This window comes from Pseudomonas sp. UBA6310 (genome assembly GCF_002438225.1).
Classification (GTDB): Bacteria; Pseudomonadota; Gammaproteobacteria; order Pseudomonadales; family Pseudomonadaceae; genus Pseudomonas_O; species Pseudomonas_O kuykendallii.
The window spans coordinates 54,518-111,023 of record NZ_DJTK01000043.1; the positions used below are offsets into that span (position 1 = coordinate 54,518).

The following is a 56,506-nucleotide window of genomic DNA, read 5'->3' on the forward strand; positions in this document are numbered from 1 at the left end:
GGCCTGTAAGGAGAGCCACCACATGGAACCTACCGATAGCCAGGCGCTGGACAAAGAAGTGCGCAAGCTCAAGCGCATCGCCAGCGAATGGGCCGGGCAGCTGCACGATCTGGTCGAGGATCGCCTGCCCGCCGCCTACGAGGAGATACCCCGCATCGCGCAATCCACCTATGACGCCTGCAAGGCGTGGGCGGATGCCAGTGCACGTTTGCAACAACTTGCCGAGGAGGCATCCCGATGAACATTACCGGCCTAACCCGAGGCGGCCAGAGCTGGACGCCGGCCTTCGTCGTCAGCGTCGACCAGAGCACCTGCATCGGCTGTGGGCGCTGCTTCAAGGTCTGCCCGCGCGACGTGTTCGAGCTGATCGAACTGGACGACGAAGACCTCGACGACGTTCGCAGCGTGATGACCCTGGGCAACGAACTGGATTGCATCGGCTGCGGCTCCTGCAGTCGCGTCTGCCCGAAGAACTGCCATAGCCACGAAGCCATGCCCAGCGCCGGCTGACCTGGCTCCCGCCACATCAAGGAGTACCGCCATGCGTGGACCTCAAGGACAGGCCTGCCGTTTGCCGAGCAATCTGCGCAGTACCCTAACCCTGCTCATCCAGCGCCTGCGCCAGAGCGCCCAGGGCTTCCGCCAGGATGCGCTGCCAGCGCACGTCGACCCGGATTACCTGGCCTTCGTGCGCGTCACCGACCCGGTGAACGGCCGCTCGGGTTATCAGGGCTACTGGCGCGACAAGGCCGAACGGCTGCAGCTGGAGGTGTTGTTCAACAGTGACGGCAGCTACTACGCCGAACTCGACCTCGACGTGCAGCATCCGCAGGACCCCCGCTGGTTCGTCGAATCGCTCACCGCCTGGGGCCGCGACGGCCAGGTGAAGATCGACCCGCGGCTGTGGCCGACGCTGTAGGCGCCGAACGCAGGATGGGCCGGACGGCGATCCGCCTCGAAAGTCCGGCGGGCTGAAACCATCCTGCACGGCGGGAAAACCCGTTGAGAGCAGCGATACCCATCAAGCGTCCCTGATGCGTATCCTCGCTAGGCTCCTCGACCCATCCTACTGACTGCAGCGGATCGCCGTCCGGTCAGTGAAAAACGCCCTCCACAGCTGCGACCATCCGCTGCATTTCCCCTCTGTAGCAAATCCAACAAAGCGTTGTCGGCGTCCCCTTCCAAACAGCCTCGGCGCCCTTTCTCCCCAAGTCCCTCTGTTTAAAAACAATCACTTAGTATTGAAAAACCGGTTTGGCACAGGCCGTGCTCTGTCCCTCCTGTCATCTCACGAAGATTCTGGAGGTCAACCGTGATCAACCTCACAGCCCAAGCCGAGCAAGCCATCCACCGATTCATCCAGGGTGCCGAAGGGCAAGTCGCCGGTCTGCGCGTCGCGGTGGCCGGCGGTGGCTGCTCCGGCCTGCAGTACGCCCTGCGCCTGGAATCGAGCCAGGAAGAAGACGACCTGGTGCTGACCATCGGCAGCGTCACCCTGCTGGTCGATCCCCTCAGCGCCCCGTCACTGGACGGCTGCAACATCGACTTCGTCGACAGCCTGGCCGGCAGCGGCTTCCAGTTCAGCAACCCCAATGCCAAGACCCAGTGCGGTTGCGGCAAGTCATTCGCCGCCTGAGAGGAAAACCGTCATGTGGGATTACTCGGATAAGGTCAAAGAGCACTTCTTCAGCCCGCGCAATGCCGGCGCGCTGGAAGGCGCGAACGGTGTCGGCGACGTCGGCTCGATTTCCTGCGGCGACGCCTTGCGCCTGATGCTCAAGGTCGATCCGGAAAGCGAAGTGATCCAGGACGCCAGCTTCCAGACGTTCGGCTGCGGTTCGGCCATCGCCTCGTCCTCCGCGCTCACCGAAATCATCAAGGGCAAGACCCTCGACGAAGCGCTGAAGGTCAGCAACCAGGACATCGCCGACTACCTCGACGGCCTGCCGCCGGAAAAGATGCACTGCTCGGTGATGGGCCGCGAAGCCCTGCAGGCCGCGGTGGCCAACTACCGCGGTGAGGTCTGGAGCGACGACCACGAGGAAGGCGCGCTGGTGTGCAAATGCTTCGCGGTGGACGCGGTGCTGATCGAGGACACCATCCGCGCCAACAAGCTGACCACGGTCGAGGAAGTCACCAACTACACCAAGGCCGGCGGCAGCTGCGCCGCCTGCCACGAAGGGATCGAGGAGATCCTGGTCAAGGTGCTCGCCGAAACCGGCGTGGCCTTCGACCCCACCGCCACCCCGGCACCCGTGGAAGTCGCACCGGCACAGATGAACACCCTGCAGCGTATCCGCCGCATCGAGCAGGTTATCCAGGCTGTGCGCCCGCAGCTGCAGCGCGACCACGGCGACATCGAACTGGTCGACGTGGATGGCAAGACCGTCTACGTGAACATGATCGGCGCCTGCTCCGGCTGCCAGATGGAATCGCTGACCCTCAACGGCATCCAGCAGAAGCTGATGGAAGCGCTGGGGGAGTTCATCCGCGTGGTACCGACCCGCGCCGGTTCGCTGACCCGCGCCATGGGGAACTAGACGATGGAAACCATCTATCTCGACAACAACGCCACCACCCGCGTCGATCCGCTGGTGGTCGACGCCATGCTGCCGTACTTCACCGAGCAGTTCGGCAACCCGTCGTCGCTGCACAGCTTCGGCAACCGCGTAGGCCTGGCGCTGAAGAAGGCACGCATGCAGGTGCAGGCGCTGCTCGGCGCGGCGCATGACACCGAGGTCATCTTCACCTCCTGCGGCACCGAGAGCGACTCCACCGCGATCATGTCGGCGCTGCGCGCGCAGCCCGAGCGCCGCGAGATCATCACCACGGTGGTCGAGCACCCGGCGATCCTCGCGCTCTGCGAGCATCTGGAGAAAGAGGGCTACGTGATCCATCGGCTGAAGGTCGACGGCAAGGGCCGCCTGGACCTCGACGAGTACCGCGGACTGCTCAGCGAGCGTGTCGCCATCGTCAGCGTGATGTGGGCGAACAACGAGACCGGCACCTACTTCCCGGTGAAGGAAATGGCCGAGCTGGCGCACGCCGCCGGGGTGATGTTCCACACCGACGCCGTACAGGCGGTGGGCAAGATTCCGCTGGAGCTGGCCGACAGCAAGATCGACATGCTCTCCGCGTCCGGCCACAAGCTGCACGCGCCCAAGGGCATCGGCGTGCTCTACCTGCGCCGCGGCAGCCGTTTCCGTCCGCTGCTGCGCGGTGGCCATCAGGAACGCGGCCGGCGCGCCGGCACCGAGAACAGCGCCGCCATCGTCGCCCTCGGCCAGGCCGCGGAGATGGCGCTGGCATCGATGGAGCACGAGAACACCGAAGTACGCCGCCTGCGCGACAAGCTGGAGGCCGGCGTACTGGCGCAGGTCAGCCACGCCTTCGTCACCGGCGATCCGGACAACCGCCTGCCGAACACCGCCAACATCGCCTTCGAATACATCGAGGGCGAGGCGATCCTGCTGTTGCTGAACAAGTTCGGCATCGCCGCCTCCAGCGGTTCGGCCTGCACCTCGGGCTCGCTGGAACCGTCCCACGTGATGCGCGCGATGGGCATTCCCTACACCGCGGCCCACGGCACCGTGCGCTTTTCGCTGTCGCGCTACACCACCGAAGCGGAAATCGACCGCGTCATCGAGGTGGTGCCGCAGGTGGTCGCGCAGTTGCGCAAGCTGTCGCCGTACTGGAACGACCTCGGCCCGGTGGCCGACCCGCAACAGGCCTTCGCACCGGTCTACGCCTGAGGGATACGCGATGAAAGGCGAGTCTGCGGCAGTCATCATCGACGACACCACGCTGCGCGACGGCGAGCAGTCCGCCGGCGTGGCCTTCAGCCTGGAAGAGAAGCTGGCGATCGCCCGCGGGCTCGACCGGCTCGGCGTACCGGAATTGGAAATCGGCATTCCGGCAATGGGCGAAGAGGAGTGCGAGAGCATTCGCGCAGTGGCCGGGCTCGGCCTGCAGGCCGATCTGCTGGTGTGGTGCCGGATGCATGCCGGCGACCTGATCGCCAGCCGCAACCTTCCGGTGCAGATGGTCGACCTGTCGATCCCGGTGTCCGACCTGCACATCCACAAGAAGCTCGGCCGCGATCGTGCCTGGGTGCTGCGCCAGATCGACTACCTGGTTCCGCTGGCGCTGGATTCCGGCTGGCGCGTCCTAGTTGGCTGCGAGGATGCCTCGCGGGCCGATCCGGACTTCCTCGCCGAGGTGGCCGAAGCCGCGCAACGTGCCGGCGCCCAGCGCCTGCGCTTCGCCGACACCCTCGGCATCCTCGAGCCTTTCGGCGTCTACCAGCGTATCGCCCAGCTGCGTAGCGTGTGCGACCTCGAACTGGAGATGCACGCCCACGACGACCTCGGTCTGGCCACGGCGAACAGCCTGGCGGCGGTGAAAGCCGGCGCCGGCCACGTCAACACCACGGTCAACGGCCTCGGTGAACGCGCCGGCAACGCCGCGCTGGAAGAAGTCGCCGTCGGCCTGATGACGCTTTACGGCCTCGATTGCGGCCTCGATCTGACGGCCTTCCCGGTACTTTCGCAGCAGGTTGCCCAGGCCGCTGGCCGGCCGGTCGGCTGGCAGAAGAGCCTGGTCGGCGAGGGCGTGTTCACCCACGAGGCCGGCATCCATGTCGACGGCCTGCTCAAGGACCCGCTGATCTATCAGGGGCTTGATCCCGCGCTGATCGGCCGCGAACACCGCCTCGTGCTCGGCAAGCATTCCGGTAGCCGCTCGGTCCAGGCCAGCTTCGCCCGTATCGGCATCGAACTGTCGCTGAACGACGCCGGCCTGTTGCTGCCGGCGATCCGCGCGCTGGCGGTGCGCTGCAAGCGCGCGCCCCGTGACGAGGAACTGCTCGCCCTGCATGCGCTGTGCAATCCGCCCGCGCTTTCGCTCTCGCAAGGAGATGCCCATGTCTGCACCAACTGACGCCGCACCGTCACTCTGGCAGCTGATGCGCGACGACATCGCCTGCGTCTTCCAGCGCGATCCGGCGGCGCGTTCGCGCTGGGAGGTGCTGACCACCTATCCCGGCGTGCACGCGGTGCTGCTGTACCGCCTCGCGCATCGTCTGTGGCGGCTGGAACTGGCCTACCCGGCGCGACTGCTGAGCTTCGTCGCGCGGCTGTGGAGCAATGTCGACATACACCCCGGCGCACGCATCGGGCTGCGTTTCTTCATCGATCACGGCGCCGGCGTGGTGATCGGCGAAACCGTCGAGATCGGTGACGACGTGACCCTCTACCATGGCGTCACCCTCGGTGGCACCACCTGGAACAAGGGCAAGCGCCACCCGACCCTGGGCAGTGGCGTGGTGGTCGGCGCGGGCGCGAAGGTGCTCGGGCCGATCACCCTCGGCGACCGGGTGCGCGTCGGCGCCAACTCGGTGGTGGTGCATAGCGTCGGCGCGGATCGCACCGTGGTCGGAATCCCCGGCAAGGAAGTGGTGTCGCTGAAAACCGTGGTCAATGGCGAGGAGGGCATCAACCTCGATCACCACCTGATTCCCGACCCGGTGGGCAAGCTCATCGCTTCGCTGATCCAGCGCCTGGAGCGTCTTGAGGGCGCGCCCGAGTCGCCGGCCATCGTGGCAGCGGAAGAGCCGGTGGCGGTCGTACAGAACGATCTGCACACCTTCGCCGGCGATACGCTGGCGCCGCTTTCCGGCGCCGTCGGCAGGCTGCTGGAGAAGGCCGCGATCCTTTACCCGCAGATGGAAGCCGAAAACCTGCTGCTGGAAGCCTGGGCGCTGGCCTCCGATCATCCCCAGGTGCTGGGCGCGCTGTATCGCTTCTATTTCTATCGCCATCGTCTCGACGACGCACTGGGCGTTGCCGAGCACACCCTGCGCACCAGTGCCGCCCAGGCCCGCCTGAACACCGACTGGAAGAGCCTCCAGCCCGCGGATTTCGCTGGCCCGCAGAGCGACATGCAGCGCCTCTACCTGCTCGCGCTGAAGGCCTGCGCCTACCTCGAATTGCGCCTCGGACGCTGCGCGTCGGCCAAGCAGCGGCTGGAGACACTTTGCCGACTCGACCCGGAGAACAGCCTGGGCGGCGCCTACCTGCTGAACCTCGCCGATCTTTCCGATTTCGACTGCACGTCAAACGCCGCCTGATGGGAGCACCGCCATGAGCTACCTGGAAAACTCGCTACGTGAACTCGAAGGCGCCGAGGAATTCCTCGAGTTCTTCGCCATCCCCTTCGACAGCCGCATCGTTCAGGTCTATCGCCTGCACATCCTGCAGCGCTTCCACGACTACCTGAGCCGCCTCACGCTGCCGGAGGAGGAAGCCGAACGTCACGCCGTCTACCGCGAACAGCTGAGCAAGGCCTACGCCGACTTCATCAACTCTTCGGCCCAGGCCGAACGAGCGCTCAAGGTGTTCAAGGAAGCCACACCCGGCTTCGTCGCCCTCGGCGAAATCACCCGGGGCTGAACGTCATGCAACCCTCTTACGAATACGGCGACCGCGTGCGGCTGATCCGCAACGTGCGCAACGACGGCACCTATCCCGGCATTCCTACCGGTACGCTGCTGATGCGCCGCGGCGAAGTCGGCCACGTGCTCAACGTCGGTACCTTTCTCCAGGACCAGTTGATCTACACCGTGCATTTCCTCGGCACGGACAGACGCATCGGCTGCCGCGAGGAAGAACTGGTCGACGCCGATCTACCATGGATGCCGAGCCGCTACGAGACCCGCGAGAAGGTCAGCGCGGCGATCCCGCTTTCGGTGAATGGCGAGGTCCTGGTGCCGCAGGGCAGCGTGGGTGAAGTGTTCAAGGTTGTCCGCGAGTTCGAGCGCGGCCAGCCGTTCTATCACGTGCAGTTCCCCGGGCGCCTGTTGATGGTGCCGGAGTCGGCACTGAATGACGCAAGCGGGGAGGAGGCTGGCCGATGACCGCGATCGATCAGGAAAACCTGGCGTACATGACTCTCAAGAGCGTACAGGCGCGCTTCGATTGCGAACCGGCGCAGCTCACCGAGAGCCAGAAGCACGAGGCTCAGCAGCATGCGCAGCGCCAGTACCGCATAGAAACGGCGGTGCTCGCCTCGCCCATGGCACAGGACGTCCACGTGCCTGCCTCGACGGTGGAGGACGCCTTCGCGCGGATTCGCCAGCGCTATGAGGCGGAGGCCGACTTCCTCGAGGGGCTGGAGCGCGCCGGGCTAGGCGAGGCGGGGCTGCGCCGCGCACTGCTCTGGGAGTTGCGGGTGGAAGCGGTGATGGATCGCGTGGCACAGAACGCCAAGCAGATCGATCCGGTGGACGAGGAGCTGTTCTACCTCAATCACCTCGATCGCTTTCATCTGCCGGAGCGACGCAAGGTGCGGCACATCCTCATCACCATCAATGACCAGTTCGCCGACAACCACCACGATGCCGCGCTGAAACGCATCCGCCAGATCGCCGAGCAATTGAAGCGTCATCCACGGCGCTTCTCCCAGCTCGCCCAACGCTATTCGGAATGCCCAACGGCAATGAACGGCGGGCTGCTCGGGGAGATGACACGGGGCAAGCTCTACCCGGAACTCGACCAGGTGCTCTTCAACCTCGCCAGAGGCCAGATCAGCGGACCGCTGCGATCTCCGATAGGCTTTCATCTGCTGTCGTGCGACTCGATCACCCAGGCCAAGAGGATGCGCTTCGCCGAGGCTCGCCCGAGCATCCACGAGCTTCTCGATACGCGGGTGCGGCGCGCCACCCAGCGCGACTGGATCAGGTCGCTCTTCGCCTAGTCACACGGGGAATTGCCAGAGTGGGCGTCGCGCGTTGATGTAGAATCGCCACCCCTCTGGCTTTTCCGGACAGCACCGACGTGGCCACCCGCAAACTCATCGTTCTCGACCGTGATGGCGTCATCAACGAAGACTCCGATGCCTTCATCAAGACCCTGGATGAATGGATTCCACTGCCGGGTTCCATCGAGGCGATCGCGCGCCTTTCCCGCGCCGGCTGGCAGGTCTGCATAGCCACCAATCAGTCCGGCCTGGCCCGCGGCCTGTTCGACGCTGCCACCCTGGACTCTATGCACGACCGCCTGCGCGAGCTGGTGGCCGGGCAGGGCGGCCGGATCGAGCTCATCCTGCACTGCCCGCATGGGCCGGACGACGGTTGCGAGTGCCGCAAACCGAAGCCCGGCATGTTCCGCCAGATCGCCGATCACTACGGCTATTCCGACCTCGCCGGTGTACCTGCGGTGGGTGATTCGCTGCGCGATCTTCAGGCGGGCGCGGCGATCGGCGCGACGCCCTATCTGGTTCGCACCGGCAAGGGCGCGCTCACCTTGGAAAGGCCGCTGCCGCCCGGCACACTGGTCTTCGCCGATCTTTCATCCGTCGCCAGACACCTGCTCAACGAGTGATTCGATGTCGCCATTGCAAACCCTCAGAACCCTTCTGTTCTATGTTCTCCTCGCCAGCAGCGCCTGTATCTGGTGCACCGTCAGCTTCTTCGTAGCGCCTTTCCTGCCGTTTCGCGCGCGTTACCGTTTCGTCGTGCGCAACTGGTGCCGCAGCGCCGTCTGGCTGACCAAGACCATCGTCGGCATCCGCTATGAAATCAAAGGGTTGGAGAATATCCCGGAGCGTCCCTGCGTGATCCTGGCCAAGCACCAGAGCACCTGGGAGACCTTCTTCCTCTCCGGCTTCTTCGAGCCGCTGTCGCAGGTACTCAAGCGCGAACTCCTGTATGTGCCGTTCTTCGGCTGGGCGATGGCCATGCTCAAACCCATCGCCATCGACCGCAGCAATCCGAAGGCCGCCCTCAAGCAGATGGCCAGCGTCGGCGCCGAACGTATCAAACAGGGCGCCTGGATCCTGGTGTTTCCCGAGGGCACACGCGTGCCGTTCGGCCAGATCGGCAAGTTCTCCCGTGGCGGCACCGCGCTGGCGGTGAACGCCAATCTGCCGGTGCTGCCCATTGCGCACAACGCTGGCGCCTTCTGGCCGAAGAATGGCTGGGCCAAATATCCGGGCACCATCCAGGTGGTGATCGGTGCACCGATGTACGCCGAAACCACCGGCCCGCGCGCGATAGCCGAACTCAACGACCGCGCCTTCGCCTGGGTCGAGCGGACCCAGCGTGAAATCGGCGCGCTGGAAGACGGCGCGATGCCCCTGGATATCGCGGCACTCTGATCGAACGCCAATCGGCGCCCATAAAAAAAACCGGTCGAATGACCGGTTTTTTTAGGCCTGCAGAGAAACGATCAGACGTCCAGGTTCGAGACCGCCAGGGCGTTGGTTTCGATGAAGTCGCGGCGCGGCTCCACGGCGTCGCCCATCAGGGTGTTGAAGATCTGGTCGGCAGCGATGGCGTCTTCGATGGTGACCTGCAGCATGCGCCGAACGTTCGGGTCCATCGTGGTTTCCCACAGCTGGTCCGGGTTCATCTCGCCGAGGCCTTTGTAGCGCTGGATGCTGTGACGCTTGGTGCTCTCGGTCATCAGCCAGCCAAGCGCTTCCTTGAAGGTCGACACCGGCTTCTTGCGCTCGCCGCGCTGCACGTAGGCGTCCTCCTCGAGCAGGCTGTTCAACTGATCGCCGAGCTGGGTAACGGTGCGATAGTCGTTGCTGGCGAAGAAATCGCGATTGAAGGTGATGTAGTTGCTTAGACCATGAGCGACGACTTCCACTTCGGGCAACCAGAGCTGGCGCTCGCGGTCTTCGCGCAGGCTCAGCGTATAGCTGAGGCCCGACTTCTCGATCAGCTTCAGCCGCGCCTGGAACAGCTCCAGCCAGGTCTGCATCGCGGCGTGATCAGCGAGCTGTTCGGGCTCAACCCGCGGCAGATAGACAAAGTGCTCGGTCAGCTCCTGCGGGTACAGGCGCGACAGGCGACTCAGGGTCTTCATCACCGTGCGGTAATCGTTGACCAGTTTTTCCAGGGCGGAACCGGAAAGCCCCGGAGCCTGTTCGTTGACGTGCAAGCTGGCATCTTCGAGGGCGGATTGGGTCATGTATTCCTGCATGGCCTCGTCGTCCTTGATGTACTGCTCCTGCTTGCCGCGCTTGACCTTGTACAGCGGCGGCTGGGCGATATACACGTAGCCCCGCTCGATCAACTCCGGCAGTTGGCGGAAGAAGAACGTCAGCAGCAGCGTACGGATGTGCGAACCGTCAACGTCGGCATCGGTCATGATGATGATGTTGTGGTAACGCAGCTTCTCGATGTTGTATTCCTCGCGGCCAATGCCACAGCCCAGTGCGGTGATCAGCGTACCGACCTCCTGCGAGGAGAGCATCTTGTCGAAACGCGCTTTCTCGACGTTGAGGATCTTGCCCTTGAGCGGCAGGATCGCCTGGGTCTTGCGGTTACGCCCCTGCTTCGCAGAGCCGCCCGCGGAGTCCCCTTCCACGATGTAAAGTTCGGACAGCGCCGGGTCCTTTTCCTGGCAGTCGGCCAGTTTTCCCGGCAGCCCGGCGATGTCCAGGGCGCCCTTGCGACGCGTCATCTCACGCGCCTTGCGGGCCGCCTCGCGAGCCCGCGCCGCATCGATCATCTTGCCGACGACCGCCTTCGCTTCGTTCGGGTTTTCAATGAGGAAGTCGGCGAAGTACTTGCCCATTTCCTGTTCGACGGCGGTCTTCACTTCGGACGAAACCAGCTTGTCCTTGGTTTGCGAACTGAACTTCGGATCGGGAACCTTCACCGAGATGATCGCAGTGAGGCCTTCGCGAGCATCGTCGCCGGTGGTGGCGATCTTGTGCTTCTTGGCCAGGCCTTCCTGCTCGATGTAATTGTTCAGGTTGCGGGTCAGCGCCGAACGGAAACCGGCCAGGTGGGTACCGCCGTCACGCTGTGGAATGTTGTTGGTGAAGCAGAGCAGGTTCTCGTTGAAGCTGTCGTTCCACTGCAATGCCACTTCGACGCCAACGCCATCGTCGCGTTGTACGTTGAAATGGAAGACCTGATTGACCGCAGTCTTGTTGGTGTTCAGGTATTCGACGAAGGCACGCAGCCCGCCGTCGTACTTGAACAACTCTTCCTTGCCGCTGCGCTCGTCGCGCAGAACGATGGCTACACCCGAATTGAGAAACGAAAGCTCGCGCAGGCGCTTGGCGAGGATTTCCCAGACGAAATGGATGTTGTTGAAGGTCTCCGCGGATGCCTTGAAATGCACCTCGGTGCCTGTGCCCTCGGTGGTGCCGACAGGTGCGAGTGGCGCTTGAGGCACGCCATGGCGGTAGAGCTGCTCCCACACCTGACCTGCACGGCGGATGGTCAAACGCAGTTCTTCGGACAGCGCGTTTACCACCGAGACACCCACGCCATGGAGACCGCCGGAAACCTTGTAGGAGTTGTCATCGAACTTACCGCCGGCGTGCAACACGGTCATGATGACCTCCGCAGCGGACACACCTTCTTCCTTGTGCATGTCGACCGGAATGCCGCGACCGTTGTCCCGAACCGTGATCGACTCATCCAGATGGATGGTGATGGAAATCTCGGAGCAATGACCGGCCAGTGCTTCGTCGATGGAGTTGTCGACGACCTCGAACACCATGTGGTGCAGCCCCGTGCCGTCATCGGTATCGCCGATGTACATGCCCGGGCGCTTGCGTACGGCGTCCAGTCCTTTGAGGACCTTAATGCTGGAGGAGTCGTACGTGTTGTTCTCGCTCATGCTTCACTCCGAAGGTGTGATTCGGCCATGTTCCACGTGGAACATGGCGACCGGCGTATCCGCGTGCCAGCCATCTTTCAATAATTCGTGATCCACGCAGGTGATGAATACCTGACAGTGCAAATCTTCCAACAGTCGACACAGTGCGTGTCGGTGTTGCTCATCCAGCTCGGACGGCAAATCGTCCACCAGATAGATACATTGGCCGCGCTTGGTTTGGTTAACTAAATGCCCTTGGGCAATCCGCAGTGCGCAGACGACCAATTTCTGCTGGCCTCGGGACAGGATATCCGCCGCGCTATGAGCGCCTAACCGAAGCCGCAAGTCCGCACGTTGAGGCCCCGACTGCGTGTGGCCGATCTGCTGATCGCGGGACAACGAAGTGGAAAGCACTTCCTCAAGAGAACGCTCTTTATCCCATCCCCGGAAATAACTCAGGGTCAATCCCTGGAGATCCACCAGCTCGCGCAGCGTAGCCTCGAACTCGGGTTTCAACGCCTGAATATAGGCGCGCCGATAGCCATCAATCTCGTCGCTGGCCAGATACAGCTCACGGTCCCACGAGGCCTGTAAAGCACCGTCAAGTGTACCATGGCGCAACCAGGAGTTCCGTTGCCGCAGTGCCTTCTGCAGGCGCTGCCAGGATCCCAGAAAGCGAGGTTCCACGTGGAACACTCCCCAATCAAGGAACTGACGACGAATTTTAGGCGCCCCTTCCAACAGGCGGAAACTGTCCGGATTGATCAGCTGCAGCGGAAGAGTTTCCGCAAGCTGGGAAGCGCTCCGCACGTTCTGACCATCGATGCGTATCTGCAACTCGCCCTGTCGATCGCGACTGATACCTAGATTGCTGGTTCCATCGGGTAGCAGCACCTGTCCGAATACCGTGCAGGCGGGATGTTCGTACTGAATAACCGGCTGCAATCGATTGCTGCGAAATGAGCGGGCCAGGCCCAGCAAATGGATGGCCTCGAGCAAGCTGGTCTTGCCGCTGCCGTTGGCGCCATGGAGGATGTTGATACGGGGAGAGGGAGAGAGTGTCACCGGGTGCAAATTGCGCACCGCAGTGACAGTGACGCGACTTAAGGACATTGAGCGTTACAGGCGCATCGGCATGACGACATAGGCAGACTCATCGTTCTCAGCTTCCTGCACCAGCGCGCTGCTATTGGAATCGGAAAGAATCAAACGCACTTGATCGGTAGTCATAACGCCCAGCACGTCCAGCAGATAGCTGACGTTGAAGCCAATCTCGAGACCGGCACCGGTATAGTCGACGGCTACTTCTTCTTCCGCTTCTTCCTGCTCGGGGTTGTTGGCCTGAATCTTCAACGTGCCACTCGCCAGCAGGAGTCGGATGCCCCGGTATTTTTCGTTGGAGAGAATCGCGGTGCGGCTGAAGGCCTCACGCAGGACCTGCCGGTCGCCCACCACCAGTTTGTCGCCGCCTTTGGGCAACACGCGCTCATAGTCGGGGAATTTGCCGTCAACGAGTTTCGAGGTGAAGGTGAAATCACCTGTGGTCGCGCGGATATGGTGCTGGCCCAGCACGATCGCGACCTCGCCATCCTGCTCGGTCAACAGGCGGGCCAATTCCAGGATACCTTTGCGCGGAACGATCACCTGGTGACGGTCCGCCTGTTCGATGCCGGCCGTCATCGAACACATGGCCAGCCGGTGGCCGTCAGTGGCGACCGCACGAAGTACGTTGGCGCTGACTTCCAGCAGCATCCCGTTCAGGTAGTACCGCACATCCTGCTGCGCCATGGCGAAGCTGGTGCGCTCGATGAGCCGACGCAGCTTCGCCTGCGGCAAGGTGAAGTTCAGCGAGCCCGGACCTTCCTCGACCGTCGGGAAGTCATTGGCCGGCAAGGTGGACAAGGTGAAGCGACTGCGGCCCGCCTTGACGACCAGCTTCTGTTCATCCAGCCGCACGTCGATCAGCGCATCGCTGGGAAGGCTCTTGCAGATATCCATCAGCTTGCGTGCGGGAACGGTGATTTCGCCGGGCTCGGCGATGTCTTCCAAGGCAACGCGACCGACCAGTTCGACTTCCAGGTCAGTGCCGGTAAGGGAAAGATTCTGTCCCTCCACGACCAGCAGGACGTTGGAAAGAACCGGCAGGGTCTGCCGACGTTCCACGACGCCAGCAACCAGTTGCAGGGGTTTCAACAGGGCTTCGCGCTGAATAGTGAAGTGCATGGTCCGTTCCCTTGCCTCGTAGGCTGCGTGTGGATCAGGTAGTCAATGTGCGCAGCAGATTCTTGTAGTCCTCGCGGATGTCCGCGTCGGATTCCCTCAGTTCAGCAATCTTACGACAGGCATGCAGCACTGTGGTGTGATCGCGACCGCCGAATGCATCGCCGATTTCCGGCAGGCTGTGGTTAGTCAGTTCCTTGGACAGCGCCATCGCCACCTGCCGGGGCCTGGCGACCGATCGGGAACGCCGTTTCGACAGCATGTCGGCGATCTTGATCTGGTAGTAATCGGCGGCGGTGCGCTGGATGTTGTCGATGCTGACCAGCTTGTCCTGCAAGGCCAACAGATCCTTCAGCGACTCGCGGATCAGCTCGATGGTGATATCACGCCCCATGAAGTGGGCATGAGCGATGACACGCTTCAGCGCGCCTTCGAGTTCACGAACATTGGAGCGAATCCGTTGCGCGATGAAGAATGCCGCATCGTGCGGCAGATCGACCTTCGCCTGGTCGGCCTTCTTCATCAGGATCGCCACGCGCGTTTCCAGCTCCGGCGGCTCCACGGCTACCGTCAGCCCCCAGCCGAAACGCGATTTCAAGCGCTCTTCCAGCCCGTCTATCTCCTTCGGATAGCGGTCACTGGTGAGGATAACCTGCTGGCCACCTTCAAGTAAGGCATTGAAAGTATGGAAGAATTCCTCCTGGGAGCGTTCTTTCTTGGCGAAGAACTGGATGTCATCGATGAGCAGCGCATCGACGGAGCGGTAGAACCGCTTGAACTCGTTGATCGCGTTCAGCTGCAGTGCCTTCACCATGTCCGCGACGAAACGCTCCGAGTGCAGGTAGACCACCTTCGCGTTCGGGTTCTTCTTCAGCAGATGGTTGCCGACCGCATGCATCAGGTGAGTCTTGCCCAGACCGACGCCACCATAAAGGAACAACGGGTTGTAACCGTGCTTGGGGTTGTCGGCTACCTGCCACGCCGCCGCTCGCGCCAGCTGGTTGGACTTGCCTTCCACGAAATTCTCGAAAGTGAAGGTCCGGTTCAGGTAACTGGTGTGCTTGAGCGCGCCCTCTACCTGCACCGTCCGCTCGGTACGAACCGCAGGGGCCGAGTTGCTCGCCACAGGCTCAGGGGCGTAGATCGGCGCCGAAACGACATCCGCTACCTGGCTGGCCTGCTGAACGGGCTCGGGCGGCGGCGCGAAGGCCGCCGAAAGGGGCGCGTTAGGCGCCGGGCGCGAAGCCGCGCTGCGCTTGCTGCCTATAAGAAGGGACAGTGCCGGTGCGATTCCAGCGCCGCGCTCCCCGAGCAGTTCGAGCAGTCGTCCGAGGTACTTCTCGTTGACCCAGTCCAGAACGAACCGGTTCGGCGCATAGACGCGTAACTCCTCACCTTCTGCCTCGACCTGCAGCGGCCGTATCCAGGTGTTGAATTGCTGGGCCGGCAGCTCATCGCGAAGTATTTCCACGCATTGCTGCCAAAGTTCAACGGACACAGACGACCCCACAGAGTGAAAAAGCGACGAAAAATCAGCTGGCATTGTACGGGGCTGGTGGGCGGTTATCCACATTGCCCGACATGGGGAAATAGTTCGAGAGGTCGTGCAGGCAGATTATGAACAGACAAAGATCTACGCGTTTCATTGTGGATAAAGTGCCAATAACATCCGTAAGAACCCGTGGGAAAACCTGTCGTTAACCTTACCTGTGGAAAACTCGTCCAGTTGTCCAGAGCCTCTACACAGCCCAGACACATCCACAGCACGTTTTCATCACAGTGTTGTAATCGGCTGCAGGCAGCAGCTGGTCCGGCCTTCAGGGCTTATCCACAGAAAACAGGCTCACCATTAGTAGTCATATTCACCAAAGAGCTTATCTATTCTTCTCTTTATATTTCTCTGGAACGAAAAGCGTTGGTTGGAAATTGACCTGTCCGTTCGGTTTCACTAGAATTGCCGGTCTCTTAAACGGGGGCCACTCCCGGCCCGTAGTGAGCACCAGGTAGAAGCATCATGAAACGCACCTTCCAGCCCAGCACCATCAAGCGCGCTCGTGTCCACGGTTTCCGTGCCCGCATGGCCACCAAGAACGGTCGTCAAGTCCTGTCGCGTCGCCGCGCCAAGGGCCGTAAGCGTCTGACCGTCTAATAATCCGGCACGGGTGGTGAGTCGAGACTTCAGTCGGGAAAAGCGCCTGCTTACACCCCGACAATTCAAGACCGTATTCGACTCCCCCACCGGCAAGGTCCCCGGCAGGAATGTCCTGCTACTCGCGCGCGACAACGATCTTGATCATCCCCGCTTGGGTTTGGTGATCGGCAAGAAGAGCGTCAAGCTCTCCGTTGAACGCAATCGCCTGAAACGTCAGATCCGCGAATCGTTCCGCCTGAATCAGGACAGCCTGGTCGGCTGGGACATCGTGATCGTCGCGCGCAAGGGCCTTGGCGACCTGGACAACAGCGAACTGGCTCTACAGTTCGGCAAGCTCTGGAAACGCCTCGCGCGCAATCGACCTCGCCTGCACACCCAAGCCGAACCTGAGGTCGCCGACAGTCGTCATGCGTAAACTGGCCCTCGCATCGATCCAGTTCTACCGCTATGCCATCAGCCCGATGATGGCCAGCCACTGTCGTTTCTACCCCAGTTGTTCCTGCTACGCCCATGACGCCATCGAGCAGCACGGCGTGATGCGTGGCGGCTGGCTGGCCATGCGCCGGCTTGGCCGTTGTCATCCCTGGAATCCCGGCGGTTACGATCCGGTTCCCGCAGCGAAACCCTCCCGATCCCCTTCGATGGCCGAGTAATCATGGATATCAAACGCTCGATCCTGATCGTCGCCCTTGCGATCGTGTCCTACCTGATGGTCCTGCAATGGAACCAGGATTATGGGCAGGCCGCGTTGCCGCCGACGCAGAACCCTGTTGCGCAGAGCTCCAACCAGGCGCTGCCCGACGCTCCCAGTGCCACCGCCACCAGCGACGACGTGCCCAGCGCGACGGCCGAAGGCGAAGCGCAAATTGCACCGAGCGCAGTCAGCAACGCACTCATTCGGGTGAAGACCGACGTTCTCGACCTGGCGATCGATCCGCGTGGGGGCGATATCGTCCAGCTCAGCCTGCCGCAGTATCCGCGTCGTCAGGACCGTCCCGATGTGCCGTTCCAGCTGTTCGACAACGGCGGCGAACTGACCTACCTGGCGCAGAGCGGCCTGACCGGCGCCAACGGCCCGGATGCCCGCAGCTCCGGCCGGCCGCTGTTCAACAGCGCGCAGCGCAGCTACGAACTGGCCGAAGGTCAGAATCAGCTGGTGGTCGACCTGACCTACAGCGATGCCGGGGTCAACTACATCAAGCGCTTCACCTTCAAGCGCGGGCTCGATGCCTCCTGCTCACCCAAAGAGCAGCAGCTGAAGAAGCCGGGCTGCGTGGACCCGTCCGCCTACCAGGTCGAAGTGCGCTATCTGATCGACAACCAGAGCGGCGCTACCTGGAACGGCAACCTGTTCGCCCAGCTCAAGCGTGACGCCAGCGGCGACCCGTCCTCGACCACGGCCACCGGCACGGCCACTTACCTTGGCGCGGCGATGTGGAAACCTGATTCGCCTTACACCAAGGTGAAGATGAAGGACATCGACAAGGCCCCGCTGAAGGAAACCGTGCAGGGCGGCTGGGTCGCCTGGCTGCAGCATTACTTCGTCACCGCCTGGGTGCCGGCGAAAGACACCACCAACGTGGTGCAGACCCGCAAGGACGCCCAGGGCAACTACATCATCGGCTTCACCGGTCCTACCGTAACCGTCGCCCCCGGCGCCAAGGCGGAGACCAGTGCGATTCTCTATGCCGGTCCGAAGATCCAGAAATACCTCGGCGAGCTGTCCCACGGCCTCGAGCTGACGGTCGACTACGGCGTTCTGTGGTTCCTCGCACAACCGATCTTCTGGCTGTTGCAACATATCCACAGCCTACTCGGAAACTGGGGCTGGTCGATCATCGTCCTGACCATCATCATCAAGATGGCGTTCTTCCCGCTGTCTGCTGCCAGCTACCGCTCCATGGCGCGCATGCGCGCCGTCTCGCCAAAGATGGCCGCACTGAAAGAGCAGTTCGGTGACGATCGCCAGAAGATGTCCCAGGCGATGATGGAGCTCTACAAGAAAGAGAAGATCAACCCGCTCGGCGGCTGCCTGCCGATCGTGGTGCAGATGCCGGTGTTCCTGGCGCTCTACTGGACGCTGCTGGAAAGCGTCGAGATGCGCCAGGCGCCGTGGATGTTCTGGATCACCGACCTGTCGATCAAGGATCCGTTCTTCATCCTGCCGATCATCATGGGCGCGACCATGTTCATTCAGCAGCAGCTGAACCCGACGCCGCCGGACCCGATGCAGGCCAAGGTAATGAAGCTGATGCCGATCATCTTCACCTTCTTCTTCCTCTGGTTCCCGGCCGGTCTGGTGCTGTACTGGGTGGTCAACAACTGCCTGTCCATCGCACAGCAGTGGTACATTACCCGCCAGATCGAAGCACGCACGAAGAAGGCCGAAGCCTGATTCACGCCGCGCGCACCTGTTGAACGAGACGCCCCATTTATGGGGCGTCTTGCTATCTGGAGAGTCCGAATGTCCACACCCCGTGAAACCATCGCCGCCGTCGCCACGGCACCCGGACGCGGCGGGGTGGGTATCGTGCGGGTTTCGGGTACGCAGGCGCGGCGCATGGCGGTCGCGCTGTTCGGCCGAGAACCGCGGCCACGACATGCGCATTACGGTCCGTTCCTCGCCGAAGCCGGCCAGGTCATCGACGAAGGCCTGCTGCTGTTCTTTCCGGGGCCGAACTCCTTTACCGGCGAAGACGTGCTCGAACTCCAGGGCCATGGAGGCCCAGTGATTCTCGACCTGCTGCTCAGACGCTGCCTCGAACTGGGCGCCCGCCAGGCGCGCCCGGGCGAGTTCAGCGAGCGCGCCTTCCTCAATGACAAACTCGATCTGGCGCAGGCCGAGGCGATTGCCGACCTGATCGAGGCCAGTTCCGAACAGGCGGCACGCAACGCGTTGCGTTCGCTGCAGGGTGAGTTCTCGAAACGCGTGCACGGCCTGACCGAGAGCCTGATCCAGCTGCGCATCTATGTCGAAGCGGCAATCGACTTCCCGGAGGAAGAAATCGACTTCCTCGCCGATGGCCACGTACTGCGGCAACTCGATGCCGTGCGCGAACACCTGCAGCAGGTCGTCCGGGAAGCCAGTCAGGGCGCTTTGCTGCGCGACGGCATGAACGTGGTCATCGCCGGCCGACCCAACGCCGGAAAGTCGAGCCTGCTCAACGCCCTCGCCGGCCGCGAGACGGCGATCGTCAGTGACATCGCCGGCACCACGCGCGACGTGCTGCGTGAACATATCCACATTGATGGCATGCCGCTGCACGTGATCGACACCGCCGGCCTGCGCGCTACCGACGACCAGGTCGAGAAGATCGGCGTCGAACGCGCGGTGAAGGCGATCAGCGAGGCCGATCGTGTGCTGCTGGTGGTGGATGCGAGCACGCCGGAAGCGCGCGATCCGTTCGCACTCTGGCCGGAGTTCTTCGACGTGCGCCCGGCGGCGGACAAGGTGACGCTGATCCGCAACAAGGCCGATCTTTCCGGCGAGCCCAGCGCACTGTCGGTCGCCGAGGATGGCCACGTCAGCATCGCCTTGTCCGCGCGCTCCAGCGACGGCCTCGAGCTGTTGCGCGAACACCTGAAGGCCTGCATGGGCTACCAGCAACTGTCCGAGGGCAGCTTCAGCGCCCGTCGGCGTCACCTCGAGGCACTGCGCCAGGCGTCCAGCCACCTTGAACATGGACGCGCCCAGCTGACCCTGGCAGGCGCCGGCGAGCTCCTGGCGGAAGACCTGCGCCTGGCGCAGCAGGCACTCGGCGAAATCACCGGTGCGTTCAGCTCCGACGACCTCCTCGGTCGGATCTTTTCCAGCTTCTGCATCGGCAAGTAACCCCCGGAAGGTTGCGGTCTCGCCGTGTCGGGACGGTATTCGGCCGCCCATTTTTCGGCCATGAGCGTTGTGGATAACCCTGAATGTGCCCTGTAGGTAACGCGCCTCCAAAGCGGAGGATAAACTCACCTGTGCATAAGTAGAGGTTTAATACACAGGTTACGATCAACCTAACCCCTGCTTTCACGCAGCCAGGGCACAAGTTTCACGAACGCTGTACATCAGGATTGGCGTGGCTTGTAGCACTTTATCCACAGAAAATGGCGCCAGTAAGAATAAACATAGAAAACAAGCTTTATAAATTCATCTCTATTTATTCTTGTTAGCCGGACTCACGAGCCACTCGCTTTCTCCGGGTGAACCGATTGGCTAAATTTTGTGCAAAAGGCTTCATTCAGCCAACCTAACTCCCTATACTTGCCGGCTCCCTGATTTCCCAATCTCAACAGGCACGAGGTGCGTGGTGGATTACCCTTCCCGTTTCGACGTGATCGTCATCGGTGGCGGCCATGCCGGTACCGAAGCAGCGCTGGCTGCCGCCCGCATGGGGGTGAAAACCCTGCTGCTGACCCATAACGTCGAAACCCTCGGCCAGATGAGCTGCAACCCGGCCATCGGCGGGATCGGCAAGAGCCATCTGGTGAAGGAAATCGACGCCCTCGGCGGCGTGATGGCGCAGGCAACGGACAAGGGTGGCATCCAGTTCCGTGTGCTCAATAGCCGTAAGGGCCCCGCGGTGCGCGCCACGCGCGCCCAGGCCGACCGCATCCTGTACAAGGCCGCGGTGCGTGAGGTTCTGGAAAACCAGCCTAACCTGTGGATATTCCAGCAGGCCTGCGACGACCTGATCGTCGAGAACGAGCAGGTCAAGGGCGTGGTCACCCAGATGGGCTTGCGTTTCTTCGCCGAGTCCGTGGTGCTGACCACCGGCACCTTCCTGGGCGGACTTATCCACATCGGCCTGCAGAACTACTCCGGCGGCCGCGCCGGCGACCCGCCGTCGATGTCCCTGGCCAAGCGCCTGCGGGAACTGCCGCTGCGCGTCGGTCGGCTGAAGACGGGCACGCCGCCGCGCATCGACGGTCGCTCGGTGGATTTCTCGGTGATGACCGAGCAGCCTGGCGATACGCCGGTTCCGGTGATGTCGTTCCTCGGTTCGAAGGAACAGCATCCGGCGCAGGTCAGCTGCTGGATCACTCATACCAATGCGCGCACCCACGAGATCATCGCCGCCAACCTGGATCGCTCGCCGATGTACTCGGGCGTTATCGAAGGGATCGGCCCGCGCTACTGCCCGTCGATCGAGGACAAGATCCATCGCTTCGCCGACAAGGACAGCCACCAGGTGTTCCTCGAGCCGGAAGGCCTGACCACCCACGAGCTGTACCCGAACGGCATCTCCACCTCGCTGCCCTTCGACGTCCAGTTGCAGATCGTGCAGAGCATCCGCGGGATGGAAAACGCGCACATCGTGCGTCCGGGCTACGCCATCGAGTACGACTACTTCGATCCGCGCGATCTCAAGTACAGCCTGGAGACCAAGGTCATCGGCGGGCTGTTCTTCGCCGGCCAGATCAATGGCACCACGGGCTACGAAGAAGCTGGTGCCCAGGGCCTGCTCGCCGGTGCCAACGCCGCGCTGCGTGCGCAGGGCAAAGACGCCTGGTGCCCGCGTCGTGACGAGGCCTACATCGGCGTGCTGGTCGACGACCTGATCACATTGGGTACCCAAGAGCCGTACCGCATGTTCACTTCGCGCGCCGAGTACCGACTGATCCTGCGTGAAGACAACGCGGACCTTCGCCTCACCGAGAAGGGCCGCGAACTGGGATTGATCGACGACGCGCGCTGGGCCGCGTTCTGCACCAAGCGCGAGGCGATCGAGCAGGAAGAACAGCGCCTGAAAAGCGCCTGGGTCCGGCCGAACACCCCGCAGGGTGACGCCGTCGCCGCGCGCTTCGGAACACCGCTCGCCCACGAATACAACCTGCTCAACCTGCTCAGCCGCCCGGAAATCGACTACGCCGGGCTGATCGAGATCACCGGCGAAGGCGTGATCGATCCGCAGGTCGCCGAGCAGATTGAGATCCGCACCAAGTACGCCGGCTACATCGATCGCCAGCAGGAAGAAATTGCCCGCCTGCGTGCCAGCGAGAACATCTGCCTGCCCGACGACCTCGACTACGCCGGGATTTCCGGGCTGTCCAAGGAAATCCAGCACAAGCTCGGCCAGGCCCGCCCGGAAACCCTCGGCCAGGCCTCGCGTATCCCCGGCGTGACGCCGGCGGCCGTGTCGCTGCTGATGATCCATCTGAAAAAGCGCGGCGCTGGCCGCCAGCTGGAACAGAGCGCCTGATGGCGGTCACCGATCATCAGGCGCTGGAGCTTTCCCGGGGGGCCGAGCAACTCGGTGTGGCGCTCGACGCGTCGCAGCAACGCCGGCTGCTCGGTTACCTTGCGCTGCTCATCAAGTGGAACAAGGCCTACAACCTGACGGCGGTGCGCGATCCGGACGAGATGGTTTCGCGTCATCTGCTCGACAGCCTCAGCGTTGTGCCCTTCGTGGCCGACGCTGGCGAGCGCTGGCTGGACGTCGGCAGCGGCGGCGGCATGCCCGGCATTCCCCTGGCGATCCTGTTTCCTGACCGCCATTTCACCCTGCTCGACTCCAACGGCAAGAAGACCCGCTTCCTCACCCAGGTGAAACTCGAGCTCGGCCTGAGCAACCTGGATGTGGTGCAGGGTCGCGTCGAGGCGTTCACGCCCGAGCGGCCGTTCGACGGCATCTGCTCCCGCGCCTTCAGTGCCCTGGACGATTTCGCCAACTGGACGCGCCATCTGGGCGATGCATCGACCTGCTGGCTGGCAATGAAAGGCGTGCATCCCGATGACGAGCTGCAGGCGCTGCCGGACGACTTCCGCCTCGCTGCAACCCACGTGCTCAAGGTTCCCGGTTGCCAAGGCCAGCGCCATCTGCTGATACTGCGCCGCTCCTCATGACCCGGACCGACACCGACAATGGCTAAAGTTCTCGCCATCGCCAACCAGAAAGGCGGTGTCGCCAAGACCACGACCTGCATCAACCTGGCGGCCTCGCTGGTGGCCACCAAGCGCCGGGTGCTGCTCATCGACCTCGATCCGCAGGGCAATGCCACCACCGGCAGCGGCGTGGACAAGCTCGGTCTCGAACATTCGATCTACGACGTGTTGATCGGCGAATGCAGCCTGGTCGAAGCCATGCAGTTCTCCGAACACGGCGGTTACCAGCTGCTGCCGGCCAACCGCGACTTGACGGCCGCCGAAGTGGCCCTGCTGGATATGCCGGCCAAGGAGAATCGCCTGCGCGAGGCGTTGGCCCCGGTCCGCGAGAACTACGACTACATCCTCATCGACTGCCCCCCTTCGCTATCGATGCTCACCGTCAACGCGCTGGTCGCCGCCGATGGCGTGATCATCCCCATGCAGTGCGAGTACTACGCGCTGGAAGGGCTGACCGACCTGATCAACTCGATCCAGCGCATCGGCAAGATGCTCAACCCGTCGCTGAAGATCGAAGGGTTGCTGCGCACCATGTACGACCCGCGCATCAGCCTGACCAACGACGTGTCCGCCCAGCTCAAGGAGCATTTCGGCGACACGCTTTACGACACGGTGATCCCGCGCAACGTCCGTCTCGCCGAGGCGCCCAGCTTCGGCATGCCGGCGCTGGTCTACGACAAGCAATCGCGTGGCGCCCTGGCCTACCTGGCGCTGGCCGGCGAGCTGGCACGCCGTCAGCGCAGCGCCGGACGCACCGCAGCGGCGCCCGCCACACAAGCATAAGGAACTGGCATGGCCATCAAGAAACGAGGTCTCGGACGCGGACTGGACGCCCTGCTGGGCGGAACCAGCATCGCCGCCATGCAGGAAGAAGCCGCCCAGGTGGAAAACCGCGAGCTGCATCACCTCCCGCTCGACCTGATTCAGCGCGGCAAGTATCAGCCGCGTCGCGACATGGACCCCGCCGCACTGGAAGAACTGGCGCAATCGATCAAGGCCCAGGGCGTGATGCAGCCGATCGTGGTGCGTGCCATCGACGGTGGTCGTTACGAAATCATTGCCGGCGAGCGTCGCTGGCGTGCCAGCCAGCAGGCCAATCTGGAAAAGATCCCGGCCATGGTGCGCGACGTCAGCGACGAGGCCGCAGTGGCGATGGCGCTGATCGAGAACATCCAGCGCGAGGACCTCAATCCGATCGAGGAAGCCTTTGCCCTGCAGCGCCTGCAGCAGGAATTCCAGCTGACCCAGCAGCAGGTCGCCGAGGCCGTGGGCAAATCGCGGGTCACCGTGACCAACCTGTTGCGCCTGATCGCCCTGCCGGAAGAGATCAAGACCCTGCTCGCCCATGGCGATCTGGAAATGGGGCACGCCCGGGCATTGCTCGGATTGCCGGCCGACCGCCAGCTAGAAGCTGCGCGACACGTTGTCGCACGCGGTCTGACGGTTCGCCAGGCCGAGGCTCTGGTGAGGCAGTGGCTGAGCGACAAACCACAGGCCGCCGAGAAGCCCAAAGCCGATCCGGACATCAGCCGTCTGGAACAGCGCCTCGCAGAGCGGCTGGGCTCTCCCGTGCAGATCAAGCACGGACAGAAGGGCAAAGGTCAGCTGGTAATCCGCTACAACTCGCTGGATGAATTGCAGGGCGTACTGGCTCATATCCGCTGAAACAAATGCTTATGCATGACGTGTAGCGGGTAGTCGGAAATCACTACCCGGCAGTTGAACGGGTAGGGAAGCGCCCCTATACTCTGCGCGCATTTTGGTCGGCATGAAATATGCCAAGTCGTTGATTTAACGGACGCCGACCTTCCAGAGGACGTTTGCGATGGATGCCCGCACGCCACAACGCCTGCCCCTCCATCGCCTGCCGGTTTTTCCGGTGTTGATCGCCCAACTGGTCCTGCTGCTGATCGCCGCTTCGTTACTCTGGCTTTCACGAGGATCGGTAGCCGGTTACTCGGGACTCTGCGGTGGTCTGATCGTATGGCTACCCAACCTGTATTTCGCTCACAAGGCGTTCCGCTTCAGCGGGGCGCGGGCCGCACAAGCCATCGTCCGGTCGTTCTACGCCGGCGAGGCCGGAAAACTGATTCTGACGGCGGTGCTCTTTGCGCTGACGTTCGCAGGTGTGAAACCGCTGGAACCGCTGGCCTTATTCGGCGTGTTCCTGCTGACCCAGACGGTCGGCTGGTTTTCTCCCCTGCTGATGAGAAAACGACTTACGAATTAACGCGTTGAGGCAAACATGGCAGCAGAAAACGCTTCGGGCTACATTCAGCACCACCTGCAGAACCTGACCTTCGGGCGCCTGCCGAGCGGTGACTGGGGCCTCGCCCACACCGCTCAGGAAGCCAAGGAAATGGGCTTCTGGGCATTCCACCTGGATACCCTGGGCTGGTCGGTTGCGCTGGGTGTGATTTTCGTTCTGCTGTTCCGCATGGCTGCCAGCAAGGCGACCTCCGGTCAGCCAGGCGCCCTGCAGAACTTCGTCGAAGTGTTGGTCGAGTTCGTCGACGGCAGCGTCAAGGACACCTTCCACGGTCGCAACCCGCTGATCGCTCCGCTGGCCCTGACGATCTTCGTCTGGATCTTCCTGATGAACGCCATCGACCTGATCCCGGTCGACTGGATCCCGCATGCGGCGATGGCGATCTCCGGAAACGAGCACATCTTCTTCCGCGCGGTTCCGACTACCGATCCGAACGCTACCCTGGGCATGGCCCTGTCGGTGTTCGCGCTGATCATCTTCTACAGCATCAAGGTCAAGGGCATCGGCGGCTTCATTGGTGAACTGACCCTGCATCCTTTCAGCAGCAAGAACATCGCGGTGCAGGTCATCCTCATCCCGGTCAACTTCCTGCTCGAATTCGTAACCCTGGTGGCCAAGCCGATTTCGCTGGCCCTGCGGTTGTTCGGCAACATGTATGCCGGCGAGCTGGTATTCATCCTGATCGCCGTGATGTTCGGCAGCGGTCTGCTTTGGCTGAGTGGCCTGGGTGTGGTGCTGCAGTGGGCGTGGGCGGTTTTCCACATCCTGATCATCACCCTGCAAGCGTTCATCTTCATGATGCTGACGATCGTCTACCTTTCGATGGCGCACGAAGATAACCACTGATTGTTCGCTTTACCGCTTCATCTAAAACCCCTAACCAAGTCGACATAAGAGTCGGAGGAAAAATGGAAACTGTAGTTGGTCTTACCGCTATTGCCGTTGCACTGCTGATTGGCCTGGGTGCCCTGGGTACCGCCATTGGTTTCGGTCTGCTGGGTGGCAAATTCCTGGAAGGCGCTGCGCGTCAACCGGAAATGGTCCCGATGCTTCAAGTCAAGATGTTCATCGTCGCCGGCCTGCTCGACGCCGTGACCATGATCGGCGTTGGTATCGCTCTGTTCTTCACCTTCGCGAACCCCTTCGTTGGTCAAATCGCCGGCTGATCACTCGTCTTCTTTCGAGTGAACCGGTTTGATGGACAACGAACGAGCGAGGTGTTGGCGTGAACATTAATGCAACCCTGATTGGCCAGTCCGTTGCGTTCTTCATCTTCGTGCTGTTCTGCATGAAGTTCGTGTGGCCTCCGGTCATCACGGCTTTGCGCGAACGCCAGAAGAAGATCGCAGAAGGTCTGGACGCTGCCAATCGTGCGACTCGCGACCTGGAGCTGGCCCAAGAGAAAGTGGGCGAGCAACTGCGCGAGGCGAAGACTCAGGCAGCCGAGATCATCGAGCAAGCCAAGAAGCGCGCGACCCAGATCGTCGACGAAGCCCGTGATCAGGCCCGCGTCGAAGCTGAGCGCGTCAAGGCTCAGGCTCAGGCCGAGATCGAGCAGGAAATCAACGGTGTCAAGGACGCGCTGCGTGCCCAACTGGGTAGCCTGGCCGTCGGCGGTGCCGAGAAGATCCTGGGTGCCACAATCGATCGAAACGCGCATGCGGAGCTGGTTGATAAACTGGCTGCCGAAATCTAAGCGAGGGCGATCATGGCAGAATTGACCACGCTGGCCCGACCTTATGCCAAGGCTGCTTTCGAGCATGCCCAGGCCCATCAGCAGCTGGCCGCCTGGTCGGCCATGCTCGGCCTGGCTGCAGCGGTGTCGCAAGACGCGCGCATGCAGAGCGTGCTCAAGGCTCCGCGTCTGACCAGTACAGAAAAGGCCGCCACCTTCGTCGAGGTGTGCGGCGACAAGTTCGATGCTCAGGTACAGAACTTCATCCATATCGTTGCCGAAAACGAGCGCCTCGCGCTTTTGCCGGAAATCGCCGAACTGTTCGAGCTGTACAAAGCCGAGCAGGAGAAGTCGGTCGATGTGGACGTGACCAGTGCCTTCGCATTGAGCGCCGAACAGCAAGACAAACTCGCCAAGGTTCTCAGCGCTCGGCTCAGCCGGGAAGTGCGATTGCACGCTGCGGAAGACGCCAGCCTCATCGGTGGTGTCGTGATCCGCGCAGGCGACCTGGTTATCGATGGCTCGGTTCGCGGCAAGCTCGCGAAACTGGCCGAAGCGTTGAAATCCTGAGTTTGAAGGGGCAGCAGAGCAATGCAGCAACTCAATCCTTCCGAAATAAGTGAAATCATCAAGGGGCGTATCGAGAAACTCGACGTCTCTTCCCAAGCCCGTAACGAAGGCACCATCGTCAGCGTTTCCGACGGTATCGTGCGCATCTACGGCCTGGCCGACGTCATGTACGGCGAGATGATCGAGTTCCCCGGTGGCGTCTACGGTATGGCGCTTAACCTGGAACAAGACTCCGTCGGCGCCGTCGTTCTGGGTAGCTACCTCGGCCTGCAAGAAGGCATGAGCGCCAAGTGCACCGGCCGCATCCTCGAGGTTCCGGTCGGTCCGGAACTGCTGGGTCGCGTGGTCGATGCCCTGGGTAACCCGATCGATGGCAAAGGCCCGCTCAACAACGTCGCTACCGACGCGGTTGAGAAGGTCGCGCCGGGCGTGATCTGGCGTAAGTCGGTCGACCAGCCGGTACAGACCGGCTACAAATCGGTCGATGCGATGATCCCGGTAGGCCGTGGCCAGCGCGAGCTGATCATCGGTGACCGTCAGATCGGCAAGACCGCTCTGGCCATCGACGCCATCATCAACCAGAAGAACAGCGGCATCCGCTGCGTCTACGTCGCCATCGGTCAGAAGCAGTCGACCATCGCCAACGTGGTGCGCAAGCTGGAAGAGAACGGCGCCCTGGCCAACACCATCGTTGTGGCGGCGAGTGCTTCGGAATCCGCAGCACTGCAGTTCCTGGCTCCCTACGCCGGCTGCACCATGGGCGAGTACTTCCGTGACCGCGGCGAAGACGCCCTGATCGTTTATGACGATCTGTCCAAGCAGGCTGTCGCCTATCGCCAGATCTCCCTGCTGTTGCGCCGTCCGCCGGGCCGCGAAGCCTACCCGGGCGACGTGTTCTATCTCCACAGCCGTCTGCTGGAGCGCGCTTCCCGCGTTTCCGAAGAGTACGTCGAGAAGTTCACCAACGGCGCCGTGACTGGCAAGACCGGTTCGCTGACCGCGCTGCCGATCATCGAAACCCAGGCCGGCGACGTTTCCGCGTTCGTTCCGACCAACGTGATTTCGATCACCGACGGCCAGATCTTCCTTGAGTCGGCGATGTTCAACTCGGGTATCCGTCCGGCCGTCAACGCCGGTATCTCGGTATCCCGCGTGGGTGGCGCTGCCCAGACCAAGATCGTCAAGAAGCTTTCCGGTGGTATTCGTACCGCGTTGGCGCAGTACCGTGAACTGGCGGCTTTCGCCCAGTTCGCTTCCGACCTGGACGAAGCCACTCGCAAGCAGCTCGAGCATGGTCAGCGCGTTACCGAGCTGATGAAGCAGAAGCAGTACGCGCCGATGTCCATCGCCGAAATGTCGCTGTCGCTGTATGCCGCCGAGCGTGGTTTCCTGACCGACGTCGAGCTGGCCAAGATCGGTAGCTTCGAAGCTGCGCTGATTGCCTACTTCAACCGTGATCACGCCGATCTGATGGCGAAGATCAACGAGAAGGGTGACTTCAACGACGAAATCGATAAAGGCATCAAAGCCGGCATCGAGAAGTTCAAGGCCACCCAAACCTGGTAAGCCGCAGCGGGGTCGAAAGGCCCCGCCTGCTAACCCCATAGGTGTGAAATGGCAGGCGCAAAAGAGATTCGCAGCAAGATTGCGAGCATCAAAAGCACGCAAAAGATCACCAGCGCCATGGAAAAGGTGGCGGTCAGCAAGATGCGCAGAGCACAACAGCGCATGGCTGCCAGCCGTCCTTATGCCGAGCGCATTCGGCAGGTGATCGGCCATCTGGCCAACGCCAATCCGGAATACCTGCACCCGTTCATGATCGAGCGTGAGGTCAAGCGTGTCGGCTATATCGTCGTCACCTCCGACCGTGGTCTTGCCGGCGGCTTGAACACCAACCTGTTCAAGGCTCTGGTCAAGGACATGAGCGCCCAGCGCGAGAAAAGCGCGGAGATCGATCTGGCGGTGATCGGGGGCAAGGGTGCGTCGTTCTTCCGTAGCTACGGCGGCAACGTGGTAGCGGCGATCAGCAACCTGGGCGAAGCGCCTTCGATCAATGACTTGATCGGCAGCGTCAAGGTCATGCTGGATGCCTACCTCGAAGGCCGTATCGACCGGCTGTACGTGGTCTCCAACAAGTTCGTCAACACCATGACCCAGAAGCCGACCGTGGAGCAGTTGATTCCGCTGGTCGCCGAGGACAGTCAGGAGTTGAAGCACCACTGGGACTACCTCTACGAACCCGATGCCAAGCAGTTGCTGGAAGGCCTGCTGGTGCGCTACGTGGAGTCGCAGGTCTACCAGGCGGTGGTCGAGAACAATGCGGCCGAGCAAGCCGCACGGATGATCGCGATGAAGAACGCCACCGACAACGCCGGTGATCTGATCAGCGAATTGCAGCTGATCTACAACAAGGCGCGTCAGGCAGCGATCACTCAGGAAATCTCGGAAATCGTCGGCGGCGCTGCCGCGGTTTAACGGTTCAAAATTCAGAGGAACCAAAGATGAGTAGCGGACGTATCGTTCAAATCATCGGCGCCGTCATCGACGTGGAATTCCCGCGCGATCAGGTCCCGAACATCTATGACGCGCTGAAGGTACAAGGCGCGGAAACCACCCTGGAAGTCCAGCAGCAGCTGGGCGACGGCATCGTCCGTACCATCGCCATGGGTTCGACCGAAGGCCTCAAGCGCGGTCTTGACGTCGCCAGCACCGGTGCTGGCATCCAGGTTCCGGTTGGGGTGAAAACCCTGGGCCGGATCATGGACGTCCTCGGCAATCCGATCGATGAAGCGGGCCCGATCGGCGAAGAAGAGCGCTGGGGTATCCACCGCGCTGCGCCGTCCTACGCGGAGCAGGCTGGCGGCAACGAGCTGCTGGAAACCGGCATCAAGGTCATCGACCTGGTCTGCCCGTTCGCCAAGGGCGGCAAGGTCGGTCTGTTCGGCGGCGCCGGTGTCGGCAAGACCGTCAACATGATGGAGCTGATCCGTAACATCGCCATCGAGCACAGCGGCTACTCCGTGTTCGCCGGTGTGGGCGAGCGTACCCGTGAAGGGAACGACTTCTACCACGAGATGAAGGACTCCAACGTTCTCGACAAAGTGGCCCTGGTCTATGGCCAGATGAACGAGCCGCCGGGCAACCGGCTGCGCGTGGCGCTGACCGGCCTGACCATGGCCGAGAAGTTCCGTGACGAAGGTCGCGACGTTCTGCTGTTCGTCGACAACATCTACCGTTACACCCTGGCCGGTACCGAAGTATCCGCGCTGCTCGGCCGTATGCCGTCCGCAGTGGGTTACCAGCCGACCCTGGCTGAGGAAATGGGTGTTCTGCAGGAACGCATCACTTCCACCAAGTCGGGTTCGATCACCTCGATCCAGGCCGTCTATGTCCCCGCGGATGACCTGACCGACCCGTCGCCGGCGACCACCTTCGCCCACCTTGACGCCACCGTGGTTCTGTCCCGTGACATCGCTTCGCTGGGTATCTACCCGGCGGTCGATCCGCTCGACTCCACCTCGCGTCAGCTGGACCCGAACGTGATCGGTGCCGAACACTACGAGACCGCTCGTGGCGTGCAGTACGTCCTGCAACGCTACAAGGAGCTGAAGGACATCATCGCTATCCTCGGCATGGACGAGCTGTCCGAAGCCGACAAGCAACTGGTATCCCGCGCTCGTAAGATCCAGCGTTTCCTGTCCCAGCCGTTCTTCGTGGCCGAAGTCTTCACCGGCTCGCCGGGCAAGTACGTTTCCCTGAAGGACACCATCGCTGGTTTCAAAGGGATCCTCAACGGCGACTACGATCACCTGCCGGAACAAGCGTTCTACATGGTTGGTGGCATCGAAGAAGTCATCGAGAAAGCCAAGAAACTGTAATCGGGAGCGCCCGGTGACGGGCGCCCACGCGAGGCTACCTAATGGCTATGTCAGTCCATTGCGATATCGTCAGCGCGGAAGGCGAAATCTTCACCGGTCTGGTGGAAATGGTGATTGCGCACGGCAACCTGGGTGACCTGGGTATTTCGCCGGGCCACGCACCCTTGATCACCGACCTGAAGCCGGGTCCGATCCGTCTGGTCAAGCAGGGCGGCGAAGAGGAGGTGTTCTACATCTCCGGCGGTTTTCTCGAAGTCCAGCCGAACATGGTCAAGGTTCTTGCCGACACCGTGCAGCGCGCTGGCGACCTCGACGAAGCGTCCGCCCAGGAGGCCGTCAAGGCCGCCGAGCAGGCTCTGAACGATAAGAGCGCGGAGTTCGACTACGGCTCGGCTTCGGCCCAGCTCGCCGAAGCCGCCGCCCAGTTGCGGACCATCCAGCAGTTGCGCGCCAGAGCCAAACGCTGAGTGAATCCGTTTCGACAATCAGGGGTAGCTTCGGCTACCCCTTTTTGTTTGCGTCTTTTCCGAACGCTGTTGCCGGCATGATCTGGCTGTCTTAAGGTCGCGCCGTTTCCCTTTGCTCCCGGAGGTCCCTGCATGTCCCTTGAAGTCGTGATTCTCGCCGCCGGCCAAGGTACGCGCATGCGTTCGGCACTGCCCAAGGTGCTGCACCCGGTAGCCGGCAAACCGATGCTCGGGCATGTCATCGACAGCGCGCGCCAGTTGCAGCCGCAGGGCATCCACGTGGTCATCGGGCACGGCGCGGATGCGGTGCGCGAGCGGCTCGCCGCGGACGACCTCAGTTTCGTCATGCAGCGTGAACAGCTCGGCACCGGCCACGCCGTGGCCCAGGCGGCGCCGGCGCTGTCCGCCGAGCGCGTGCTCATCCTCTATGGCGACGTCCCGCTGATCGAAGTCGGCACCCTACAGCGCCTGTTGCAGAAGGTGGATGACCAACACCTGGCGCTGCTTACCGTGGAGCTCGGCGACCCGACCGGCTACGGGCGCATCGTCCGTGACGCCGTGGGGGCGGTGAGCGCCATCGTCGAGCACAAGGACGCAACGCCCGAGCAGCGCGCGATCAAGGAAGGCAATACCGGCATCCTCGCGGTGCCCGGCAAACGCCTCGGCGGCTGGCTGAGCCGGCTGTCCAACAGCAACGCGCAGGGCGAGTACTACCTCACCGACGTGATCGCCATGGCGGTCGCCGACGGGCTCACCGTCGCCACCGAACAGCCGCTGGACGCGATGGAGGTGCAGGGCGCCAACGACCGCATCCAGCTGGCCGAACTGGAACGTCATTACCAGCAGCGTGCGGCACGTCGCCTGATGGCCGAGGGTGTCACGCTGCGTGATCCGGCGCGTTTCGATGTGCGCGGCGACGTCAGCGTCGGCCGCGACGTGCTCATCGATATCAACGTGATTCTCGAAGGCCGCGTGCTGATCGAAGAGGGCGTAGAGATCGGACCGAACTGCGTGATCCGCAACAGCACGCTGCGCAAGGGAGCGATCGTCAAGGCCAACAGCCATCTGGATGGCGCCGAACTGGGCGAGGGCGCCGATTGCGGCCCGTTCGCGCGGCTGCGTCCGGGCAGCGTGCTGGGTGCGAAGGCCCATGTCGGCAACTTCGTCGAATTGAAGAATGCCGTCATGGGGGACGGTGCCAAGGCCGGTCATCTGAGCTATCTCGGCGATGCCGAGATCGGTGCGCGCAGCAACATCGGCGCCGGCACCATCACCTGCAACTACGACGGTGCCAACAAGTCACGCACGCGGATGGGTGAGGATGTATTCGTCGGTTCCAACAGCGCACTGGTCGCCCCGGTGAGCCTCGGCGACGGTGCCACCACGGGCGCGGGTTCGGTGGTGACCCAGGACGTGCCGGCAAATACGCTGGCCGTTGGGCGCGCCAAGCAGCGCAACATCGAAGGCTGGAAGCGGCCGGTGAAAGTGAAGAAGTAACCTGATCGATGATGAGAAGGCGGCGTTGGCCGCCTTTTTTCATTTCTGTGGTTGACGTGAAAGCTTCGTTAGGTTTTGATTCGACGACTTTAATTTCGAAACGAAACTAACGAATGTCGAAGCGCAACACGCCGCAACGTCGTCACGCCATCCTGGCTCTGCTCGCCGAGTCGGGAGAAGTCAGCGTGGACGAGTTGGCCAAAGGTTTCTCTACGTCCGAAGTGACCATCCGCAAGGACCTCACGGCGCTGGAGAAGAATGGCCTGCTGCTGCGTCGCTACGGCGGCGCGGTGCCGGTGCCGCAGGAACTGATCGTCGACGATGCGCAGCCGGTATCGCCCTACAAGCGCGCGATTGCCCGCGCCGCGGTCGCCTGCCTCCGTGAGCATGCACGCATCATCATCGACAGCGGCAGCACCACGGCGGCGATGATCGGTGCGCTCGGGCGTCAGCCGGGCCTGGTGGTGATGACCAATTCGCTGAACGTGGCCAACGCCCTGCGCGAACTGGAGCACGAGCCGGTACTGCTGATGACCGGCGGCACCTGGGACCCGCATTCCGAGTCCTTTCAGGGCCAGGTCGCCGAACAGGTGCTGCGTTCCTATGATTTCGACCAGCTGTTCATCGGCGCCGATGGCATCGACCTGGAGCGCGGCACCACCACCTTCAACGAGTTGCTGGGCTTGTCCCGGGTGATGGCCGAGGTCGCCCGCGAGGTGATCGTGATGGTCGAGTCGGACAAGATCGGCCGGCGCATGCCGAACCTCGAGCTGCCCTGGAGCAGCGTGCATACCCTGATCACCGACACGCGCCTCACCGCCGAGGCGCGTGATCGCATCGAATCCCTTGGCGTGCGGCTGATCCTTGCCGCCGCCAGCGACAAATAGGAGAGAAACATATGTGTGGCATCGTTGGCGCCGTCGCCGAACGCAATATCCTGCCGGTCCTCGTCGAGGGCCTGAAACGCCTGGAATACCGCGGTTACGACAGCGCCGGCGTGGCCCTGCTCGACGGCGACGGCACATTGCAGCGCGTGCGCCGGCCGGGCAAGGTCAGCGAACTGGAGCAGGCCCTGGCCGCAGCACCGCTGAATGGCCGGCTGGGCATCGCCCACACCCGCTGGGCCACCCACGGCGTGCCCAGCGAGCGCAACGCGCACCCGCATTTTTCCGGCAACGACCTGGCGCTGGTGCACAACGGCATCATCGAGAACCACGAGCCGCTGCGTGCGCGTCTCAAGGACATGGGCTACCTCTTCACCTCCGAGACCGACACCGAAGTCATCGTGCACCTGTTGCACCATCACCTGGACGCGCTGGGCGACCTGGCCGATGCGCTCAAGGCGACGGTGAAGGAACTGCACGGCGCCTACGGCCTGGCGGTGATCAGCGCCAGGCAGCCGGACCGCCTGCTGGCCACCCGCAGCGGCAGCCCGCTGGTGGTCGGCCTGGGTCTGGGCGAGAACTTCCTCGCCTCCGACCAGTTGGCGCTGCGCCAGGTGACCGACCGCTTCATGTACCTGGAGGAGGGCGACATCGCCGAGATCCGCCGTGATTCCGTGCAGATCTGGGATCTCGACGGCCAGCCGGTGCAGCGCGAGCAGGTGCAGTACCACGAAGGCGCGGAAGCCGCCGACAAGGGCGCCTACCGGCACTTCATGCTCAAGGAAATCCACGAGCAGCCCAAGGTCGTGCAGCGCACGCTGGAAGGTCGCCTGGGTCTCGACCACGTGCTGGTCGAGGCCTTCGGCCCGCAGGCCGAGGCGCTGTTCGCCCAGGTGCGCAACGTGCAGATCGTCGCCTGCGGCACCAGCTATCACGCCGGCATGGTCGCCCGATACTGGCTCGAGGAACTGGCCGGGATTCCCTGCCAGATCGAAGTCGCCAGCGAGTTCCGCTACCGCAAGGTGGTGGTGCAGCCGGACACCCTGTTCGTCAGCATTTCGCAGTCCGGCGAAACCGCCGACACCCTGGCCGCGCTGCGCAACGCCAAGCAGCTTGCCCCCGGTGCCGGCGGCTACCTGGCCAGCCTGGCGATCTGCAACGTCGGCACCAGTTCGCTGGTGCGCGAATCCGACCTGACCCTGCTGACCCAGGCCGGGCCGGAGATCGGCGTGGCGTCGACCAAGGCGTTCACCACGCAGCTGGTCGCCCTGCTGCTGCTGACCCTGGCGCTGGGCCGCGTGCGCGGCGGCTTGTCGGCGACCGTCGAGGCCGAACTGGTGGACGAGCTGCGCCGCCTGCCGACCCGCCTCGGCGAGGCGCTGGGCATGGACAAGACCGTTGAGAAGGTCGCCGAACTCTTCGCCGAGAAGCACCACACGCTGTTCCTGGGTCGCGGCGCGCAGTACCCGGTGGCGATGGAGGGCGCACTCAAGCTCAAGGAAATCTCCTACATCCACGCCGAAGCCTACCCGGCCGGCGAGCTCAAGCACGGCCCGCTGGCGCTGGTGGACAGCGACATGCCGGTGGTCACCGTGGCGCCGAACAACGAGCTGGTGGAGAAGCTCAAGTCCAACCTGCAGGAAGTCCGCGCGCGCGGCGGCCAACTGGTGGTGTTCGCCGACATCAAGGCCGGTATCGACAACGGCGAAGGCACCTACGTGGTCAGCATGCCGCACATTCACGACATCCTCGCGCCGATCCTCTATACCTTGCCGCTGCAGCTGCTGTCCTACTACGTAGCCGTGCTCAAGGGCACCGACGTCGACCAGCCGCGCAACCTGGCGAAATCGGTCACCGTGGAGTGAAGTCTGGAGGCGTGCGGACAGCATTGGCGGATTCCACCGCCCGGCTGCCGCCGCCTCCCCGAACCGTTCTGGCGCTCTATGAACATCAACTTCGATCTCAATGATCTCCAGGCCTTTCGCGCGGTGGTCGAGAAGGGCAGCTTTCGCAAGGCCGCCGAGGCCATCCGCATCTCGCAGCCGGCGCTCAGCCGGCGCATCGAAAAGCTGGAAACCGCGCTCGGCGTGAAGCTGTTCGAGCGCACCACGCGCAAGGTCAGCCTGACCATGGCCGGGCGCGCGTTCATGCCGAATGTCGAACGCCTGCTGGATGACCTGGAAGTCGCTTTGCTCGGCATCACCGGCGTCGCCTCGAACCGCCTGGCCAACGTCACCATCGCCTGCGTGCCGTCCACCGCCTACTACTTCATGCCGCAGGTGGTGACCGAGTACCACCGCCTGTATCCACGGACCAAGGTGCACGTGCTGGATGCCAGCGCCAGCGAGGTACAGGACGCGGTGGCCAGCGGCGAAGCGGATCTCGGCCTGAGTTTCACCGGCGCGCTGGATCCGGCCATCGCCTTCGAGCTGCTGCTGCAGGAACGCTACGTGATGGCCTGTCGTCGCGACCATCCGTTGGCGGAAGCGGCGCAGGTGAGCTGGGACGAGATGTACCGGCAGGACTACATCACCCTGGGCAAGAGCTCCGGCAACCGTTTCCTGCTGGATCAGGCGCTGGTCAAGGTCCGTCCGGAGAAGGCCGGGATCTGCGAAACCCGCCATGTGACCACCATGATCGGTCTGGTGGAGGCGGGGCTGGGCGTGGCGGCGGTGCCGTCCATCGCCATGCCGATGGCCGGGCACCCCTTGCTGGCGAGCGTGCCGCTGGTGGAGCCGGAGGTGCTACGCAATGTCGGCCTGATCAAGCGCCGGGGGCACTCGCTGACACCGGCCGCGCTGGAACTGGAACGCCTGGTGCGGGAGATGAAGCGCCTGCCGGGCTGATTGCCACCCGGCAGGCCCGCGTTCAGACCGCCAACTGCGGTTGCGAGGAGATGCGCCGGTACATGTACAGCGTCGCCAGCAATGCGCAGAGGGCGGCGAAGGTCATCCAGTAGCCGGGCGCTGCCTTGTCGCCGGTGGCGTGGATCAGCGCGGTGGAGATAGCCGGGGTGAAGCCGCCGAATACGGCGGTCGCCAGGCTGTAGGCCAGGGAGAAACCGGCGACGCGGACTTCCACCGGCATGATTTCGGTGAGCGCCGGAATCATCGCGCCGTTGTACATGCCGTAGAGGAACGACAACCACAGCAGCACTTCGAGCATGTGCGCGAAACTCGCCGCCTGCGCCAGGTACGACAGCGCCGGGTAGGCGGTGACGATGGCCATCACGGTCATGGCGACCAGCACCGGCTTGCGCCCGATGCGATCAGACAGCGCGCCGCCGATCGGCAGCCAGATGAAGTTCGATACCCCCACCAGCAGCGTCACCAGCAAGGCATCCGCGGTGCTCAGCTCGAGCACGTTCTTGCCGAAGGTCGGCGCGTAGACGGTGATCAGGTAGAAGGCGGTGGTGGTCATCGCGACCATCAGCATGCCGGCCACCACGGTGACCCAGTTCTGCATCAGCGTGCGGAACACTTCGCGCATCGTCGGACGGTGGCGGCGCGCGGTGAATTCCTCGGTTTCCTTCAGGTTGCGGCGCAGCAGGAAGATGAACGGCACGATCATGCAGCCGATCGCGAAGGGAATGCGCCAGCCCCAGGCCGCCACGTCGCTCGCCGCCATTCCCTGATTCAGCGCGTAACCCAGCGCCGCGGCGACGATGATCGCCACCTGCTGGCTGCCGGACTGCCAGGCGGTATAGAAACCCTTGCGCCCGGGCGTAGCGATCTCGGCCAGGTACACGGATACCCCGCCCAGTTCCGCACCGGCCGAGAAGCCCTGAAGCAGTCGGCCGATGAGCACCAGCAGCGGTGCCACCAGGCCAATGCTGGAGTAGTCCGGCACCATCACGATCAGCAGCGTGCCGCTGGCCATGATCGAGAGCGTCACGATCAGCCCCTTGCGGCGGCCGACGTCGTCGATGTACGCGCCGAGGATCACCGCGCCCAGGGGACGCATGAGGAAGCCTGCGCCGAACACGGCGAAGGTCATCATCAGCGAGGCGAATTCGCTGGATGACGGGAAGAACGCGGCGGCGATGTGGTTGGCGTAGAAGCCGAACAGAAAGAAGTCGAACTGTTCGAGGAAGTTGCCCGAAGTGACTCGGAATACGGCGGCGATTTTTGCCCGCGCGGAAGTTGCCGCGGATTTCATCGAATCCTGCATGGGTATTCTCCAGCGTTTTTGTCCATGCGCAGGGGAGCGCACGATTATTGGAATCCTCGATGTTGGCTGACACATCTTGAAATGATAAGTGCGTATTTCGCATGGATTGATGTGTGCCTGGCATCAGTTTGAATTCGATTCCAACCAATACGCATGAAACCTGTCGGGTCTGCCCCTGAGTGATGACCTCAGTGCTGGTGCGAACGGCCGACGTGGGACGGAGCCTCCTCCACGTTGATGCTGGCTTCGGTGAGCTGGCGGACGATCTGGCAGCGTTCGATTTCGCCGCCTTCCGCGCAACTGCGGCGCAGTTCCACCAGTTGCACCTGGAGCGCCTGCAGGCCGGCGATGCGGGCGGCAACGTGCTCGATGTGCTCGTCGATCAACTCGTTGAAGGCTTCGCAGTTGTTCTGCGGCTGATCGCGGAATTCAAGCAGGCGACGAATCTCGTCAAGGGTCATGTCCAGCGTGCGGCAGTTGCGGATGAAGGTCAGCCGCTCGCTGTGTAGCGGGCCGTAAACCCGGTAATTGCCTTCGCTGCGGGCGGGAAGCGGCAGCAGGCCCTCACGTTCGTAGTAGCGGATGGTTTCCACGGGGCAGTGGGTCTGCCGCGCCAGTTCACCGATTTTCATGAGGCCTCCAGGTCGCTTGACCCTGTAGTGGCTACAGGGTGTTCACTGCGCACCATACCCCATCCGGAGAACCGAGATGACCCAGTGTTGCGGTGACCACGCCTGCGGAAAACCCTCCGCGGACCGACAGGACGTTCAGGATCGCCACGATCACGATCACGATCACGATCACGATCACGATCACGAGCACGAGCGTGGCGTGGCGACCGGCCAACTGAGCCGTTTCCGCATCGAGCAGATGGATTGCCCGACCGAGGAAAGCCTGATCCGCGGGCGCCTCGGCAAGTTGCCCGAGGTGCAGCGCCTGGAGTTCAACCTGCTCAAGCGCGTACTCGGCGTGTGGCACACGGCACTGCCGGAAGCGACGATCCGCGACGCGATCGCCGAGCTGGGCATGCGCGCCGAACCGTTGGCGGCGACCACCACGCGGATCGCCATCGCGCAGATGGACTGTCCGACCGAGGAGCGCCTGATCACCGACAAGCTCGGCGGCATGCCCGGCATCACGGCGTTGCAGTTCAACCTGATGCAGCGCGTACTCACCCTAGGCCACGAACCGGAGGCGCTGCAGCCGGCGCTGCAGGCGATTCGCGAGCTGGGCTTCACGCCGCAGGTGGCCACGACGGGCGAACCGGCGCCGCAGGTGGCGCCGGCAAGTGGAAAGGGCATCAAGCTGGCGCTGGCCGGTGTCGCCGCGATTGCCGCCGAAGTGCTGCATTTCGCCGACCTGGCGCCCGAATGGCTGGTGGCGCTGATCGCCCTGGCCGCCGTGTTGCTCAGCGGAGTGGAGGTCTACAAGAAGGGCTGGATCGCGCTGAAGAACCGCAACCTCAACATCAACGCGCTGATGAGCATCGCGGTGACCGGAGCGATCCTCATCGGCCAGTGGCCCGAGGCGGCGATGGTGATGTTCCTCTTCGCCGTTGCCGAGCTGATCGAGGCGGAGTCCCTCGATCGCGCGCGCAATGCCATTGGCGGGCTGCTCGAACTGGCGCCGGAAACGGCGACGGTACGCCAGCCCGACGGCACCTGGCAGAGCACGCCGGTGGCCGAGGTGGCGCTGGGCAGCCAGGTGCGCGTTCGTCCTGGCGAACGCATCGGCCTGGATGGCGAAGTCCTCGTCGGCCAGTCCAGCGTGAACCAGGCGTCGATCACCGGCGAGAGCCTGCCGGTGGAGAAGGCCGTCGGTGACGCGCTGTTCGCCGGCACTCTGAATGGCGATGGCGCGCTGGAGTACCGGGTCACCGCCGAGCCGAGCAACAGCACGCTGGCGCGGATCATCCAGGCCGTCGAGCAGGCCCAGGGCATGCGCGCGCCGACGCAGCGTTTCGTCGACCGCTTCTCGCGCCTCTACACCCCGGCGGTGGTGCTGCTATCGCTGGCGGTGGCGTTGCTGCCGCCGCTGTTCGACGGCCAGTGGCTGGAATGGATCTACCGTGCGCTGGTGCTGCTGGTGGTCGCCTGCCCCTGCGCGCTGGTGATTTCCACCCCGGTGAGCATCGTCAGCGGGCTCGCCGCGGCGGCGCGCAAGGGCATCCTGATCAAGGGCGGCGCCTACCTGGAGAACGGTCGCCACCTCAGCCACCTGGCGTTGGACAAGACAGGCACGCTGACCTACGGCAAGCCGCAGCTGACCGATCAGCATCTGCTGGTGGATGCCGATCCGGTGACCGTCGTCGGTCTCGCGCTGAGCCTGGCGGCACGTTCGGACCATCCGGTGTCGCAGGCCATCGCCCGGCATGGCGAGAACCAGCCGCTGCGGGACGTCGAGGAATTCGCCGCGCTGGCCGGGCGCGGGGTGCGCGGGCGCATCGACGGGCAACTGCTGCACCTGGGCAATCACCGCCTGGTGGAAGAGCTGGGGCTGTGTTCGGCCGAGCTGGAAGCGCGCCTCGACGTGCTGGAGCGCGAGGGCAAGAGCGTGGTGCTGCTGTGCGACGAGCAGCGTCCGCTGGCGCTGTTCGCCGTGGCCGATACGCTCAAGCCGAGCAGCCGCGAGGCGATCCGCGAGCTGCACGCATTGGGCGTCAGCACCCTGATGCTCAGCGGCGACAACGCCCATACCGCGGCCGCCATCGGGCGCCAGGCCGGCATCGACGAGGCTCGCGGCGAGCTGTTGCCGAGCGACAAGCTGGCGGCCATCGAGGCGCTGCTGGGCAAATCCGGCAGCGTCGGCATGGTCGGCGACGGGATCAACGACGCACCGGCGCTGGCGCGCGCCGACATCGGCTTCGCCATGGCGGCGATCGGCAGCGACACCGCCATCGAGACCGCCGACGTGGCGATCATGGACGACGACCTGCGCAAGATTCCGGCATTCGTGCGCCTGTCGCGGCAGACCGCGGCCGTGCTCAAGCAGAACATCGCACTGGCGCTGGGAATCAAGGCGGTGTTCCTGCTGGTCACCCTGACCGGCCACGCGACCTTGTGGATGGCGGTGTTTGCCGACATGGGCGTCAGCCTGCTGGTGGTGCTGAACGGCATGCGGCTGCTGCGCAAATAGCGGCTGACGGACGAACGGTCGATAGATCGCGACCTGTCCGGGTCTACCGGGTAAGTGGTTCCGTGCGTCCCGCCACGTTGGCAGCGGGACGATCCAGCCCGGGGAGCGATGCGATGACAGCTCGAAACACCTCCCATACTGCCCATGCGGCCGTCGCCCTCTATCCGAATCGCGCACACGAGGCCCAGCACGAGCGGGTCTCGCTGGGCGAACTGGCGCGGCGCATCGCCGGCCTTCAAGGGCTGCCCTATTACGGCGAGTTCAACCCCGAGCAGGCGCTTGCCGAGTCGCTGTATCTGGTCCCCAGCGGGACCCTGATCGGCCTCGAGGAGGCTCGCGCGCTCGGTGTCGCCAACGAGCAGGACCTGTTCGGCGGCGTGGTTCCACTGCCCTTCGTGGCAACCAAGGCGATCAGTCACGGGCTGGTGGGCGCGGGCGCACAGGCACCGCAGGGTTGGCCGGAAACCTTCGCCGCGCAGGCCGGGGATGCGCTGCTCGACGGCTTCACCGCGTTCGACCTGGGCGATGCCCGCGAGGCCGGACAGCGGCTGCTGCGGCAGGGGCGCATGCGGGTCAAGCCGGTACGCGCCACCGCCGGACGTGGACAGTGGCTGGTCGAGGATGCCGACGCGCTGGAGCAGGCGCTCGCTGCCCAGGACGTCGACGAAGTGAATGCCTTCGGCCTGGTGCTGGAGCAGCATCTGGACGAGGTGCTGACCTACAGCGTCGGCCAGGTACGCATCGGTGAACTGCTGGCGACCTATCACGGCCGCCAGCGGCTCACCGAGGACAACGCCGGCGAGACGGTCTATGGCGGCTCCGACCTGGTCGTGGTGCGCGGCGATTTCGACGCCCTGCTGCGACTGGATCTGCCCGACCCCGTGCGCCTGGCGGTGAGCCAGAGCCAGCGCTACGACGCCGCGGCGAGCGCCTGCTTCCCCGCGCTGATCGCGTCGCGGCGCAACTATGACGTCGCCCAGGGCCGCGACGCGCACGGCCGGCAGCGCTCCGGCGTGCTGGAGCAGTCCTGGCGCATCGGCGGTGCCAGCAGCGCGGAAATCGCCGCGCTGGAAACCTTTCATGCCGACCCGACCGTGACCCGCGTGCGGGCGTCTTCGCTGGAGTTCTTCGGCGAAGCCCGTCAGCCGCCGACGCATGCCTCGGTGCTGTTTCGCGGTCTCGATCCGGAAATCGGCTTCATGACCAAATGCGTGACGGTGGAGGCGTATGAAGGCACGTAGCGAAACACTCGACATCGAAGTGGAAGTCGCCGGCGAACAGATCGCCGGTACGTTCCTGGTTCCCCGCTCGAAAATCCCCGGCGTGCTGTTCGTCCACGGCTGGGGCGGCAGCCAGGCGCGCGACATCGCGCGCGCGCGCGGCATCGCCGGGCTGGGTTGTGTGTGCCTGACCTTCGACCTGCGCGGTCATGCGCAAACCCGCGAGCAGCAGGAGACGGTTTCCCGCGAGGACAATCTCAGCGACATCCTCGCCGCCTATGACCGCCTCGCCGCGCACCCGGGCATCGACACCTCGGCGATCGCCGTGGTCGGCACCAGCTACGGCGGCTACCTGGCGGCCATTCTCACCACCCTGCGGCCGGTGCGCTGGCTGGCGCTGCGAGTGCCGGCGCTTTACCGCGACGAGGACTGGACGCTGCCCAAACGCAGCCTGGACCGCGTCGACCTCGCCCAGTACCGGCGCACCCGCGTGCTGCCCAGCGAGAACCGTGCGCTGGCCGCCTGCGCGGCCTTCACCGGCGACGTGCTGATCGTCGAGTCCGAGCACGATGATTTCGTCCCCCACGAGACGATCATGAATTACCGCGCGGCCTTCCAGAAAACCCACTCGCTGACCCACCGCATCATCGACGGCGCCGACCACGCGCTCAGCGGCGAGACCTGCCAGCAGGCCTATACCTCCGTGCTGACCGGCTGGGCGACCGAGATGGTCATCGGCGCGCGCGTCGGCGGGGCGATGCCGGGCGAATACTCCTGATCGAAATCCGCGCCGCGATTTTCCTGCGTAGGAGGAAAGGTTTCGTCTATCGGGTAGATAGCATGACACCTATCGAATAGGGGCTTATCGTAGTCCTGCCTGTTGCAGGAGGACTTCCTCATGTTCGCGCCGCTCATGACAGCCTTGCGTGACTTGCACCTTCCGGTGCAGTTGCGCCTCTGGGACGGTAGCCACGTCGTCCTGGGCCCCAGCCCTGTGGTCACGTTGGTGGTGAATGACCCGGCGCTGGTCGGCCAGCTCGCCAGGCCCAGCCTGGACCTGCTGGGCAGCAGTTATGTCGAAGGCCGCCTCGGGCTGGAGGGGCCGATACTCGAAGTCATCCGTATCGCCGACAGCCTGTGCCGGGCCCTGATCGGTGAAGATACGGGCACTGCACCGAGTCGCCAGGCCCATGACAAGGCCACCGATGCGGCGGCGATCTCCTATCACTACGACCTTTCCAACGACTTCTACCGACTCTGGCTGGACCAGGACATGGTCTATTCCTGCGCCTATTTCGAAACCGGCGGGGAAGACCTCGACCAGGCGCAGCAGGCCAAGCTGCGCCACCTGTGTCGCAAGCTGCGCCTGCAGCCCGGCGACCGACTGCTGGACGTCGGCTGCGGATGGGGCGGGCTGGCGCGTTTCGCCGCGCGGGAGTTCGGTGCCGAGGTGTTCGGCATCACGCTCAGCCGCGCCCAGCTGGAGCTGGCGCGCCAGCGCGTGGCCGACGACGGCCTTGCCGGGCAGGTGCAACTGGAACTGATGGATTATCGCGAGTTGCCGCAGGACGGCCGTTTCGACAAGGTGGTCAGCGTCGGCATGTTCGAGCACGTCGGTCACGCCAACCTGCCGCTGTATTGCCGCACGCTGTTCAACGCGGTGCGTCCGGGCGGGCTGGTGATGAACCACGGCATCACCGCGCGCCACACCGACGGACGCCCGGTCGGCCACGGCGCCGGCGATTTCATCGGGCGCTATGTGTTTCCCCACGGAGAGCTGCCGCACCTGGCGATGATCAGTGCGCAGATCAGCGATGCCGGGCTGGAAATCGTCGATGTGGAAAGCCTGCGCCGGCACTACGCGCGTACCCTGGAGCTGTGGAGCGGAAGGCTGGAGGCGCGGCTGGAGCAGGCCAGGGCGCTGGTTCCGGAGGAGGCGCTGCGCATCTGGCGGCTCTACCTGGCCGGCTGCGCCTATGGCTTCGGGCGCAACTGGATCAACCTGCACCAGATCCTCGCGGTAAAGCCGCGGGAAGACGGCTCCCACGAGCTGCCCTGGTCCCGCGCCGACCTGTATGCCTGAAAGGGCGTGGGTGGGTTTTACTTCGCCGTCGAGCTAGGTACCTTGGCCGTCCTCGGAAAAAGGGAAGCCTCGGCCATGAGCGAATTGATCACCTACTACCTGGAAATGAACCAGTCGCAGGCGTTGCGCGCCAAGCCGCTGCCGGCCGGGTTGAGTGTCGTCGAATGCGAGCAGCCGCAGTTCGCCCTGAACCGCTTTCTCTACCAGTTGGTCGGCGGTCCCTGGGAATGGACCGACAAGCTGTCATGGAGCGACGCGCAATGGCGTGAACTGGTGGAAAACCCCGCGCACCGCACCTGGGTGGCTTACCAGCGCGGCGCCATCGCCGGCTATTACGAGCTGTATCGCCCGGATGAGCGCAACGTCGAGATTCTCTATTTCGGCCTGGCGCCGGAATTCTCCGGCCAGGGGCTGGGCGGGCCTCTGCTGTCCCACGCGGTCGCCTCGGGCTGGAACTGGCCGGGGACTGAGCGCATCTGGCTGCACACCTGCAGCCTGGATCACCCGGCCGCGCTGGCCAACTACAAGGCGCGCGGCTTCGAGCTGTATCACCAGATCGCGTCGGCGGAGTGACGCCGCTCAGGCCATGCCGGGACCTTCTTCGTCCGGCTCGGCCGGCGCTGCGCCAAGCTTGAACGGCTGCTCCTGGTCGTAGGCGCTCAGGGCGACACGTTCCAGGCCGCCGTGGGCACGCTGGCGCAGCGGCTTCAGTGCCATCTCCAGGTCGTGCACCGGCAACCGGGCGATGGCCTCCACCACGGCTTCACCCGGCACGCTTTCCTCGTCCAGCAGGCGCTGGCTGATTTCGTCCAGGGCCGGCTTCATCCGCTGCAGCAGGGCGAAGCATTCACGGTTGAGCTGCTGCAGCAGGGCATCGGCCGAGTGCAGCGTTTCGCTGCTGTCGAATTCGATGTGCGCCTCGCGCACCGCCTGCAGGCTGAGCAGCGAGCCGGCTGGGCCCATGCCCAGCGCGCCGACCATCGACAGCGCCAGCTTCGAGGCTTCCTGCAGGTCCTGCCCGGCACCGGACGAGACTTCGTGGAAATACAGCTGCTCGGCGTTACGTCCGGCGAGCAGCATCTGGATGCGTCCGCGCAGTTCGGATTCCAGGTGCAGGCGCTTGTCTTCCAGCGGCGTCACCAGCGTCACGCCGAGGGCCTGGCCGCGCGGCAGGATGGTGACTTTCTCCACCCGGCCGGTGTTCAGCGCGGCGGCGACCAGCGCGTGGCCGGCCTCGTGCACGGCGATGCGCGTGCGCTCGGCGTCGGAGAGCGGGGTGACGCCGTCCGGTTTGGCGCCGATGCGGCTGATTTCGATGGCCTCCACCATGTGCTCCATCTCGACCCGCGCGGCGCGGTCGCGGGCGGCGAGCAGGGCTGCCTGGTTGACGATCGAGGCGATCGCCGCGGGGGTCAGGCCGACGCTGTTGCGTGCCAGCTGGGCGAAGTCGATGTCGGCGGCGCGGCGCAGCTTGCCGGCGTAGAGGCGGAACAGCGCGCCGCGGTCGGCCAGCGTCGGCAGGCCCACGGCGATCGAGCGGTCGAAACGCCCTTCACGCAGCAGCGCGGCGTCCAGCGAGTTGGGGAAGTTGGTCGCGCCCACCACCAGCACGCCTGAGCTGGCGTCGAAGCCGTCCATCTCGGTGAGGAAGCGGTTGATGATGCGGTTGCCCTCGGCGTCGCTGGAGCGAGTCTGCTCGGAGCGCTTGCCGATGCCGTCGATCTCGTCGATGAAGATGATGCACGGCGCCTGGCGCCGCGCGGCCTGAAACAGAGCCTTGACCTTCTGGATGCCGACGCCGAAATACATCGAGGAGAAGTCGCTGCCGGTGACCTGGATGAACGCTGCGTTGGCCTCGCTGGCCAGGGCCTTGGCCAGTTGCGTCTTGCCGGTGCCGGGCTCGCCGGTCAGCAGCACGCCGCGTGGCGGCCGCGCACCCAGTTCGACGAACGCGCTGGGGTCGCGCAGGTAGGCGGTAACGTCGGTCAGTGCCTGCTTGGCTTCGTGGGCGCCGATCACGTCGTCGAAGCCGACCCCGGTACTTTTGCGCAGGACCGCATACGGGCGCATTTTCACCGCCAGCGCTGCCAGCAGGAGCAACGCGAGCACGCCGAACGGCGCATAGGGCAGTGCGCCGGCATACCAGGGCGCCTCGCCATCGGTGCGGAACAGGCTGAGCGGGAAGAGTTCGCCACTGCCGTCGGCGTAGCGCTGCAGCAGCAGGTCGGCGATACGGCCGGACTGGTCCGGCAACCAGTAGCGAGCGCCGTCCTTGGTGCTGATGTAGACCGCGTCGCGATCCAGCGCGGCGCTAGCGATGCGTTTGTCGCGCAGGTCGGCGACCAGCGTGGACAGGTCGCGGCGGTTCTCCAGCCACGGCTGGGTCGATTCCTTCAGTTGCTCCAGCATCAACGCGGCCGCGCCGCTGGCGGCGGGCTTTGCTGCCTGCGGCCAGAATTGCCAGGCGGCGCCGGCGAGCAGCGCGACAGCCAGGAAAAGGCCCAGGAACGCGGCACGCCCGCGGCGGGTATTCAGCAAAGCAGGCTTCTTCATCGTGCTTCCAGGCGGGCGATGGCCCGACATCGATACGTCAAACGCCGGGAGAACCGGCTGCGGTGCTGCGGAAAATCCGCTGTGAGGTGCACGCGAAGGCGGCACAACAAGGCTATCGGCGATAAGTTCCCTGCCTTGACGTCAAAAGACCGCCTTCTGTCGGCTGGCCCTACGTGCCTCCCGGCAGAGGGCAAAACGCATGATTTTTCAAAGGGTTCCATGTGGAACATGCATGGATGCAGGCTTTCGGCTCATCGAGAGCCTATTGGCAACCGACCAGGCGATTACAGGTTACCGAGCCACGGGTGCCGCTCGACGAGGAAAGCCGGCTGACGTCGTTCCAGCCGAGCCGGCGGCTGGAGCCGATCCAGATCTCGCCATCGCTGGCGATGCCGCTGAAGAAGGTCAGCCGGCCGTAGCGGCTGCTGGTCTGGCGCCAATGGCGGCCGCTCAGGCTGTCGTAGCCACGCAGATAGGTATCCGAGCCGACTTTCGCCACCGCATAGGCATTGCCCAGGCGGTCTTCGCAGACCAGCAGATTGGCGCTGCGCAGACAATCTGTCTTCGGCAGCGGCAACAGCAGGCGTGCCTGTGCCGGTCCGCAGGCGAGCAGGGCGAGGACGAAACTGCAGCGGATCAGCGAAAGCGATTTCATCGACACGGGCGATTTTCCAGTCGTCTTTAAATGTTATGGTATAACAAAAAGAGCCGCCCTGAGCGAAACCGGAAGCGGCGGCAAAAACACCTACGTGATGCCCGATGAGGTAACCCGCATGACCCACCGTCTTCCCGTCACCGTGCTGTCCGGCTTCCTCGGCGCCGGCAAGAGTACCGTGCTCAACCATGTGCTGAGAAACCGCGAAAACCTGCGTGTGGCGGTGATCGTCAACGACATGAGCGAGATAAACATCGACGGCAGCGAAGTGCAGCGCGACGTCGTCCTCAACCGCGCCGAGGAAAAGCTCGTCGAGATGAGCAACGGCTGCATCTGCTGCACGCTGCGCGAGGACCTGCTGGAGGAAGTCAGCCGGCTGGCCCGTGAAGGCCTTTTCGATTACCTGCTGATCGAGTCCACCGGGATCGCCGAGCCGCTGCCGGTGGCGGAAACCTTCACCTTCCGCGACGAGCAGGGGCAGAGCCTGGCCGACCTGGCGCGCCTCGACACGCTGGTCACGGTGGTCGACGGGGTGAATTTCCTCCTCGATCTGCATGCCGCCGACAGCCTCGCCAGCCGCGGTGAAAGCCTGGGCGAGGACGACGAACGTTCGATCACCGACCTGCTGATCGATCAGGTGGAGTTCGCCGACGTCATCCTGATCAGCAAGATCGACCTAATCGCCTCGGCCGAGCGCGAGGAGCTGATGGCGATCCTGCGCCGGCTCAATACCCATGCCGAGATCCTGCCAATGAGCATGGGTGCGGTGCCGCTGGAGAAGATTCTCGACACCGGCCGCTTCGACTTCGAGCGCGCTGCCCAGGCGCCCGGCTGGCTGAAGGAAATGCGCGGCGAGCACATTCCCGAAACCGAGGAATACGGCATCGCCTCCGGCGCCTACCGCGCGCGGCGGCCGTTTCATCCGCAACGGTTCTTCGCCTTGCTCAACCGCGAATGGACCAATGGCCGCCTGCTGCGCTCCAAGGGCTTCTTCTGGCTGGCGAGCAAGCCGCAGGAGGCCGGCAGCTGGTCGCAGGCCGGCGGGCTGATGCGTTATGGCTACGCCGGGCGCTGGTGGCACTTCGTGCCGAAGAACCAGTGGCCGGATGACGACGAAGGGGTGCGCACGATCATGCGCCACTGGAGCGCGGACAGCGGCGATTGCCGCCAGGAACTGGTGTTCATCGGGCAGAACATCGACTTCGACCGGCTCACCGCCGAGCTCGACGCCTGCCTGCTCAGCGAGGCGGAAATGGCCCTCGGCGCGGAGGCCTGGTTGCAGCTTCCCGACCCCTTCGGGCCCTGGACGGAGGCCGCCTAGCGGTGTCGTTCAGTCCGCCTTCGGGGTAATCCACTGACCCTGGCTCTGGCCCTCGCAGGCCGGTTTGAGGAAGCGCGCATCGCTGGCCACGCCGTAGTAGTGGATGTCTTCGAGGTAGGGCATGTTGGAGGTGCGCGCGCCGCTGCACACGCCGAAGGCGCCGCTCGGGCACTGCTCGACGAAACTCACGTCGACCTTCTGATCCTTGAGTTGCGGCTCGCAGTAGCCGCTGCGGAACAGGCCGCTGGGAATGCTGCGGTTCTGCTGGCAGATCTTCACTTCGACGTGCTCGTCCTGGCTGTGCACCACGCAGGCCTCGGCGAACGCCAGACCAGGCAACAGCAGCAGGCTCAAGAGTAGGGCGCGCATCGGCATCTCCCATGGAAGGCCGGCGACTTTAGCACGCCGAATCGGCGTCGTTGAGCGCACGGGGCTTCACCGATGGCGAACGAAACCGCACCATGTGCAGATGCTGAAGAACATCCCGACCCATCTCATCGCCGGCCCGTTGGGCGCCGGCAAGACCAGCCTGATCCGCCACCTGCTGGCGCAGAAGCCGGCGGCCGAGCGCTGGGCGGTGCTGATCAACGAGTTTGGCCTAATCGGGCTCGATGCCGCGCTGCTCAGTACCGACGCCGACGGTGTCAGCTTCGCCGAGGTCGCCGGCGGCTGCCTGTGCTGCGTCAATGGCGCGCCCTTCCAGGTCGGCCTGGGCCGGCTGCTGCGCAAGGCACGGCCCGACCGGCTGTTCATCGAGCCGTCCGGGCTCGGTCATCCCGCCGAGCTGCTTCGCCAACTGAACGAGCCGCCGTGGGTCGGCGTGCTGGCGGTTCATCCGCTGGTGATGGTGCTCGACGCCGCCGCGCTGGCGGCCGGCCAGAAGCTACCGGACAGCCAGCGCGGCGCGCTGGGCGAGGCCGGCCTGTTGTTGCTGAACAAGGCGGAAGACCTCGACGAGGCCACGCGCGCCAGGGTGCTCGCCGGATTGCCCGCGCGGCCCTGGCACTGGACCCGGAATGGCGAGCTGGCCCTGGCCGATCTGCCCGGCCACGCGGCCACCGGCGAGACCGGCGGTGACGTCGCCGCGCTGCCGGATGGCGCCTCCACGCCCGCGGCGCTCTGGCGTGATCCCACGCAGGCGATCCGCCAGGCGCAGGAGCAGGCGGACGGCTGGAGCATCGGCTGGCGCTGGCACCCAAGCCAGTGTTTCGAGCTGTCGCGGCTGCAGCAGTGGCTGACGGCGCTGCCCTGGCGGCGCGCCAAGCTGGTGGTGCGCAGCGACGCCGGCTGGCTGTCGGGCAATGCGCTGGACGGCGAGGCCCTGCACTGGCGCGACAGCGAGTGGCGCCGCGATTCGCGGATCGAGCTGATCTTCACCAAGGCGCAGGATGTCGAGGCGCTGTCGGTGGGGCTGGAGGCGTGTCGCTTGCCGGATGACAGGGCGGTGGTGGGCTGAAGCCCACCCAGTGGTGGTCTGACAAACAACACACTCCCGCTACGTAGGGTGCGCAATGCGCACCATGGGTCCCGGCGCGGTGGTTGCGGTGCGCGCGGCGCACCCTACGGGGCGGGCGAGCGGTGCATTCGCGGTGGCCGGGCAAACAACACCTTCCTGATCGGTGCCCTGTAGGGTGCGCCATGCGCACCATGGGTCCCGGCGCAGTGGTTGTGGTGCGCGCGGCGCACCCTACGGGGGGGGCGAGCGGCGCATTCGCGGTGGCCGGGCAAACAACACCTTCCTGATCGTTACGCTGCGTAGGGTGCGCCATGCGCACCATCGGTCCCGGCGCAGTGGTTGTGGTGCGCGCGGCGCACCCTACGGGCCGAGCGAGCGGTGCATTCCAATCCCCCCGACCGGTGACAGTGCCCTGCGTAGGGTGCGCCATGCGCACCAAGGGGCCCGGCGCGGTGGATGCGGGGCGGGCGAACGGTTTATTCGACGGCACTACGAACGAAAAACGGGCCCTTTCGGGCCCGTCGTCGGGAATAAAACGGCCACGGGTTAACGCGGCCAGAGCCAGTACGGCTCAGTCAATCCTTGTCCATCTGCGAATGGGTGCGGGTGTCCTTCATGAACACGTAGACCAGCAGCGAGCAGGCGATGCAGCCGGTCACGTACCAGTAGAAACCGCTTTCCAGGCCGATGCTCTTGAACCACAGCGCGACGTACTCGGCGGTGCCGCCGAAGATCGACACGGTCAGCGCATACGGCAGGCCGACGCCGAGGGCGCGGATCTGGGTGGGGAACAGCTCGGCCTTCACCACGGCGTTGATCGAGGTGTAGCCGCTAACGATGATCAGCGCCGCCATGATCAGGAAGAACGCGCCCCACCAGGTCTGGATGGTGTGCAGGGTGGTGAGGATCGGCACCGTGCACAGCGTGCCCAGCACACCGAAGGCGATCAGGATCGGGCGCCGTCCGATCTTGTCGGAAAGCGCGCCGACCAGCGGCTGCAGCAGCATGAACAGGAACAGCGTGGCGGCGGAGATCATCGTCGAGTCGGTCTTGCTCATGCCGACGGTGTTCACCAGGTATTTCTGCATGTAGGTGGTGTAGGTGTAGAACGCCAGCGTACCGCCCATGGTCAGGCCGACCACGGTGAACACCGCCTTGGGATGACGCATCAGCGTGCGCATCAGGCTTTCGGCCGGCTTGTCCTTCTTCTTGGTGAAGGAGTCGGTCTCTTCCATCCCGCGACGCAGGAACATGGCGACCACCGCGCACAGCGCGCCGATCAGGAACGGCACGCGCCAGCCCCAGCTTTCCAGCTGCTCGACGGTCAGGGTCTGCTGCAGGACGATCAGCACCGCCAGGGCGATGAGCTGGCCGGAGATCAGCGTGACGTACTGGAAGCTGGAGAAGAAGCCACGGCTTTCCTTGGTCGCCGTCTCGCTCAGGTAGGTCGCCGAGGTGCCGTACTCGCCGCCGACCGAGAGGCCCTGCAGCAGGCGCGCGACCACCAGCAGCACCGGCGCGGCGACGCCGATGGTTTCGTAGCTCGGGGTCAGCGCGATCATCAGCGAGCCGAAGCACATCAGCAGCACCGAGGCCAGCAGCGCAGCCTTGCGGCCCTTGCGGTCGGCGTAGATGCCCATCAGCCAACCGCCGATGGGACGCATGATGAAGCCGACGGCGAAGATCGCCGCGGTGTTCAGCAACTGCGCGGTCTGGTCGCCCTGGGGGAAGAAGGATTTGGCGAAGTACAGCGAGAAGGCGGCGTAGACGTACCAGTCGTACCACTCGACCAGATTGCCCACCGAGCCGCTGAAAATCGATTTGATGCGTTGCGAGGTGCTGCGGGGTTCTGCGTTGGAAGCAGACAGCGTGCTGGAGCTATCCATCGTTATTCCTCTGATGTTGTTGTTTTTGGGCGCCGCCTCGGCCGCGCGAGTGCCGACAGTGCATAGCAGATGCTGTGCCAGCGGCTGGAAGGCCCGATTCAGAGGGGTTGCGTGGATTTTTCGGGGAGTTGGTGCGCGGAATTCTGCCGACTGCCGCGGCTGGATAAGCGGAAATTCGCCTATCCCTGGTGTAACGGGCTATCGGTGCGCACGGCGCACCCTGCGGCGCCGATCATCTCATTCCTCGTCACGCAGGAATTCACCGCGGGCCAGGCCGTGGCGCTGCATCTTCTCGTTGAGCGTGCGTCGCGGCAGTTGCAGCAGGTTCATCGCCGTCTTGATCTCGCCCCCGCTGCGCGCCAGCGCCAGGCGCAGGCACTGCGCCTCGTAGGCTTCCATCAGCTCGGCCAGCGAAGGCTCGCCGGCGGTGGCCGGCAGCGGGCTTTCGTCGAGGCCGAGCACATGCCGTTCGGCGGCGTTGGCCAGTTCGCGCACGTTGCCCGGCCAGTCGTGGCTGAGCAGTTGCGCCAGGTGCAGCGGCGTCGGCGCGGTGGCCTCGCGACCGAGCCGGCTGGCCGCCTCGCGGGCGAAATGGGCGAACAGCAGGGCGACGTCCTCGCGCCGCTCGCGCAGCGCCGGCAAGTGCAGTTCGGCGACGTTGAGGCGGTAGAACAGGTCCTCGCGGAAGCGCCCGGCGCGCACTTCCTCGCGCAGGTCGGGCTTGGTCGCGGCGATCACCCGCAGGTCGATGGCGATGCTCTGGTTCGAGCCGAGCCGCTCCAGGCGTTGCTCCTGCAGCACGCGCAGCAGCTTGACCTGCTGCGCCAGCGGCATGCTCTCGATCTCGTCGAGAAACAGCGTGCCGCCGTCGGCGTGCTCCAGCTTGCCGACGCGCTTGCCCTGGGCGCCGGTGAAGGCGCCGCTTTCGTGGCCGAACAGCTCGGTCTCGAACAGGTGCTCGGGAATCGCCGCGCAGTTGAGGGCGACGAAGGGCTTCTGCGCGCGCGGGCCGAAGTCGTGCAGGCAACGCGCGACCATCTCCTTGCCGCTGCCGGTCTCGCCGCGCAGCAGCACGTTGACCGGCGTCTGCGCCAGCGCCAGCAGCTGCCGGCGCAGCGTGCGGATCGCCGGGGAAACGCCGAGCAGGCGCGACTCGAGCGCGTCGCCGTGCTCGACCTGGGCCCGCAGCCGGCGGTTTTCCTGCACCAGGCGGCGCTTCTCCAGCGCCCGTCCAAGGGTTTCCAGCAGGCGCTCGGGATCCACCGGTTTCTCGATGAAGTCGTAGGCGCCCAGGCGCATCGCCTCCACCGCCTGTGGCACGTCGCCGTGGCCGGTGACCATGATCAGCGGCAGCTCGGCGTCCATCGCGCGCACCGCCTGCAGCAGCGCCATGCCGTCCATGCCGGGCATGCGCAGGTCGCTGATCAGCACGCCGGCGAAGTCCGCGTCCAGGCTCGCCAGGCAGTCCCGGGCGTTGTCGAACAGGGTCACGGCGTAGCCGGACAGCTGCAGCCATTCACCGACCGCCTGGCGGATCACCGCCTCGTCATCGACCAGGATCACCGGTCCGCGCATGCTGTTTCCTCCGGGGTGTGGACCGGCAGGCGCAGGCTGAACAGCGCGCCGTCGGCCAGGTTGGTGGCGCTCAACTGGCCGCCGAGTTCGCCGACGATGGCGGCGGATACGGCCAGGCCGATGCCCAGCCCGGCGCCGGCCGGTTTGGTGGTGAAGAAGGCGTCGAAGACCTTGCTCAGGTGTTCCTCGGCGATGCCGCCGCCATTGTCGGCGACTTCCAGCAGCCAGTGTTCGCCATCGCGTTGCAGGCTCAGGCGGATGCGCGGCTCGACCTTGCCGGTGACCGCGTCCAGCGCGTTGCTCAGCAGGTTGACCAGCACCTGCTCGATGCGGATCGCATCGCCGCTCACCCAGGCCGGGCGCTGTACGCGCTGCTCGATGTGCACCTGCGCCTGCCGCAGGTTCGGCGCCAGCAGCTGCACCGCCTTGTCCAGCACGCCGCCCAGCTCGAGGCGCTCGCGGTTGCCACCGGGGCTCCGGCGCGCGTAGGTCTTCAGGTGGCTGGTCAGTGCGCTCATGCGCTGCAGCAGTTCGTCGTGGCGGGCGAGGGCGGCGCGCGCCTTCTCCAGCTGACCCTGGTCGAAGAGCAGGCGCAGGCTGGCCAACTGCATGCGCAGGGCGGTCAGTGGCTGGTTGATCTCGTGTGCCAGCGCGGCGGACATCTGCCCCAGCGCCGCCAGCTTGGCCGCCTGCACCAGGCCGTCCTGGGCGGTGCGCAGGTCGGCGGTGCGTTGTTCCACGAGGCGTTCCAGCTCCGCCCGGCTGCGCTGGCGCAGGCGCGCCAGGCGCCAGCGCTGGTGCAGGAACAGGCCGAGGAAGACCAGTGCCAGCCAGGCGCCGCCGGCGGCCAGGCTCGCATCGCGGGCGGCGTTGCCGCTCTGCGGTGCGCTGAGCAGGTGCAGCGTCCAGCCCTCGTTGGGCAGCGCCATCGATTCCCAGAGCAGGTCCTCGGCGCCGTCGGGGCCGGCCACGCGCCGCAGGTGGCTGTCCTCGCCCAGGGTGCGCAGCTCGCTGTAGCGAAGCGGCTGCAGCGGCTGCTTGTCGTACTGCCGGGTGGCCGCGAGCTCGGCGCGCTCGGCCTCGCCCAGCGGGCGCAGCTCGCGGTAACGCCAGGCCGCGCGGTTGGCGAGGAACACCACATCCTTGGCGTCGCTGGCGAGGATCAGGTCCGGGCGCGTGCTCCAGTCGGCCTCCAGATCGGGAAACTCCAGCTTGACCACGATCGCGCCGAGGAAACTGCCGTCGTCGTCGCGGATCGCCTGGGACATGAAGTAGCCGGGAATCCCGCTGACCACGCCCACCGCGTAGAAGCGCCCGCTGCCCTGGCGGCGGGTGTCGAAGAAGTACGGCCGGTAGCCGTAGTTGTGGCCGACGTAGCTGGTCGGCAGGCGCCAGTTGCTGGCGGCGACGGCCAGCCCGTCGCGGTCCATCAGTTCGAGGATCGCCGAGCGCGCGGCGCCGTTGATGGCCTCCAGCTTGAGGTTGAGCCGCTCGCGCAGCGCGCCTTCCACCGGGCCGCGCAGGGCCGTCTTCAGCTCCGGATCGAGCGCCAGCACCGCCGGCAGCGAGCGGTAGCGCTCGATCAGCGTCTGCAGGTTGCCGCCGATCAGGCTGAGCTGTTCGCGCGCCTGCACGCTCTGCTCGCGCAGGGCCTGGCGTTCGGCCTGGCGCCCGGCGAAATGCATCGCCAGCAGCAGGCCGGCGGCGAGCAGCAGGATCATCACGATGAGGCGCAGGGAACGGGGTGGCACGGGTGAACTCATGGTGTGGCCCGGCGAGCCGGGGAGGGAGCGGTCGAGGCAGGCCCGACCTTATCACGAGCCGTCGCCACGCTCTGCCCTTGTCCACGGCGACTGGATACACTGCGCTTCTCGAACAACAACGATTGCGCCCTCATGCACTTGCATCCCTGGTCTTTACCCGTCGCCGAGGGATTCACCCTGCGCGGCTGGCACAGCGAGCCGTCCGGCAAACCGCTGCTGCATTTCCTCCACGGTAACGGTTTCTGCTCTCGCACCTACGAACCCTTGCTGCGCCGGCTGAGCGACGATTTCGATCTGTGGCTGGGCGATTTCCAGGGCCACGGCGAAAGCGACCATGGCGGCACCTTCGTCGGCTGGAACCGCAGCGCCGAACTCGCCGTGCAGTGCTTCGAGTCCGGCCGCGAGGTGTTCGGCCAGGTGCCCCGGCTGGCCCTCGGGCACAGCTTCGGCGGCGTGCTCACCGGCCTGATCCTGGCTGAGCGGCCGGACCTGTTCCAGCGCGCGGTGCTGCTCGACCCGGTGCTGTTCAGCCCGCGCATGCTGATGGCGATGCGCTTCGCCGCGCTGTTCGGACAGTACGGCCGG

General features: G+C 64.4%; 57 protein-coding genes (2 of these 57 cut by a window edge). 44 read left to right on the forward strand and 13 right to left on the reverse strand.

What is annotated here, in order from left to right; genetic code table 11:
• From B3E91_RS09960 to B3E91_RS10025, 14 genes are all read left to right on the forward strand, one after another.
• Positions 1-9: the 3' portion of a NifX-associated nitrogen fixation protein gene (locus tag B3E91_RS09960; RefSeq protein WP_287029301.1), read on the forward strand. The gene continues 450 nt to the left of window position 1, outside the view; 9 of the gene's 459 nt are visible here — the last part of the coding sequence; its start codon lies off the left edge, out of view; it ends in the stop codon at positions 7-9.
• 13 nt (positions 10-22) lie between these two features.
• Positions 23-241 carry a CCE_0567 family metalloprotein gene (locus B3E91_RS09965; RefSeq protein ID WP_090231415.1) on the forward strand — a complete coding sequence of 73 codons (219 nt, stop codon included), beginning with the start codon at positions 23-25 and terminating at the stop codon, positions 239-241.
• A complete protein-coding gene (fdxB, locus tag B3E91_RS09970) occupies positions 238-510 on the forward strand; it encodes a ferredoxin III, nif-specific (RefSeq protein WP_090231416.1) in 273 nt (90 codons plus the stop codon). Before B3E91_RS09965 ends, fdxB begins: the two co-directional genes overlap by 4 nt.
• A gap of 31 nt (positions 511-541) precedes the next feature.
• Positions 542-919, forward strand: a complete 378-nt coding sequence (locus tag B3E91_RS09975) for a hypothetical protein (RefSeq protein ID WP_090231417.1) — start codon at positions 542-544, stop codon at positions 917-919.
• A gap of 393 nt (positions 920-1,312) precedes the next feature.
• A complete protein-coding gene (locus B3E91_RS09980; RefSeq protein ID WP_273233621.1) occupies positions 1,313-1,636 on the forward strand; it encodes a HesB/IscA family protein in 324 nt (107 codons plus the stop codon).
• Positions 1,637-1,649: 13 nt separating this feature from the next.
• The gene (nifU, locus tag B3E91_RS09985) at positions 1,650-2,540 is read left to right on the forward strand and encodes a Fe-S cluster assembly protein NifU (protein ID WP_273233620.1); all 891 of its coding nucleotides are present in this window, start codon (positions 1,650-1,652) and stop codon (positions 2,538-2,540) included.
• 3 nt (positions 2,541-2,543) lie between these two features.
• Entirely contained in the window at positions 2,544-3,752 is a 1,209-nt protein-coding gene (nifS, locus tag B3E91_RS09990; RefSeq protein WP_287029302.1) for a cysteine desulfurase NifS, read from the forward strand.
• Between the two features lie 10 nt (positions 3,753-3,762).
• Positions 3,763-4,938, forward strand: a complete 1,176-nt coding sequence (nifV, locus tag B3E91_RS09995; RefSeq protein ID WP_287029303.1) for a homocitrate synthase — start codon at positions 3,763-3,765, stop codon at positions 4,936-4,938.
• Positions 4,922-6,127, forward strand: coding sequence for a serine O-acetyltransferase (cysE, locus tag B3E91_RS10000; RefSeq protein ID WP_287029305.1), 1,206 nt, complete (start codon positions 4,922-4,924; stop codon positions 6,125-6,127). The genes nifV and cysE overlap by 17 nt, the downstream gene beginning before the upstream one ends.
• A gap of 13 nt (positions 6,128-6,140) precedes the next feature.
• Positions 6,141-6,449: a nitrogenase-stabilizing/protective protein NifW gene (gene nifW / locus B3E91_RS10005; protein WP_287029307.1), complete on the forward strand. Its 309-nt coding sequence runs from the start codon at positions 6,141-6,143 to the stop codon at positions 6,447-6,449.
• Positions 6,450-6,454: 5 nt separating this feature from the next.
• Complete coding sequence (locus B3E91_RS10010) at positions 6,455-6,913, forward strand: nitrogen fixation protein NifZ (protein WP_090231423.1); 459 nt, start codon at positions 6,455-6,457, stop codon at positions 6,911-6,913.
• Complete coding sequence (gene nifM, locus B3E91_RS10015) at positions 6,910-7,752, forward strand: nitrogen fixation protein NifM (RefSeq protein WP_287029308.1); 843 nt, start codon at positions 6,910-6,912, stop codon at positions 7,750-7,752. Before B3E91_RS10010 ends, nifM begins: the two co-directional genes overlap by 4 nt.
• 80 nt (positions 7,753-7,832) lie before the next feature.
• Complete coding sequence (gene gmhB, locus B3E91_RS10020; protein ID WP_273233616.1) at positions 7,833-8,378, forward strand: D-glycero-beta-D-manno-heptose 1,7-bisphosphate 7-phosphatase; 546 nt, start codon at positions 7,833-7,835, stop codon at positions 8,376-8,378.
• Positions 8,379-8,382: 4 nt separating this feature from the next.
• On the forward strand, positions 8,383-9,153 hold the full coding sequence (locus tag B3E91_RS10025; RefSeq protein WP_287029309.1) for a lysophospholipid acyltransferase family protein: 771 nt from the start codon (positions 8,383-8,385) through the stop codon (positions 9,151-9,153).
• A 71-nt stretch (positions 9,154-9,224) separates the two neighbouring features.
• Here B3E91_RS10025 and gyrB read toward each other — a convergent pair whose 3' ends face one another.
• The 4 genes from gyrB to dnaA are packed head-to-tail and all read right to left on the reverse strand — an operon-like array spanning position 9,225 to position 15,339.
• Complete coding sequence (gene gyrB / locus B3E91_RS10030) at positions 9,225-11,642, reverse strand: DNA topoisomerase (ATP-hydrolyzing) subunit B (protein ID WP_273234936.1); 2,418 nt, start codon at positions 11,640-11,642, stop codon at positions 9,225-9,227.
• Between the two features lie 3 nt (positions 11,643-11,645).
• Positions 11,646-12,734 carry a DNA replication/repair protein RecF gene (recF, locus tag B3E91_RS10035; protein ID WP_287029310.1) on the reverse strand — a complete coding sequence of 363 codons (1,089 nt, stop codon included), beginning with the start codon at positions 12,732-12,734 and terminating at the stop codon, positions 11,646-11,648.
• 6 nt (positions 12,735-12,740) lie between these two features.
• Positions 12,741-13,844, reverse strand: coding sequence for a DNA polymerase III subunit beta (dnaN, locus tag B3E91_RS10040; protein WP_090231429.1), 1,104 nt, complete (start codon positions 13,842-13,844; stop codon positions 12,741-12,743).
• Between the two features lie 34 nt (positions 13,845-13,878).
• A complete protein-coding gene (gene dnaA / locus B3E91_RS10045; RefSeq protein WP_287029312.1) occupies positions 13,879-15,339 on the reverse strand; it encodes a chromosomal replication initiator protein DnaA in 1,461 nt (486 codons plus the stop codon).
• 516 nt (positions 15,340-15,855) lie between these two features.
• Here dnaA and rpmH point away from each other — a divergent pair.
• From rpmH to B3E91_RS10155, 22 genes are all read left to right on the forward strand, one after another.
• Positions 15,856-15,990 carry a 50S ribosomal protein L34 gene (rpmH, locus tag B3E91_RS10050; RefSeq protein WP_090231431.1) on the forward strand — a complete coding sequence of 45 codons (135 nt, stop codon included), beginning with the start codon at positions 15,856-15,858 and terminating at the stop codon, positions 15,988-15,990.
• Between the two features lie 13 nt (positions 15,991-16,003).
• Positions 16,004-16,408 (forward strand): ribonuclease P protein component, encoded by a 405-nt coding sequence (rnpA, locus tag B3E91_RS10055; RefSeq protein ID WP_407072462.1) that lies wholly within the window; start codon positions 16,004-16,006, stop codon positions 16,406-16,408.
• Entirely contained in the window at positions 16,401-16,646 is a 246-nt protein-coding gene (gene yidD, locus B3E91_RS10060) for a membrane protein insertion efficiency factor YidD (protein WP_090231433.1), read from the forward strand. Before rnpA ends, yidD begins: the two co-directional genes overlap by 8 nt.
• 2 nt (positions 16,647-16,648) lie before the next feature.
• Positions 16,649-18,388, forward strand: coding sequence for a membrane protein insertase YidC (yidC, locus tag B3E91_RS10065; protein WP_090231434.1), 1,740 nt, complete (start codon positions 16,649-16,651; stop codon positions 18,386-18,388).
• A 69-nt stretch (positions 18,389-18,457) separates the two neighbouring features.
• Entirely contained in the window at positions 18,458-19,825 is a 1,368-nt protein-coding gene (gene mnmE / locus B3E91_RS10070; RefSeq protein WP_287029313.1) for a tRNA uridine-5-carboxymethylaminomethyl(34) synthesis GTPase MnmE, read from the forward strand.
• A gap of 463 nt (positions 19,826-20,288) precedes the next feature.
• Positions 20,289-22,181: a tRNA uridine-5-carboxymethylaminomethyl(34) synthesis enzyme MnmG gene (mnmG, locus tag B3E91_RS10075; protein WP_287029314.1), complete on the forward strand. Its 1,893-nt coding sequence runs from the start codon at positions 20,289-20,291 to the stop codon at positions 22,179-22,181.
• A complete protein-coding gene (gene rsmG / locus B3E91_RS10080) occupies positions 22,178-22,825 on the forward strand; it encodes a 16S rRNA (guanine(527)-N(7))-methyltransferase RsmG (RefSeq protein ID WP_273234949.1) in 648 nt (215 codons plus the stop codon). Before mnmG ends, rsmG begins: the two co-directional genes overlap by 4 nt.
• An 18-nt stretch (positions 22,826-22,843) precedes the next feature.
• Complete coding sequence (locus B3E91_RS10085; RefSeq protein ID WP_287029315.1) at positions 22,844-23,647, forward strand: ParA family protein; 804 nt, start codon at positions 22,844-22,846, stop codon at positions 23,645-23,647.
• 9 nt (positions 23,648-23,656) lie between these two features.
• Positions 23,657-24,529, forward strand: coding sequence for a ParB/RepB/Spo0J family partition protein (locus B3E91_RS10090; RefSeq protein ID WP_287029316.1), 873 nt, complete (start codon positions 23,657-23,659; stop codon positions 24,527-24,529).
• A 160-nt stretch (positions 24,530-24,689) separates the two neighbouring features.
• A complete protein-coding gene (locus tag B3E91_RS10095) occupies positions 24,690-25,094 on the forward strand; it encodes a F0F1 ATP synthase subunit I (protein ID WP_287029317.1) in 405 nt (134 codons plus the stop codon).
• Between the two features lie 15 nt (positions 25,095-25,109).
• Positions 25,110-25,979, forward strand: a complete 870-nt coding sequence (atpB, locus tag B3E91_RS10100; protein WP_090231441.1) for a F0F1 ATP synthase subunit A — start codon at positions 25,110-25,112, stop codon at positions 25,977-25,979.
• A gap of 62 nt (positions 25,980-26,041) precedes the next feature.
• Complete coding sequence (gene atpE, locus B3E91_RS10105) at positions 26,042-26,299, forward strand: F0F1 ATP synthase subunit C (protein ID WP_003097235.1); 258 nt, start codon at positions 26,042-26,044, stop codon at positions 26,297-26,299.
• A 59-nt stretch (positions 26,300-26,358) separates the two neighbouring features.
• A complete protein-coding gene (locus B3E91_RS10110; RefSeq protein WP_090231442.1) occupies positions 26,359-26,829 on the forward strand; it encodes a F0F1 ATP synthase subunit B in 471 nt (156 codons plus the stop codon).
• A 12-nt stretch (positions 26,830-26,841) separates the two neighbouring features.
• On the forward strand, positions 26,842-27,378 hold the full coding sequence (locus B3E91_RS10115) for a F0F1 ATP synthase subunit delta (protein ID WP_273234923.1): 537 nt from the start codon (positions 26,842-26,844) through the stop codon (positions 27,376-27,378).
• A gap of 21 nt (positions 27,379-27,399) precedes the next feature.
• On the forward strand, positions 27,400-28,944 hold the full coding sequence (atpA, locus tag B3E91_RS10120; protein ID WP_282339169.1) for a F0F1 ATP synthase subunit alpha: 1,545 nt from the start codon (positions 27,400-27,402) through the stop codon (positions 28,942-28,944).
• Between the two features lie 48 nt (positions 28,945-28,992).
• On the forward strand, positions 28,993-29,853 hold the full coding sequence (gene atpG, locus B3E91_RS10125; protein WP_090231445.1) for a F0F1 ATP synthase subunit gamma: 861 nt from the start codon (positions 28,993-28,995) through the stop codon (positions 29,851-29,853).
• Between the two features lie 26 nt (positions 29,854-29,879).
• On the forward strand, positions 29,880-31,256 hold the full coding sequence (gene atpD / locus B3E91_RS10130) for a F0F1 ATP synthase subunit beta (protein ID WP_090231446.1): 1,377 nt from the start codon (positions 29,880-29,882) through the stop codon (positions 31,254-31,256).
• 41 nt (positions 31,257-31,297) lie between these two features.
• Entirely contained in the window at positions 31,298-31,723 is a 426-nt protein-coding gene (locus tag B3E91_RS10135) for a F0F1 ATP synthase subunit epsilon (RefSeq protein ID WP_273233891.1), read from the forward strand.
• A 132-nt stretch (positions 31,724-31,855) separates the two neighbouring features.
• Positions 31,856-33,220, forward strand: coding sequence for a bifunctional UDP-N-acetylglucosamine diphosphorylase/glucosamine-1-phosphate N-acetyltransferase GlmU (glmU, locus tag B3E91_RS10140; RefSeq protein ID WP_273233892.1), 1,365 nt, complete (start codon positions 31,856-31,858; stop codon positions 33,218-33,220).
• A 113-nt stretch (positions 33,221-33,333) separates the two neighbouring features.
• Positions 33,334-34,107 carry a DeoR/GlpR family DNA-binding transcription regulator gene (locus tag B3E91_RS10145; RefSeq protein WP_273233893.1) on the forward strand — a complete coding sequence of 258 codons (774 nt, stop codon included), beginning with the start codon at positions 33,334-33,336 and terminating at the stop codon, positions 34,105-34,107.
• A gap of 11 nt (positions 34,108-34,118) precedes the next feature.
• Positions 34,119-35,969: a glutamine--fructose-6-phosphate transaminase (isomerizing) gene (gene glmS, locus B3E91_RS10150; protein WP_282339170.1), complete on the forward strand. Its 1,851-nt coding sequence runs from the start codon at positions 34,119-34,121 to the stop codon at positions 35,967-35,969.
• Between the two features lie 78 nt (positions 35,970-36,047).
• Entirely contained in the window at positions 36,048-36,950 is a 903-nt protein-coding gene (locus B3E91_RS10155) for a LysR family transcriptional regulator (protein WP_282339171.1), read from the forward strand.
• 22 nt (positions 36,951-36,972) lie between these two features.
• On the opposite strand, the gene B3E91_RS10160 is transcribed toward B3E91_RS10155, so the two are convergent.
• The 3 genes from B3E91_RS10160 to B3E91_RS10170 form a co-directional block, all read right to left on the reverse strand.
• Positions 36,973-38,274, reverse strand: a complete 1,302-nt coding sequence (locus B3E91_RS10160; protein ID WP_282339172.1) for an MFS transporter — start codon at positions 38,272-38,274, stop codon at positions 36,973-36,975.
• Between the two features lie 188 nt (positions 38,275-38,462).
• Positions 38,463-38,906, reverse strand: coding sequence for a Cd(II)/Pb(II)-responsive transcriptional regulator (gene cadR / locus B3E91_RS10165; RefSeq protein WP_282339173.1), 444 nt, complete (start codon positions 38,904-38,906; stop codon positions 38,463-38,465).
• A gap of 31 nt (positions 38,907-38,937) precedes the next feature.
• Positions 38,938-39,120: a hypothetical protein gene (locus tag B3E91_RS10170; protein WP_282339174.1), complete on the reverse strand. Its 183-nt coding sequence runs from the start codon at positions 39,118-39,120 to the stop codon at positions 38,938-38,940.
• Positions 39,121-39,144: 24 nt separating this feature from the next.
• Between B3E91_RS10170 and B3E91_RS10175 the strand changes: the two genes are divergently transcribed.
• The 5 genes from B3E91_RS10175 (at position 39,145) to B3E91_RS10195 (ending at position 45,285) form a co-directional block, all read left to right on the forward strand.
• Positions 39,145-41,409 (forward strand): heavy metal translocating P-type ATPase, encoded by a 2,265-nt coding sequence (locus B3E91_RS10175; protein ID WP_414708235.1) that lies wholly within the window; start codon positions 39,145-39,147, stop codon positions 41,407-41,409.
• Positions 41,410-41,522: 113 nt separating this feature from the next.
• A complete protein-coding gene (locus B3E91_RS10180) occupies positions 41,523-42,650 on the forward strand; it encodes a DUF3182 family protein (protein ID WP_287029318.1) in 1,128 nt (375 codons plus the stop codon).
• Positions 42,637-43,407, forward strand: coding sequence for an alpha/beta hydrolase family protein (locus B3E91_RS10185; RefSeq protein ID WP_273233900.1), 771 nt, complete (start codon positions 42,637-42,639; stop codon positions 43,405-43,407). The genes B3E91_RS10180 and B3E91_RS10185 overlap by 14 nt, the downstream gene beginning before the upstream one ends.
• Before the next feature lie 120 nt (positions 43,408-43,527).
• Positions 43,528-44,712, forward strand: coding sequence for a C17 cyclopropane fatty acid synthase CfaB (cfaB, locus tag B3E91_RS10190; RefSeq protein WP_287029319.1), 1,185 nt, complete (start codon positions 43,528-43,530; stop codon positions 44,710-44,712).
• Positions 44,713-44,787: 75 nt separating this feature from the next.
• On the forward strand, positions 44,788-45,285 hold the full coding sequence (locus tag B3E91_RS10195; RefSeq protein WP_287029320.1) for a GNAT family N-acetyltransferase: 498 nt from the start codon (positions 44,788-44,790) through the stop codon (positions 45,283-45,285).
• A gap of 6 nt (positions 45,286-45,291) precedes the next feature.
• Here B3E91_RS10195 and B3E91_RS10200 read toward each other — a convergent pair whose 3' ends face one another.
• Both B3E91_RS10200 and B3E91_RS10205 read right to left on the reverse strand, forming a co-directional pair.
• Positions 45,292-47,265 (reverse strand): AAA family ATPase, encoded by a 1,974-nt coding sequence (locus B3E91_RS10200; RefSeq protein WP_287029321.1) that lies wholly within the window; start codon positions 47,263-47,265, stop codon positions 45,292-45,294.
• 262 nt (positions 47,266-47,527) lie between these two features.
• Entirely contained in the window at positions 47,528-47,920 is a 393-nt protein-coding gene (locus tag B3E91_RS10205) for a glutamine synthetase (protein WP_287029347.1), read from the reverse strand.
• A 118-nt stretch (positions 47,921-48,038) separates the two neighbouring features.
• Here B3E91_RS10205 and zigA point away from each other — a divergent pair, with 118 nt between their 5' ends.
• Entirely contained in the window at positions 48,039-49,241 is a 1,203-nt protein-coding gene (zigA, locus tag B3E91_RS10210) for a zinc metallochaperone GTPase ZigA (RefSeq protein WP_287029323.1), read from the forward strand.
• A gap of 9 nt (positions 49,242-49,250) precedes the next feature.
• Here the strand turns inward: zigA and B3E91_RS10215 are convergent, their stop codons facing one another.
• The gene (locus B3E91_RS10215) at positions 49,251-49,610 is read right to left on the reverse strand and encodes an NADH:ubiquinone oxidoreductase (RefSeq protein WP_287029324.1); all 360 of its coding nucleotides are present in this window, start codon (positions 49,608-49,610) and stop codon (positions 49,251-49,253) included.
• A gap of 100 nt (positions 49,611-49,710) precedes the next feature.
• Between B3E91_RS10215 and B3E91_RS10220 the strand changes: the two genes are divergently transcribed.
• Positions 49,711-50,697, forward strand: a complete 987-nt coding sequence (locus B3E91_RS10220) for a CobW family GTP-binding protein (protein WP_287029325.1) — start codon at positions 49,711-49,713, stop codon at positions 50,695-50,697.
• A 575-nt stretch (positions 50,698-51,272) separates the two neighbouring features.
• Here B3E91_RS10220 and B3E91_RS10225 read toward each other — a convergent pair.
• The 3 genes from B3E91_RS10225 to B3E91_RS10235 all read right to left on the reverse strand — a co-directional run bounded on the left by B3E91_RS10225 (position 51,273) and on the right by B3E91_RS10235 (position 55,879).
• On the reverse strand, positions 51,273-52,583 hold the full coding sequence (locus B3E91_RS10225; RefSeq protein ID WP_273233907.1) for an MFS transporter: 1,311 nt from the start codon (positions 52,581-52,583) through the stop codon (positions 51,273-51,275).
• Between the two features lie 237 nt (positions 52,584-52,820).
• A complete protein-coding gene (locus tag B3E91_RS10230; RefSeq protein ID WP_287029326.1) occupies positions 52,821-54,158 on the reverse strand; it encodes a sigma-54-dependent transcriptional regulator in 1,338 nt (445 codons plus the stop codon).
• The gene (locus tag B3E91_RS10235) at positions 54,143-55,879 is read right to left on the reverse strand and encodes a sensor histidine kinase (RefSeq protein WP_414708236.1); all 1,737 of its coding nucleotides are present in this window, start codon (positions 55,877-55,879) and stop codon (positions 54,143-54,145) included. Before B3E91_RS10235 ends, B3E91_RS10230 begins: the two co-directional genes overlap by 16 nt.
• Before the next feature lie 174 nt (positions 55,880-56,053).
• Between B3E91_RS10235 and B3E91_RS10240 the strand changes: the two genes are divergently transcribed.
• Positions 56,054-56,506 carry the 5' portion of an alpha/beta fold hydrolase gene (locus B3E91_RS10240; RefSeq protein ID WP_287029328.1) on the forward strand. Its footprint extends 432 nt past the window's final position, so 453 of the gene's 885 nt are visible here — the first part of the coding sequence; the start codon lies at positions 56,054-56,056; the stop codon falls past the right edge of the window.

Bases quoted from the DNA above. Each gene is read 5' to 3' on its own strand.
- B3E91_RS09965 (WP_090231415.1), top strand. From the start codon at position 23: ATGGAACCTACCGATAGCCAGGCGCTGGACAAAGAAGTGCGCAAGCTC.
- fdxB (WP_090231416.1), top strand. From the start codon at position 238: ATGAACATTACCGGCCTAACCCGAGGCGGCCAGAGCTGGACGCCGGCC.
- B3E91_RS09975 (WP_090231417.1), top strand. From the start codon at position 542: ATGCGTGGACCTCAAGGACAGGCCTGCCGTTTGCCGAGCAATCTGCGC.
- nifU (WP_273233620.1), top strand. From the start codon at position 1,650: ATGTGGGATTACTCGGATAAGGTCAAAGAGCACTTCTTCAGCCCGCGC.
- nifS (WP_287029302.1), top strand. From the start codon at position 2,544: ATGGAAACCATCTATCTCGACAACAACGCCACCACCCGCGTCGATCCG.
- nifV (WP_287029303.1), top strand. From the start codon at position 3,763: ATGAAAGGCGAGTCTGCGGCAGTCATCATCGACGACACCACGCTGCGC.
- cysE (WP_287029305.1), top strand. From the start codon at position 4,922: ATGTCTGCACCAACTGACGCCGCACCGTCACTCTGGCAGCTGATGCGC.
- nifW (WP_287029307.1), top strand. From the start codon at position 6,141: ATGAGCTACCTGGAAAACTCGCTACGTGAACTCGAAGGCGCCGAGGAA.
- B3E91_RS10010 (WP_090231423.1), top strand. From the start codon at position 6,455: ATGCAACCCTCTTACGAATACGGCGACCGCGTGCGGCTGATCCGCAAC.
- nifM (WP_287029308.1), top strand. From the start codon at position 6,910: ATGACCGCGATCGATCAGGAAAACCTGGCGTACATGACTCTCAAGAGC.
- B3E91_RS10025 (WP_287029309.1), top strand. From the start codon at position 8,383: ATGTCGCCATTGCAAACCCTCAGAACCCTTCTGTTCTATGTTCTCCTC.
- gyrB (WP_273234936.1), bottom strand. From the start codon at position 11,642: ATGAGCGAGAACAACACGTACGACTCCTCCAGCATTAAGGTCCTCAAA.
- recF (WP_287029310.1), bottom strand. From the start codon at position 12,734: ATGTCCTTAAGTCGCGTCACTGTCACTGCGGTGCGCAATTTGCACCCG.
- dnaN (WP_090231429.1), bottom strand. From the start codon at position 13,844: ATGCACTTCACTATTCAGCGCGAAGCCCTGTTGAAACCCCTGCAACTG.
- rpmH (WP_090231431.1), top strand. From the start codon at position 15,856: ATGAAACGCACCTTCCAGCCCAGCACCATCAAGCGCGCTCGTGTCCAC.
- yidD (WP_090231433.1), top strand. From the start codon at position 16,401: ATGCGTAAACTGGCCCTCGCATCGATCCAGTTCTACCGCTATGCCATC.
- yidC (WP_090231434.1), top strand. From the start codon at position 16,649: ATGGATATCAAACGCTCGATCCTGATCGTCGCCCTTGCGATCGTGTCC.
- mnmE (WP_287029313.1), top strand. From the start codon at position 18,458: ATGTCCACACCCCGTGAAACCATCGCCGCCGTCGCCACGGCACCCGGA.
- B3E91_RS10085 (WP_287029315.1), top strand. From the start codon at position 22,844: ATGGCTAAAGTTCTCGCCATCGCCAACCAGAAAGGCGGTGTCGCCAAG.
- B3E91_RS10090 (WP_287029316.1), top strand. From the start codon at position 23,657: ATGGCCATCAAGAAACGAGGTCTCGGACGCGGACTGGACGCCCTGCTG.
- B3E91_RS10095 (WP_287029317.1), top strand. From the start codon at position 24,690: ATGGATGCCCGCACGCCACAACGCCTGCCCCTCCATCGCCTGCCGGTT.
- atpB (WP_090231441.1), top strand. From the start codon at position 25,110: ATGGCAGCAGAAAACGCTTCGGGCTACATTCAGCACCACCTGCAGAAC.
- atpE (WP_003097235.1), top strand. From the start codon at position 26,042: ATGGAAACTGTAGTTGGTCTTACCGCTATTGCCGTTGCACTGCTGATT.
- B3E91_RS10115 (WP_273234923.1), top strand. From the start codon at position 26,842: ATGGCAGAATTGACCACGCTGGCCCGACCTTATGCCAAGGCTGCTTTC.
- atpA (WP_282339169.1), top strand. From the start codon at position 27,400: ATGCAGCAACTCAATCCTTCCGAAATAAGTGAAATCATCAAGGGGCGT.
- atpG (WP_090231445.1), top strand. From the start codon at position 28,993: ATGGCAGGCGCAAAAGAGATTCGCAGCAAGATTGCGAGCATCAAAAGC.
- atpD (WP_090231446.1), top strand. From the start codon at position 29,880: ATGAGTAGCGGACGTATCGTTCAAATCATCGGCGCCGTCATCGACGTG.
- B3E91_RS10135 (WP_273233891.1), top strand. From the start codon at position 31,298: ATGGCTATGTCAGTCCATTGCGATATCGTCAGCGCGGAAGGCGAAATC.
- glmU (WP_273233892.1), top strand. From the start codon at position 31,856: ATGTCCCTTGAAGTCGTGATTCTCGCCGCCGGCCAAGGTACGCGCATG.
- B3E91_RS10145 (WP_273233893.1), top strand. From the start codon at position 33,334: ATGTCGAAGCGCAACACGCCGCAACGTCGTCACGCCATCCTGGCTCTG.
- glmS (WP_282339170.1), top strand. From the start codon at position 34,119: ATGTGTGGCATCGTTGGCGCCGTCGCCGAACGCAATATCCTGCCGGTC.
- B3E91_RS10155 (WP_282339171.1), top strand. From the start codon at position 36,048: ATGAACATCAACTTCGATCTCAATGATCTCCAGGCCTTTCGCGCGGTG.
- B3E91_RS10160 (WP_282339172.1), bottom strand. From the start codon at position 38,274: ATGCAGGATTCGATGAAATCCGCGGCAACTTCCGCGCGGGCAAAAATC.
- cadR (WP_282339173.1), bottom strand. From the start codon at position 38,906: ATGAAAATCGGTGAACTGGCGCGGCAGACCCACTGCCCCGTGGAAACC.
- B3E91_RS10175 (WP_414708235.1), top strand. From the start codon at position 39,145: ATGGATTGCCCGACCGAGGAAAGCCTGATCCGCGGGCGCCTCGGCAAG.
- B3E91_RS10180 (WP_287029318.1), top strand. From the start codon at position 41,523: ATGACAGCTCGAAACACCTCCCATACTGCCCATGCGGCCGTCGCCCTC.
- B3E91_RS10185 (WP_273233900.1), top strand. From the start codon at position 42,637: ATGAAGGCACGTAGCGAAACACTCGACATCGAAGTGGAAGTCGCCGGC.
- cfaB (WP_287029319.1), top strand. From the start codon at position 43,528: ATGTTCGCGCCGCTCATGACAGCCTTGCGTGACTTGCACCTTCCGGTG.
- B3E91_RS10195 (WP_287029320.1), top strand. From the start codon at position 44,788: ATGAGCGAATTGATCACCTACTACCTGGAAATGAACCAGTCGCAGGCG.
- B3E91_RS10200 (WP_287029321.1), bottom strand. From the start codon at position 47,265: ATGAAGAAGCCTGCTTTGCTGAATACCCGCCGCGGGCGTGCCGCGTTC.
- B3E91_RS10205 (WP_287029347.1), bottom strand. From the start codon at position 47,920: ATGAAATCGCTTTCGCTGATCCGCTGCAGTTTCGTCCTCGCCCTGCTC.
- zigA (WP_287029323.1), top strand. From the start codon at position 48,039: ATGACCCACCGTCTTCCCGTCACCGTGCTGTCCGGCTTCCTCGGCGCC.
- B3E91_RS10215 (WP_287029324.1), bottom strand. From the start codon at position 49,610: ATGCGCGCCCTACTCTTGAGCCTGCTGCTGTTGCCTGGTCTGGCGTTC.
- B3E91_RS10220 (WP_287029325.1), top strand. From the start codon at position 49,711: ATGCTGAAGAACATCCCGACCCATCTCATCGCCGGCCCGTTGGGCGCC.
- B3E91_RS10225 (WP_273233907.1), bottom strand. From the start codon at position 52,583: ATGGATAGCTCCAGCACGCTGTCTGCTTCCAACGCAGAACCCCGCAGC.
- B3E91_RS10230 (WP_287029326.1), bottom strand. From the start codon at position 54,158: ATGCGCGGACCGGTGATCCTGGTCGATGACGAGGCGGTGATCCGCCAG.
- B3E91_RS10235 (WP_414708236.1), bottom strand. From the start codon at position 55,879: ATGATCCTGCTGCTCGCCGCCGGCCTGCTGCTGGCGATGCATTTCGCC.